At 60.5% G+C, this 55,138-nt stretch carries 58 protein-coding genes, 1 tRNA gene and 1 pseudogene (2 of these 60 running past the window's edge); 30 read left to right on the forward strand and 30 right to left on the reverse strand.

What is annotated here, in order from left to right; all coding sequences use genetic code 11:
* Positions 1–1,112, forward strand: partial view of a mechanosensitive ion channel family protein gene (locus tag BLT85_RS08600; RefSeq protein WP_197673839.1) — the 3' portion only. 664 nt of this gene lie to the left of the window's left edge; the window shows 1,112 of its 1,776 coding nt (coding positions 665–1,776); its start codon lies beyond the left edge, outside the window; the stop codon is at positions 1,110–1,112.
* Between the two features lie 136 nt (positions 1,113–1,248).
* Here the strand turns inward: BLT85_RS08600 and BLT85_RS08605 are convergent, their stop codons facing one another.
* Complete coding sequence (locus tag BLT85_RS08605; RefSeq protein WP_093393269.1) at positions 1,249–1,512, reverse strand: PepSY domain-containing protein; 264 nt, start codon at positions 1,510–1,512, stop codon at positions 1,249–1,251.
* Positions 1,513–1,731: 219 nt separating this feature from the next.
* Between BLT85_RS08605 and BLT85_RS08610 the strand changes: the two genes are divergently transcribed.
* The 5 genes from BLT85_RS08610 to BLT85_RS08635 all read left to right on the forward strand — a co-directional run bounded on the left by BLT85_RS08610 (position 1,732) and on the right by BLT85_RS08635 (position 6,139).
* Positions 1,732–1,989 carry a hypothetical protein gene (locus BLT85_RS08610; protein ID WP_093393272.1) on the forward strand — a complete coding sequence of 86 codons (258 nt, stop codon included), beginning with the start codon at positions 1,732–1,734 and terminating at the stop codon, positions 1,987–1,989.
* A gap of 827 nt (positions 1,990–2,816) precedes the next feature.
* On the forward strand, positions 2,817–3,491 hold the full coding sequence (locus BLT85_RS08620; RefSeq protein WP_093393278.1) for a response regulator transcription factor: 675 nt from the start codon (positions 2,817–2,819) through the stop codon (positions 3,489–3,491).
* The gene (locus BLT85_RS08625; RefSeq protein ID WP_093393281.1) at positions 3,488–4,810 is read left to right on the forward strand and encodes a sensor histidine kinase; all 1,323 of its coding nucleotides are present in this window, start codon (positions 3,488–3,490) and stop codon (positions 4,808–4,810) included. The genes BLT85_RS08620 and BLT85_RS08625 overlap by 4 nt, the downstream gene beginning before the upstream one ends.
* A gap of 247 nt (positions 4,811–5,057) precedes the next feature.
* A complete protein-coding gene (locus BLT85_RS08630; RefSeq protein WP_093393284.1) occupies positions 5,058–5,756 on the forward strand; it encodes a spermidine synthase in 699 nt (232 codons plus the stop codon).
* Between the two features lie 41 nt (positions 5,757–5,797).
* A complete protein-coding gene (locus tag BLT85_RS08635) occupies positions 5,798–6,139 on the forward strand; it encodes a YajD family HNH nuclease (protein ID WP_093393287.1) in 342 nt (113 codons plus the stop codon).
* Between the two features lie 10 nt (positions 6,140–6,149).
* On the opposite strand, the gene BLT85_RS08640 is transcribed toward BLT85_RS08635, so the two are convergent.
* Positions 6,150–6,905 carry a Mut7-C RNAse domain-containing protein gene (locus BLT85_RS08640; protein WP_093393290.1) on the reverse strand — a complete coding sequence of 252 codons (756 nt, stop codon included), beginning with the start codon at positions 6,903–6,905 and terminating at the stop codon, positions 6,150–6,152.
* 513 nt (positions 6,906–7,418) lie between these two features.
* Between BLT85_RS08640 and BLT85_RS08645 the strand changes: the two genes are divergently transcribed.
* On the forward strand, positions 7,419–8,693 hold the full coding sequence (locus tag BLT85_RS08645; protein ID WP_093393293.1) for a glycoside hydrolase family 5 protein: 1,275 nt from the start codon (positions 7,419–7,421) through the stop codon (positions 8,691–8,693).
* A 71-nt stretch (positions 8,694–8,764) separates the two neighbouring features.
* On the opposite strand, the gene BLT85_RS08650 is transcribed toward BLT85_RS08645, so the two are convergent.
* Complete coding sequence (locus BLT85_RS08650; RefSeq protein WP_093393296.1) at positions 8,765–9,868, reverse strand: alkene reductase; 1,104 nt, start codon at positions 9,866–9,868, stop codon at positions 8,765–8,767.
* A 170-nt stretch (positions 9,869–10,038) separates the two neighbouring features.
* Here BLT85_RS08650 and BLT85_RS08655 point away from each other — a divergent pair, with 170 nt between their 5' ends.
* The gene (locus BLT85_RS08655; protein ID WP_093393299.1) at positions 10,039–11,013 is read left to right on the forward strand and encodes a ribonuclease Z; all 975 of its coding nucleotides are present in this window, start codon (positions 10,039–10,041) and stop codon (positions 11,011–11,013) included.
* A 38-nt stretch (positions 11,014–11,051) separates the two neighbouring features.
* Here the strand turns inward: BLT85_RS08655 and BLT85_RS08660 are convergent, their stop codons facing one another.
* Together BLT85_RS08660 and BLT85_RS08665 are read right to left on the reverse strand one after the other, a co-directional pair.
* The gene (locus BLT85_RS08660; RefSeq protein ID WP_093393302.1) at positions 11,052–12,674 is read right to left on the reverse strand and encodes a methyl-accepting chemotaxis protein; all 1,623 of its coding nucleotides are present in this window, start codon (positions 12,672–12,674) and stop codon (positions 11,052–11,054) included.
* A gap of 116 nt (positions 12,675–12,790) precedes the next feature.
* Complete coding sequence (locus tag BLT85_RS08665; RefSeq protein WP_157718152.1) at positions 12,791–13,096, reverse strand: ORF6N domain-containing protein; 306 nt, start codon at positions 13,094–13,096, stop codon at positions 12,791–12,793.
* A 226-nt stretch (positions 13,097–13,322) separates the two neighbouring features.
* Here BLT85_RS08665 and BLT85_RS08670 point away from each other — a divergent pair, with 226 nt between their 5' ends.
* Both BLT85_RS08670 and BLT85_RS08675 read left to right on the forward strand, forming a co-directional pair.
* Complete coding sequence (locus BLT85_RS08670; protein ID WP_093393308.1) at positions 13,323–14,798, forward strand: flavin-containing monooxygenase; 1,476 nt, start codon at positions 13,323–13,325, stop codon at positions 14,796–14,798.
* Positions 14,782–15,720 carry an alpha/beta hydrolase gene (locus BLT85_RS08675; protein ID WP_093393311.1) on the forward strand — a complete coding sequence of 313 codons (939 nt, stop codon included), beginning with the start codon at positions 14,782–14,784 and terminating at the stop codon, positions 15,718–15,720. Before BLT85_RS08670 ends, BLT85_RS08675 begins: the two co-directional genes overlap by 17 nt.
* Before the next feature lie 18 nt (positions 15,721–15,738).
* Here the strand turns inward: BLT85_RS08675 and BLT85_RS08680 are convergent, their stop codons facing one another.
* Together BLT85_RS08680 and BLT85_RS08685 are read right to left on the reverse strand one after the other, a co-directional pair.
* A complete protein-coding gene (locus tag BLT85_RS08680) occupies positions 15,739–16,473 on the reverse strand; it encodes an EAL domain-containing protein (RefSeq protein WP_093393318.1) in 735 nt (244 codons plus the stop codon).
* Complete coding sequence (locus BLT85_RS08685; protein ID WP_093393321.1) at positions 16,470–16,925, reverse strand: BLUF domain-containing protein; 456 nt, start codon at positions 16,923–16,925, stop codon at positions 16,470–16,472. The genes BLT85_RS08680 and BLT85_RS08685 overlap by 4 nt, the downstream gene beginning before the upstream one ends.
* 229 nt (positions 16,926–17,154) lie before the next feature.
* Here BLT85_RS08685 and BLT85_RS08695 point away from each other — a divergent pair, with 229 nt between their 5' ends.
* Positions 17,155–17,379, forward strand: coding sequence for a hypothetical protein (locus tag BLT85_RS08695; RefSeq protein WP_093393328.1), 225 nt, complete (start codon positions 17,155–17,157; stop codon positions 17,377–17,379).
* A gap of 95 nt (positions 17,380–17,474) precedes the next feature.
* On the opposite strand, the gene BLT85_RS08700 is transcribed toward BLT85_RS08695, so the two are convergent.
* A complete protein-coding gene (locus BLT85_RS08700; protein WP_093393331.1) occupies positions 17,475–17,786 on the reverse strand; it encodes a con-10 family general stress protein in 312 nt (103 codons plus the stop codon).
* Between the two features lie 312 nt (positions 17,787–18,098).
* Between BLT85_RS08700 and BLT85_RS16865 the strand changes: the two genes are divergently transcribed.
* The 3 genes from BLT85_RS16865 (at position 18,099) to BLT85_RS08710 (ending at position 19,576) form a co-directional block, all read left to right on the forward strand.
* Positions 18,099–18,212: a lipid A deacylase LpxR family protein gene (locus BLT85_RS16865; protein ID WP_231701450.1), complete on the forward strand. Its 114-nt coding sequence runs from the start codon at positions 18,099–18,101 to the stop codon at positions 18,210–18,212.
* 45 nt (positions 18,213–18,257) lie between these two features.
* Positions 18,258–18,845, forward strand: a complete 588-nt coding sequence (locus tag BLT85_RS08705; RefSeq protein WP_093393337.1) for a DUF488 domain-containing protein — start codon at positions 18,258–18,260, stop codon at positions 18,843–18,845.
* A 104-nt stretch (positions 18,846–18,949) separates the two neighbouring features.
* Positions 18,950–19,576, forward strand: coding sequence for a YgaP-like transmembrane domain (locus BLT85_RS08710; RefSeq protein ID WP_231701451.1), 627 nt, complete (start codon positions 18,950–18,952; stop codon positions 19,574–19,576).
* A 66-nt stretch (positions 19,577–19,642) separates the two neighbouring features.
* Here the strand turns inward: BLT85_RS08710 and BLT85_RS08715 are convergent, their stop codons facing one another.
* The 3 genes from BLT85_RS08715 to BLT85_RS08725 form a co-directional block, all read right to left on the reverse strand.
* Complete coding sequence (locus tag BLT85_RS08715) at positions 19,643–21,052, reverse strand: PepSY-associated TM helix domain-containing protein (RefSeq protein WP_093393340.1); 1,410 nt, start codon at positions 21,050–21,052, stop codon at positions 19,643–19,645.
* Positions 21,053–21,131: 79 nt separating this feature from the next.
* Positions 21,132–21,578: a hypothetical protein gene (locus BLT85_RS08720; protein WP_093393342.1), complete on the reverse strand. Its 447-nt coding sequence runs from the start codon at positions 21,576–21,578 to the stop codon at positions 21,132–21,134.
* A gap of 30 nt (positions 21,579–21,608) precedes the next feature.
* The gene (locus tag BLT85_RS08725) at positions 21,609–22,709 is read right to left on the reverse strand and encodes a 3-deoxy-7-phosphoheptulonate synthase (RefSeq protein ID WP_093393345.1); all 1,101 of its coding nucleotides are present in this window, start codon (positions 22,707–22,709) and stop codon (positions 21,609–21,611) included.
* 594 nt (positions 22,710–23,303) lie between these two features.
* Here BLT85_RS08725 and BLT85_RS08730 point away from each other — a divergent pair.
* Positions 23,304–23,978, forward strand: coding sequence for a hypothetical protein (locus BLT85_RS08730; protein ID WP_093393348.1), 675 nt, complete (start codon positions 23,304–23,306; stop codon positions 23,976–23,978).
* 86 nt (positions 23,979–24,064) lie between these two features.
* Here the strand turns inward: BLT85_RS08730 and BLT85_RS08735 are convergent, their stop codons facing one another.
* The 5 genes and pseudogenes from BLT85_RS08735 to BLT85_RS08760 form a co-directional block, all read right to left on the reverse strand.
* The gene (locus BLT85_RS08735; RefSeq protein WP_093393351.1) at positions 24,065–25,156 is read right to left on the reverse strand and encodes an alpha/beta hydrolase; all 1,092 of its coding nucleotides are present in this window, start codon (positions 25,154–25,156) and stop codon (positions 24,065–24,067) included.
* Positions 25,157–25,365: 209 nt separating this feature from the next.
* Entirely contained in the window at positions 25,366–27,795 is a 2,430-nt protein-coding gene (locus BLT85_RS08740; RefSeq protein WP_093393354.1) for a penicillin acylase family protein, read from the reverse strand.
* A 325-nt stretch (positions 27,796–28,120) separates the two neighbouring features.
* A pseudogene (gene ampC / locus BLT85_RS17005) lies at positions 28,121–29,297 on the reverse strand (class C beta-lactamase).
* A gap of 22 nt (positions 29,298–29,319) precedes the next feature.
* Complete coding sequence (gene ppnN, locus BLT85_RS08755; protein ID WP_093393362.1) at positions 29,320–30,693, reverse strand: nucleotide 5'-monophosphate nucleosidase PpnN; 1,374 nt, start codon at positions 30,691–30,693, stop codon at positions 29,320–29,322.
* 76 nt (positions 30,694–30,769) lie between these two features.
* Entirely contained in the window at positions 30,770–31,420 is a 651-nt protein-coding gene (locus BLT85_RS08760; RefSeq protein WP_407920171.1) for a TIGR04211 family SH3 domain-containing protein, read from the reverse strand.
* 385 nt (positions 31,421–31,805) lie between these two features.
* Here BLT85_RS08760 and BLT85_RS08765 point away from each other — a divergent pair, with 385 nt between their 5' ends.
* The 3 genes from BLT85_RS08765 to BLT85_RS08775 all read left to right on the forward strand — a co-directional run bounded on the left by BLT85_RS08765 (position 31,806) and on the right by BLT85_RS08775 (position 33,515).
* Positions 31,806–32,414 (forward strand): cell wall hydrolase, encoded by a 609-nt coding sequence (locus BLT85_RS08765; protein WP_093393368.1) that lies wholly within the window; start codon positions 31,806–31,808, stop codon positions 32,412–32,414.
* 164 nt (positions 32,415–32,578) lie between these two features.
* Positions 32,579–32,953, forward strand: a complete 375-nt coding sequence (locus tag BLT85_RS08770; RefSeq protein WP_093393371.1) for a hypothetical protein — start codon at positions 32,579–32,581, stop codon at positions 32,951–32,953.
* Between the two features lie 271 nt (positions 32,954–33,224).
* Positions 33,225–33,515, forward strand: a complete 291-nt coding sequence (locus BLT85_RS08775) for a hypothetical protein (protein WP_093393373.1) — start codon at positions 33,225–33,227, stop codon at positions 33,513–33,515.
* Between the two features lie 11 nt (positions 33,516–33,526).
* On the opposite strand, the gene BLT85_RS08780 is transcribed toward BLT85_RS08775, so the two are convergent.
* On the reverse strand, positions 33,527–34,378 hold the full coding sequence (locus BLT85_RS08780; RefSeq protein ID WP_093393376.1) for an ion transporter: 852 nt from the start codon (positions 34,376–34,378) through the stop codon (positions 33,527–33,529).
* Between the two features lie 20 nt (positions 34,379–34,398).
* Positions 34,399–35,883 carry a protein adenylyltransferase SelO gene (locus BLT85_RS08785; protein WP_093393379.1) on the reverse strand — a complete coding sequence of 495 codons (1,485 nt, stop codon included), beginning with the start codon at positions 35,881–35,883 and terminating at the stop codon, positions 34,399–34,401.
* Positions 35,884–36,088: 205 nt separating this feature from the next.
* Between BLT85_RS08785 and BLT85_RS08790 the strand changes: the two genes are divergently transcribed.
* The 3 genes from BLT85_RS08790 to BLT85_RS08800 are packed head-to-tail and all read left to right on the forward strand — an operon-like array spanning position 36,089 to position 37,461.
* A complete protein-coding gene (locus BLT85_RS08790; protein WP_093393382.1) occupies positions 36,089–36,544 on the forward strand; it encodes a DUF305 domain-containing protein in 456 nt (151 codons plus the stop codon).
* The gene (locus tag BLT85_RS08795) at positions 36,541–37,074 is read left to right on the forward strand and encodes a hypothetical protein (protein WP_093393385.1); all 534 of its coding nucleotides are present in this window, start codon (positions 36,541–36,543) and stop codon (positions 37,072–37,074) included. Before BLT85_RS08790 ends, BLT85_RS08795 begins: the two co-directional genes overlap by 4 nt.
* A 54-nt stretch (positions 37,075–37,128) precedes the next feature.
* Complete coding sequence (locus BLT85_RS08800; RefSeq protein ID WP_093393388.1) at positions 37,129–37,461, forward strand: DMT family transporter; 333 nt, start codon at positions 37,129–37,131, stop codon at positions 37,459–37,461.
* A 38-nt stretch (positions 37,462–37,499) separates the two neighbouring features.
* On the opposite strand, the gene BLT85_RS08805 is transcribed toward BLT85_RS08800, so the two are convergent.
* The 4 genes from BLT85_RS08805 to betI form a co-directional block, all read right to left on the reverse strand.
* Positions 37,500–38,717: a choline transporter gene (locus BLT85_RS08805; RefSeq protein WP_093393391.1), complete on the reverse strand. Its 1,218-nt coding sequence runs from the start codon at positions 38,715–38,717 to the stop codon at positions 37,500–37,502.
* A 197-nt stretch (positions 38,718–38,914) separates the two neighbouring features.
* On the reverse strand, positions 38,915–40,597 hold the full coding sequence (gene betA, locus BLT85_RS08810; protein ID WP_093393394.1) for a choline dehydrogenase: 1,683 nt from the start codon (positions 40,595–40,597) through the stop codon (positions 38,915–38,917).
* A gap of 11 nt (positions 40,598–40,608) precedes the next feature.
* Entirely contained in the window at positions 40,609–42,066 is a 1,458-nt protein-coding gene (betB, locus tag BLT85_RS08815) for a betaine-aldehyde dehydrogenase (protein ID WP_407920172.1), read from the reverse strand.
* 19 nt (positions 42,067–42,085) lie between these two features.
* Positions 42,086–42,679, reverse strand: coding sequence for a transcriptional regulator BetI (betI, locus tag BLT85_RS08820; protein WP_093393400.1), 594 nt, complete (start codon positions 42,677–42,679; stop codon positions 42,086–42,088).
* A gap of 641 nt (positions 42,680–43,320) precedes the next feature.
* Between betI and BLT85_RS08825 the strand changes: the two genes are divergently transcribed.
* From BLT85_RS08825 to BLT85_RS08840, 5 genes are all read left to right on the forward strand, one after another.
* Positions 43,321–43,677, forward strand: a complete 357-nt coding sequence (locus BLT85_RS08825) for a DUF3135 domain-containing protein (RefSeq protein WP_093393403.1) — start codon at positions 43,321–43,323, stop codon at positions 43,675–43,677.
* A gap of 95 nt (positions 43,678–43,772) precedes the next feature.
* Entirely contained in the window at positions 43,773–44,414 is a 642-nt protein-coding gene (locus BLT85_RS08830; protein WP_093393405.1) for a class I SAM-dependent methyltransferase, read from the forward strand.
* 14 nt (positions 44,415–44,428) lie between these two features.
* On the forward strand, positions 44,429–45,049 hold the full coding sequence (locus BLT85_RS08835; RefSeq protein WP_093393408.1) for a flavin reductase family protein: 621 nt from the start codon (positions 44,429–44,431) through the stop codon (positions 45,047–45,049).
* A gap of 99 nt (positions 45,050–45,148) precedes the next feature.
* On the forward strand, positions 45,149–45,307 hold the full coding sequence (locus BLT85_RS16665) for a hypothetical protein (protein ID WP_157718154.1): 159 nt from the start codon (positions 45,149–45,151) through the stop codon (positions 45,305–45,307).
* Positions 45,308–45,542: 235 nt separating this feature from the next.
* Entirely contained in the window at positions 45,543–46,196 is a 654-nt protein-coding gene (locus BLT85_RS08840) for an acetoacetate decarboxylase family protein (RefSeq protein WP_093393412.1), read from the forward strand.
* Between the two features lie 6 nt (positions 46,197–46,202).
* Here BLT85_RS08840 and BLT85_RS08845 read toward each other — a convergent pair whose 3' ends face one another.
* From BLT85_RS08845 to BLT85_RS08860, 4 genes are all read right to left on the reverse strand, one after another.
* A complete protein-coding gene (locus BLT85_RS08845) occupies positions 46,203–47,642 on the reverse strand; it encodes a hydroxysqualene dehydroxylase (protein ID WP_157718155.1) in 1,440 nt (479 codons plus the stop codon).
* Positions 47,626–48,501: a CAP domain-containing protein gene (locus BLT85_RS08850; protein WP_093393418.1), complete on the reverse strand. Its 876-nt coding sequence runs from the start codon at positions 48,499–48,501 to the stop codon at positions 47,626–47,628. Before BLT85_RS08850 ends, BLT85_RS08845 begins: the two co-directional genes overlap by 17 nt.
* Positions 48,502–48,574: 73 nt before the next feature.
* Positions 48,575–48,769 carry a CsbD family protein gene (locus BLT85_RS08855; RefSeq protein ID WP_093393421.1) on the reverse strand — a complete coding sequence of 65 codons (195 nt, stop codon included), beginning with the start codon at positions 48,767–48,769 and terminating at the stop codon, positions 48,575–48,577.
* Positions 48,770–48,856: 87 nt separating this feature from the next.
* Positions 48,857–49,099: a DUF2789 domain-containing protein gene (locus BLT85_RS08860; RefSeq protein ID WP_093393424.1), complete on the reverse strand. Its 243-nt coding sequence runs from the start codon at positions 49,097–49,099 to the stop codon at positions 48,857–48,859.
* Between the two features lie 333 nt (positions 49,100–49,432).
* Between BLT85_RS08860 and BLT85_RS08865 the strand changes: the two genes are divergently transcribed.
* A complete protein-coding gene (locus BLT85_RS08865) occupies positions 49,433–50,152 on the forward strand; it encodes a TorF family putative porin (protein ID WP_093393427.1) in 720 nt (239 codons plus the stop codon).
* A 74-nt stretch (positions 50,153–50,226) separates the two neighbouring features.
* Here the strand turns inward: BLT85_RS08865 and BLT85_RS08870 are convergent, their stop codons facing one another.
* The 3 genes from BLT85_RS08870 to apbC form a co-directional block, all read right to left on the reverse strand.
* A complete protein-coding gene (locus BLT85_RS08870) occupies positions 50,227–50,457 on the reverse strand; it encodes a hypothetical protein (RefSeq protein WP_093393435.1) in 231 nt (76 codons plus the stop codon).
* A gap of 78 nt (positions 50,458–50,535) precedes the next feature.
* Positions 50,536–51,102 carry a dCTP deaminase gene (dcd, locus tag BLT85_RS08875; protein WP_093393438.1) on the reverse strand — a complete coding sequence of 189 codons (567 nt, stop codon included), beginning with the start codon at positions 51,100–51,102 and terminating at the stop codon, positions 50,536–50,538.
* A gap of 77 nt (positions 51,103–51,179) precedes the next feature.
* Entirely contained in the window at positions 51,180–52,274 is a 1,095-nt protein-coding gene (gene apbC / locus BLT85_RS08880) for an iron-sulfur cluster carrier protein ApbC (RefSeq protein ID WP_093393442.1), read from the reverse strand.
* A 160-nt stretch (positions 52,275–52,434) separates the two neighbouring features.
* Here apbC and BLT85_RS16670 point away from each other — a divergent pair.
* Positions 52,435–52,529, forward strand: a tRNA-Sec gene (locus BLT85_RS16670).
* Between the two features lie 9 nt (positions 52,530–52,538).
* Here the strand turns inward: BLT85_RS16670 and BLT85_RS08885 are convergent.
* Positions 52,539–53,717, reverse strand: a complete 1,179-nt coding sequence (locus BLT85_RS08885) for a TRAP transporter substrate-binding protein (RefSeq protein WP_093393445.1) — start codon at positions 53,715–53,717, stop codon at positions 52,539–52,541.
* A gap of 215 nt (positions 53,718–53,932) precedes the next feature.
* On the opposite strand from BLT85_RS08885, the gene BLT85_RS08890 reads away from it, so the two are divergent.
* Positions 53,933–54,526, forward strand: coding sequence for a TRAP transporter small permease (locus tag BLT85_RS08890; RefSeq protein ID WP_172829823.1), 594 nt, complete (start codon positions 53,933–53,935; stop codon positions 54,524–54,526).
* Between the two features lie 15 nt (positions 54,527–54,541).
* A protein-coding gene (locus BLT85_RS08895) for a TRAP transporter large permease (RefSeq protein WP_093393449.1) crosses the window boundary here: on the forward strand, positions 54,542–55,138 show its 5' end (the start). 684 nt of this gene lie beyond the right edge of the window; 597 of the gene's 1,281 nt are visible here — the first part of the coding sequence; its start codon is at positions 54,542–54,544; its stop codon lies off the right edge, out of view.

Raw genomic sequence — 55,138 nt, forward strand, 5'->3', positions numbered from 1 at the left:
CAGTGATTGGTGGTGCGCGGCGCCTACTCAGGCGACGGTTTCCCAACTACCCCACCGGCCTGGTTCAGGCTTTCGGCCAGCCGATCCGGGTGTATCTGGCCGTCATGCTCTTCGTTGCTGCCGCCCAGCGCGCGGGAATCTCGATCATCGTTCGACAGTACTTCAGTCAAGTGACCGTCCTGGTGGCCTGGTTTGCCATTCTGCTGTTGGCCTGGCGGCTGATCGACGTCATCGCCAGCGCGTTGCTGACCAGAACGACGCGCCGCGCCAACATGGGCGCGCTGTCCGCCATCCTGTTCTTCCGCCGCAGCATCAAGGTACTGCTGGTGGCGCTGGGTGTGATCAGCGTTCTGGACATGATCGGCTTCGACGTGACCACGGGCCTTGCGGCACTGGGTATTGGCGGTATCGCCATTGCCTTGGGGGCGCAAAAGACGGTGGAGAACCTGGTCGGCGGATTGAGCCTGATTTTCGATCAACCGGTACGGGTGGGCGATTTCTGCAAGATCGGTGACATCGTCGGGACGGTCGAGCAGATCGGCATGCGCTCGACCCGCATTCGCACGCTGGACCGTACCATGGTGGTGATACCCAATGGTGACCTGTCCTCGCGCGTGATCGAGAACTACGCACATCGCGATCGTTTCTGGTTTCACCCTGCGCTGGGCTTGCGGTACGAAACGACGCCGGATCAGATTCGCTACCTTCTGGTGGAGATCCGTTCGATGCTGTATGCCCACCCTCGCGTCGATCCAGATCCGGCCCGGGTGCGCTTCACCGGATTCGGTGCGGTATCGGTGAACCTGGAAGTGTTTGCCTACGTCCTGGCCAAGGACTACGACGATTTCCTGGAAATTCAGGAAGACCTGTATCTGCGGATCGCCGACATCGTTCGTGAAAGTGGAACCGGTTTCGCCTTCCCGTCGCAGACGGTCTATCTGGCCTCGGATTCGGGACGCTCTGATAGCAAATCCCGGGAAGCAGAAGAAAAGGTCAACCAGTGGCGGGAGGCCGGCGACATGCCCTTGCCGAAGTTCGAGCCCGAGCGCGTCGACAAACTCAAGGGCAGTATCGGTTATCCACCGCCTGGCTCCAGCAGCGCAAAGCGCTGACGGGGCCCATCAAACGGCAACGCGGAATCCGGGGGTGAAGGTGACGTGGATGGCAGCGGGATAGGACGGATTCATGGTGCGCCGGGACGATGCTATCCACCGCCCCGGCAGCTCGGACGAGAAGCTGAGTCGACAATCAGTCTTCTTCGTCTTTCAGCACTTCACCAGACTTGCGATCAATGCGGAATTCGTATTCCTCATCGCCTTCTTTCTTACCTTGACCTTCCCACTCGTCGCCATCGGCCTCGATTTCTTCGATCTCGGTGTAGCCCAGGCTACGGGCTTTCTTGATGGCGTCTTCGATCGACATTCCGGCTTCGCCTGCTGTGGCAGCCATGGTCTGGCTGCCGATCAACAGACAGGCTGAACCAACCAGTGCTGTGATGAGTTTCGTTTGCATGAAGTCTCTCCTGTTTCTGATGGGTGCAATCAGTAGAGCGGCGCGCGACTCTCGGGTTCAACTCGACTCACATCAGCGTCGGCGCCCCAGCGGGACGCGCCGCTGCGCGAACTCTCCCAGACGAAACGAGTCTTTGTAATAAGCGCAGCCGAAAGTTGCTGCGTGTTGCGGAGACCTCCTTCGGGTCTCGCTAGATGAATAGCCACTAAGGAGAGACGCATGATCTTCTACCGTAAATGGATTGCCCCCGCCGCCATATTGACGGCTGCGCTGGGCCTTGCCGCATGCGATGTAGAGCAGACCGAAGAAGGCAGCATGCCCGACGTAGACGTTTCAGCCGAAGGCGGCAACATGCCTGAATATGACGTCGACGCTGCGGATGTAGACGTGGGTACCCGCGAAAAAACCGTCACCGTGCCTGACGTCGACGTAACCATGCCCGACGATCAGGAAGAGCCACCCCAGCAGCAACAGTGATCGAAGCGCGAGAACGGATTCCCTGATGTTCTCGCCTGATTCGCAAGGCCTACCCGCGTTCGTGGTGATTCTTATCTCGCTTCCCACCACCGCGCTCGCGGGTTCTGCCGGACCTGAGCGCTGAAACGCGCACCCGCCATCAACACCACAGCCCCAAGATAACCCGCCATCAGTTTCCGCCTGCGCGCCCGGCTGGCCGGCTTGCGTTCGCATGCCACCAACTTTCTATCTACGGTTGCAGCAGCCACCGAACTGCCCTCGGCGCTGGCCCCTGCCGCTGGCCCGTTCCCGGACTGCACCGACGCACCGTTGTACAGGCCGGTGACCGGACCATAAAGATGAGAATGCCAAACGCTATGCTCTGCTGCGTCAGGAGCGCAGCCGGCGGCTTGCAGGGGCAGCGCGAAACGGTAAAACGCCGCAACATCGCATTTGTCGATGCGTGGCCGAAGTGGCTCGGACCATGAAAGAACGACGCCGGAGGCATCACGCATTCCGCTTGGCGCCCCGGGGTGGTAAAACGACTCATGGTCGCAGCGCCAGGCTGGAATCGGTGGGCACTGAACAACAGGAATGTGAGGGAACCAGGGGGTCTGTTGGACTGCGTATGCGCTCGTAAACATCTTCAATCTCCTGCAATCGGGCCGCACCGGCCCTGATGCGCAGCAGAGTGCACGGCGCCGCGTTAATGCGCGGTTAACGACCAGCCCTGACGGCTACCGATGCAGATGTCTTTTCGTTAACCCGACGTTAACCCGCTTGTAGACACATTGCCTTGCTGGCGGCCGTCCGCTCCATTGCCCGTTCGATCAATCAAGAGACTGTTTATGCTGGATATCCTGCTGGTAGAAGACGACCGAGATCTCGCTGCAACCGTAATCGAATATCTCGAGCTTGAAGGCTTTCGCTGCGACCATGCGGATAACGGATTGACCGCGGTGAAGCTGAGCCAGGAGAACGCCTACGATGCGATGCTGCTGGACCTCAACCTGCCGCGCCTGGATGGACTCAGCGTCTGCCATAGACTCCGCGCTGAAGGCAACGATGTGCCGATCCTGATGCTGACGGCCCGGGACCAGTTGAAAGACAAGCTCGAGGGCTTTCAGGCCGGCACCGACGATTTTCTGGTCAAGCCGTTCGAGCTGCAGGAACTGGTCGTACGCCTGCTCGCGCTGACCCGCCGCCGCAGTGGGCAAGTCAAGGTGCTTCAGTGCGCCGACTTGCGTATGGACCTGACCGCGCATGAGATCACCCGCGCCGGCGCTACGGTAAAGGTGTCGCCGATAGGCTGGAAGTTGTTGGAAACGCTGCTGCGCGCCTCCCCTTCAGCCCTGCCCCGGCAGAAGCTGGAGCAGGCTGTATGGGGTGAAGACGTTCCGGACAGCAACGCACTGAAGGTCCATATGCATCATTTGCGCAAGGCGCTGGACGGTGGTTCGGACCAGCCGCTGCTGCATACCGTGGCCGGCTACGGCTTCGTCGTTCGCGAGCCAGCGCCATGATGCGCCTGCTCGGCCTGAAAGGGCTGGTCCTGATCACGTTGCTGACGCTGGGCATTGCGCTGGTCGGCGGCTACACCTTCGTTTCGGCGCGATCGTACGTCAGCGGCATGGATAACATCATGGCCGGGCAGCTGGGCCGAGCGGCGATGCAGAGCGTGGCCTATGAACTGGGCGTGCCGGGCCCGCGCGAAGAATACATGGTCACGCGGACGTGGGCACAACAACCGGAGACGATCCGCGCCGCGTTCGACGAGGCCCCGTCTGACCCGGGCACGCTGTACAAGGCGCACGTCGGCGGGGATGGTCCGTTCGGTCGGCTCTATTTTGCAGTCAGGCAGATGACGCCCGCCGGGGAGCGGTTCGTCACTCAGCAGCTGCTGTCCCCGCCGAGCATGGCGGGCGCGATATCGCCGGCTCAGGGCCGGCTGGTCAACCTTATCCTGATAGGTCTCGGCAGCGCGCTGGTCGTTGGCCTGGTGGTGATTCTCCTCTGGCGTCGCATTTCCACGCCTATCACTGCGCTAGGCGCCTGGGCGGCCAGTCTCAACGAAAACAATCTCAACCAGCCCGTCCCGGACTTCGTCTATCCAGAACTCAATCGCTTCGCCGAACTGATGCGCAACAGCCTGAATACCGCGCAACAGGGGCTTCAGCGGGAACAGGCGTTCCTCAGCCATACCAGCCATGAGCTGCGCACACCCATCAGTGTCGTACGCAACAATCTGGAACTGCTGCGCAAGGTTCAGACCACGTCCTCGCGGGAACCGGACCCGCGTGAAGGCGAGATACTCAACCGCATCGACCGGGCTAGCCTGACCATGAAGAACGTCACCGAGACATTGCTCTGGCTGGGGCGCGATGATCGGGCCACGCATCCTTGCAGTGACTTGCGCCTCGACCAGCTGATCATCGATCTCGTCGACGGCCTTCGCTATCTGCTTGCGGACGAGGTGCAGCTCACCCTGGATCTGTCGCCTGCAGAGCAATACCTGCCCGAATCGCCGACCCGCATCGTGCTCGGCAATCTGATCCGCAATGCCTTTCAGCATACTCGCGACGGCACGGTCGAGATTTTTCAGCGCGACAGCTTCGTGCGCATCGTCAACGCATCACGCGACGCGGCGGAGCCTGCCGGGGACACCGGCTTCGGTCTGGGCCTGAAACTGACCGAGCGCTTCACCGAACGCCTCGGCTGGCGCTATGTAAACGAGGCATTGAGTTCAGGCAGACGCGTCGAGGTCACGCTCGGCTCGGCAGACGTGCCAGCCGAAGACGCTCCGCTGAACGTTAACCACTCGTTAACGGGCGTACGAGCATAGTGGGGGCAAGCGGGCACAGTCCGCATCCTTTGGAGACACCCGATGATCGACACACCGACTACCGAACACGCATCAAGACAACGTATTCGCTGCCGCTGGCTACGCCGGGGAGCGATCTGCAAGCGCTCGGACCCGACCAGCAAGCTCGAAATGAACCAGGAAGCACCTCGGCGGAGCTAACCGACACGCATGGTTTCGGCGCTCGTTTCTCGGCATACTCTGATGCCCTGCTTTGATTCGGCTAGCCATGAAACGCTTCGTCCTGCTCGACACCGCCCCCATCCCCAACGACGGCGGAGCGCTCTGCCTGTTCGAATATGGTGAAGACTTCGTCATCAAGCTCCAGAGTGGCAAGGGTGGACAGCTGATGAACACCCGCATGCACGGCTCCGAAGACGCCCTGGCATCGATTCCTTGCAAGCGCATCGCTTCCCGGCCAAAGACACGTGTATTGATCGGTGGGCTGGGAATGGGCTTCACGCTTGCCTCGGCACTGGAGCATCTGCAGCCGGACGCCAGCGTCAGCGTGGCCGAGCTGGTACCTGGGGTGATCGAATGGAACCGTGGTGCACTGGGGGCCAGGGCCGGGCACCCGCTGCAGGATAGCCGCGCTCACATCATCAATGATGACGTAGCAGCGGTACTCAAGAGTGAAACCTCAGTCTTCGATGCAATCATGCTCGATATCGATAACGGCCCCGAAGGGCTCACCCATCAGAACAACACCTGGCTGTATTCACTGAGCGGTCTTGGCGCCTGTGCCACAGCGTTGCGACCAGGTGGTGTGCTGGCGGTGTGGTCCGCAAGCATGGACCAGAAGTTTCCCGCTCGCATGGCGCAGGCCGGCTTCAGCACAGAGCAGGTCCAGGTGTACGCCCATGGCAACCGCGGCGCGAAGCACACGATCTGGATCGGCACCAGAAAGGCTGCAGCCAAACGCGGTTGAACGCTACACTCAGGGCAGATCATTGCGAATGAGGTGGAACCATGTCTTCGAATCACGACGGCCGGGGCCGGGAAGCTGGCTATCGGGAAAAAGCCCTGAAGATGTATCCCTGGGTCTGCGGTCGTTGTGCACGCGAATTCAGCGGCAAACGAGTGAGCGAACTGACGGTGCATCATCGCGACCACAACCACGATAACAATCCGGAAGACGGCTCCAACTGGGAGTTACTCTGCCTGTACTGTCACGATAACGAACATTCCCGCTACACCGACCAGCAGTACTTCACCGAATCCTCGACGGCCACGCCCAAGGCCAAATCGGCGACGCACAAGGCTTTTGAAGGCCTCGGCGCGCTTTTGCGCAAGCCTGACGATTCACAATGAACGGCATCGGTCAGCCGTCGATACGTGACCGAACCGCCAGCCCCTCCAGCATGCGGCGCATGCGCTCCCAGTGTGTGCCCTCCCAGAACACGCGATGGCATCCATCGCAGGTCAGGAACCGCTCATGCCTTTCCCTGACGCCTTCGGGGAGCTGATGCAGCACTTTTCCCTTCTCTATATCTCTCAGCGGCTCGTTGCAGCTCAGGCACAGACTGAACGGGCGCATGTTCCGTTGCAGGTCCAGGCGATCATATAGCTCCCGTAGCTGCTCCTGTGGTTTGACCGCATGCACGAAACAGCCGAGCTTTATCACTCGATGCTTGAGCAACTCCCGATCACGGGTCAGCAACACCCGGCCTTCCCGGTTCGCCAGCTCGGCGAGCGCCGCATCTTCGTAACAGTTGTCGTACAGCGTATTGAACCCCGCCATACGCAGCAGACGAGCCAGAGCACCGAGATGCGAGTCGGCGACGAAACGCGGCGCGCCTTCCTGTAGCACAGCTACTCGAGAGAGTGCCCCAATCTCGAGCGTCTCGAACTTGGGATAAACCGCAAGCCGATCGCCGTCGCCAACAGATTCCGCCAGCCCTGCCGCCTCCCCGTTTCTCAAGACCAGCGCGACTTCCGTATGCGGTACGCCCAACGCTTCGATCATGTGCTTGACGCTGGCGTGCTCGGCGCCGCGGCTACAGAACGTCTGCCCGCGGCGCTCGGGGGGCAGGAACGCATTCAAGCCGGCATAAAAGCGAAAGGTTGCAGTAGTCATCGCACCACTATGCCAGCGCCAGGGACGCTGACACGAACAATCCCGACGGACGAGCCACTGCCGATGCGCTGCGAGCTGCCTCGCGACGATGCCTGACGCACTGCAGCTCGGTCGTGGCGAGGTCGCCCTGAAATGTTGTGGGTGCGACGGGACGCGTACAAATCAACTTCGTGCAAACTTTAAACTACCGTAAGTTCCAAAAGAGGCTATGTGCCATTTAAATGGCGAATATCAAACAGAAACTCAAAAGTGACAACTTATTGACCGCACTAGTTTGCCTAAGTTAATAATGGCACTTCGATATTGTTTAAATATCAAACAATATATAAAACAATACCGCTCGTCGCCAACTAGCCGAAGCGACAACAAAAACAGGATCTAGTTCCTTTTTTTTAAATTTTTTTTAATTAAGATCCCGCCTGACACACTTCACATCACAAACAACAGGAGCGTTTTGGCAGGAGTTCGTTAGTACCTGCCCCGCTGCGCGCAACTACAAAAAAGGATCAAATCATGACCGCGGAAACTCGGAATTCTACCAAGCGCTGGCTATCTATCGTTGCCTTCGCCCTGGTAATCGGCAACGTGCAAGGCTGCATCAGCGGTGGCGGCGGTGGCGGCGGAAGCAGCAGCACCAGCGAGCCTCAGCCTACCCAGACCGTTGTGCAGGAGCAGCCCCTGCAGCTGATTACCGAGTCTCCGACGCAGCCGACCCTGACCAGTCCCCTGCCTTCCCCAGGTTCCACCAGCGGAACTAGCGGAAGCGGCAGCAATACCAGTTCCGGCTCCACCGAAAACTTGGTTAGTAACGACCCTAACCTTGGAACCGGCATGCTCGAGCTTATCGGCATAAATATAGCCGGTGCCGAATTTACCAGCAGCGAGTTACCTGGCAAGCACAATACGCACTACTTCTTCCCAAGAGAAGGCGATTTTGACAAGTGGAGCATGAAAGGCATCAAAAGTGTTCGATTCCCTATTAAGTGGGAGCGCCTTCAGCCTGCGTTAAACGGTGAGTTTGATCCAATTTATGCCGGCCTTATCGATACCATGTTCACCCAGGCGTCCAGAGCCAACATGGCAATCATTCTCGACATCCATAACTATGGCCGGTATCGCAAAAACATTATCGGCAGTGCCGAAGTCCCTTACTCCGCTTACCAGAATCTGATGGAGCGAATCGCCAAAAGGTGGCAGGGCCGCAGCTCGCTGTACGCTTACGACATCATGAACGAGCCATACGGCGACGCTGACAAGACCTGGTTGGTCGCTGCGCAGAAGGGCATCGACGGGGTGCGCAAGTACGACCGCCAGCGGCCTATTTACATCGAAGGCATGTCTTGGGCTAGCGCAGCGCGCTGGGCAACTCATAGCAACGAACTGCTGAAGCTGAACGACCCGATGGATAACCTGGTCTTCTCCGCCCACCTCTATCTGGACTCCGATGCGAGTGGTCAGAAGTACAGTACGGATCTGACAGTCGATCCAATGGTCGGTGTGAAGCGCGCAACCCCTTTCGTCAACTGGTTGAAGAAGAACGGCAAGCGCGGGCAGATCGGCGAGTCAGGTATTCCGGACGACCCGCGCTACCTCGAGGCCATGGATAACCTGCTGGGATATCTGCAGCAAAACTGCATACCAGTGACTTACTGGGCCGGTGGTCGGGCCTGGGGCAACTACACGCTGTCGGTCGAGCCTTACAAGGACGGCACTGACAAGGGGCAGTGGAAACTGCTGGAGAAGTATCTGGGCAAGGGCAACTGCTCCGACTACGGCCCGAGTGCATAACCCAAAGCGCGGAACCTGAACTTGGCGGGCAACCTGAACGGTTGCCCGCTTTTTTAATGGCCTTCCTTTCTCTAGCGCATCATCGGATAGTCCGTGTAGCCCTTCGCACCACCGCCGTACAACGTACTCGCATCCAGGTTATTCCAACCGGCTCCCGTCTCGATTCGCGCTACCAGATCCGGGTTCGCGATATAGCCGCGACCGAAGGCCACCAGATCCGCCTGCCCGCTGGCGACCGTCTCGGCTGCCGATTCGGCTGTGTGCCCGCCACAGTGAATCATCGTGCCGCTGTAGGTGCGGCGCAGCGTGGCATACAGCTCATCGAAGCCCTCATACGTGCCGCCAGCCCAGTCGGGCTTGTTCACGTGAAGATACGCCAGGCCTTTGCCGTTGAGCTGTTCAAGCAGATACGTGAAGGTTTCCTCAGGGTTGGCATCGTTGACGTCGTTGAACGTACCCATGGGCGATAGTCTCAGGCCCACCCGTCCGCTGTCCCCGACTTCTTCTATCACCGCGTCCAACACGTCCAGCACCAGGCGCGCACGGTTTTCCAGGCTACCGCCGTACTGATCAGTGCGTTGGTTGCTGTTCGAGCACAGGAACTGATCAAGCAGATATCCATTGGCCGCATGAACCTCGAGGCCGTCGAAGCCCGCGGCCATGGCATTGGCCGCGCCTGAACGATACGCCTCGATGACTCCAGCGATCTCCGTGGTCTCCAGCGCACGTGGCATGGCGGTTCGCGCCTTGTGCGCGGAGCCGTCCGGCTCTACGACGAAGCAGTCTGCCTGCGCCTGGATGGCGGAAGGTGCGACCGGGTCCGCACCGCCTGGCTGCAACAACGGATGCGAGATGCGCCCGACGTGCCACAGCTGCATGAAGATCCGGCCACCGGCACGGTGTACGCGGTCGGTGACCTGCGTCCAGCCCTCGACTTGCTCCCGGCTGTGGATGCCCGGCGTCCAGGCATAGCCTTGCCCTTCGGGACATACCTGCGTCGCTTCGCTGATGATCAGCCCGGCGTTGGCACGCTGAGCATAGTATTCAGCGTTCAGCGGGCCTGGCACGTTGCCCGGCTGCAACGCACGCTGGCGGGTCAAGGGCGCCATGACGATGCGGTTTGGCAAGTCCAGAGGACCAAGCTTGGCCGGTTTGAGCACAGGATTCTGCGGCATGAAACAACTCCTCGATGGTTTCGAACGATCTTGGCAACGCCTCGGACTGGTCGCACCGCGAAACAGGGTTAGACTGAAACAGGTGGGTGAATTACCCAGCTGCCACCGTCCAGTTCGGATTACATCCGAAGCGTTGGGCGAGACTTAGTTCAGATATAGCGAGGAGTCTGGTGGATCTGTTGTTTCTGGGTACGTCGTCTGGTACGCCCACTCGCTCACGTAACGTGAGCGGGCTGGCGCTGACCGAGGAAACCGGCAAGCGCTGGTATCTTGTCGATTGTGGCGAGGCGACTCAGCACCAGCTGCTGCGCACGCCACTCTCGCTGCATGATCTCAGCGCGATATTCATAACCCACGTGCACGGCGATCACTGCTACGGCTTGCCGGGCCTGCTTGCCAGCGCCGGCATGTCCGGCCGACGCGAGCCGCTGGAAATCATGGCGCCACAAGGCATCAAGCAATGGGTCGATGCCACGCTGACCATGTCCCGCACGCATTTGCCGTTCGATCTGGTCTTCCATGCAACGGAACAGCTCGGAGAATGGCGCAACAGCAACCTGCGCGCGCAGGCCATTGAGCTCTCCCATCGCGTGCCTTCCTATGGTTATTGTTTTACCGAAGCCAGGCCCGACCCACGTCTCGATGTGGAGAAGCTCGACCGAGAGGGCGTGCCACGCGGCCACTTGTGGGGGCGACTCGCGCGAGGGCATGACGTGGAGTTTGAAGGTCGAGCCCTGCGCAGCGACGACTTCTTGATTTTCAACCGTAAGCCGCGGCGCATAGTCGTCGGCGGGGACAATGACACACCGGAGCTACTCAACGAGGTCGCCCGTTCGGCACAGGTCTTGGTTCACGAAGCGACCTATACGCAGGAAATAGCCGAGCGCGGCAAAGCGGATTTCGGTCACAGCACCGCCTGCGCCGTGGCGAGTTTCGCCGAATCGATCAGCGTACCGAACCTGGTCCTGACCCACTTCAGCGCGCGATATCAGGCCAACCCGGAGCGCAGCCCTTCCATCGCAGATATTCACACCGAAGCATCGGGCGTCTATAGCGGACGGCTGTTCCTGGCCGAGGACTTCGCCCGCTATCGGCTCGGACGCGACGGATGCCTGGAGCGATATCGCGAGCCCGCACGCGGCTGACTAGACCGAACAGCTCGCGGCGGCACACTTTCTTCCAGCTACTGAACGATACGCGCAGTCAATTTGCGCATGTCGGCCGAAATGGCATGCAGTCGCTCGCTGGCGGTCGCGGTGCGTTCGACATTCTGCTGGTTGGCGCTACCGATTTCCCGTATCTGGGAAAGGTTGCAGGTGATGTCGTCAACGACGGCATTTTGCTCTTCCGCAGCCGTCGCGATCTGATGATTCATATCCCGGATCGCCTCGACCGCCGCGGTGATCTGCCGAAGCGCATCACCTGCCTGGATCACTTCCTCAAGCCCTTTTTCGCTTTGCTGTTGACCGGCTTCGATGGCACCCACCGCATCCAGCGCACCGCGCTGCACCGCGGCAATAATCTGATTGATCTCGGCTGTCGATGCGGCAGTGCGCTGCGCCAGTGTCCGCACTTCGTCGGCGACGACGGCGAACCCACGGCCGGCCTCTCCTGCCCGCGCAGCTTCGATAGCAGCGTTGAGCGCCAATAGGTTGGTTTGCTCGGCGACACCGCGGATGACGTCAAGCACCTGCCCGATGCGGCCGCTGTCGCTCTCCAGTTGCTGGATTACCGCAGCCGTTGCAGCGATCTCCTTGCGGACGCTCTTGATCGAAGCCACCGTCCCTTGCATAACCAGATCACCGCGCTGCGCTGCCTGTTCGGCAGCATCGGCTGATGCTGCCGCAGCCGACGCGTGTCGTGCAACGTCCTGTGCGGTTGCCGACATTTCTTCCATCGCCGTGGCAACCTGATCGGTACGACTGAACTGGTCACGGGTTCCGGCGGCTATGGTGGTGGCGACCGAGTTCAGCGCGCCGCTGGCTTCGTCGAGCTCGGCTCCGCTGGTCTGCAACTGCCGAAACGTTTCGCGAAGAAAGTCGGTCAGCGTGTTGGCGGCGTTGGTCAACTGGCCAAGCTCATCGACACGGTCCGTTGCAATGCGCTGACCCAGTCGGCCCCGACTTAACGAATCGATGCGCTCAGTGAGTGTCCGGATCGGGGTCACCAGTATGTGGTCGATCCGCCAGGCGCTGATCACGATCAAGCCGAGCCCGGAAACGATCAGCACGATGATGCCCAGCCACACCGCCCTGTCAGAACTCTCGTCGATCTGAATTGCCTGATCTTCGGCACTTTGGCGCAGCGAGCGCACCAGCGCTTCCATTTGCTCCGAGGTCGCCCTGTCCACGCCTTTCACGGCCTTGTCACCGGCCTGGTGATCGCGGCCTGCGGCCATGAAGGCATCCAGCCCTGAACGATACGCAACGCCCAGACGTAAGTGCTCCGCACGCAGTTGCTGAACTGCGCTGCCAACCTCAGGGGGGATGCCTTCGAGCGCGCCGAGTTCGCTCAGCGTCGCCTGGACGCTCTGCTCCTGCGCCTGGAAAGCGCCCCAGTACTTGTCCAGCGCTGCCTGGTCCTCGCCTCTCAGCAACACGTTCTTCCATTCCTGGACCTGGGTCTTGAATTGGCTGCTGGCACGATCGATGAGCTCGCTTGCACGCAAGGGGCCATGCACCAGATGCATGTATGCGTCGACCTTGGAAGACAGTACGCTGAAACTGACCAGGGCGATTACCAGGAGCAGAGCCAGGCTGCCGGCCAGAAGAGCCAGCGTTCGTGCACGTATCGATTTTTTCAGCATGAAGGATCTCGGCAAGTGTCAGCGGACCGGATAGCGGTCCTGGATTGCTTCAAGTATCGACCGAGACGAAACGAGCTTTAGTGATGGATAGGAATATTTATCAGTATTTCAACAACTTATGTCAAAGAGCCATCATTCGAAGGAGCGGGACGGGAAGCGGCGCTTCGCCGGATACGCTCGTAGCCTGAGTGGGTGAACAGAACCAGATTGACAGTGGTCGCGTAGACGAGTCCGGCTGATTTGAGCTCGTTGATCAACGACTCGTGCTCCTGAGCTGGCAGATGGAAGTAATCGACTCCTTCGATCAGAGCGTCACGGCAAGCCTTGAATGCGCGGAAGCTGGTGCCCTTTTCAACCCTATTGAGCTCATCGAGCTGACGCAGGCTCAGCGTGTCGGTCTCGGCGTAGCGAATCGGAGTCATGGTTTGCATCGCTGTGAGGGCTGGCGGGAGAGATTCATTCTAGCCGTCCTTCGCTGGGGCTCCAATCGGAGGGAAGCCAGCCCGGAGTTGTCGTGGGCGCTGAGCCGGCCGCCTGGTTACCCTGCTTCTCCCCCATCGGAGGGGGCGAAACCCTTGCTGCTGTCACCTAGTATCGGTATCAGGAGTGGCCGTGGTCACCTTGTACTCACTTCAGCGAGTTCGATCCATGAGCATTGACGAACAGGCAACAGCGCCCCTGAGCGTGGTGATAATTGGTGCAGGTTTCGGCGGGATCGGTCTGGCCATCCGGCTCGACCAGGCAGGCATCAGCGATTGGCTGATACTGGAAAAAGGCGGTGATGTCGGCGGAACCTGGCGCGACAACAGCTACCCGGGCGCAGCGTGTGATGTGCCGTCGCATCTGTATTCATATTCATTCGAGCCCAAGCCGGACTGGTCAACGCGTTACGCCAGGCAGGAAGAGATTCACCAATACATCCGGCATTGTGTGCGCAAATACCACCTTGCCCCCCGCTTACGCCTCGACTGCGAGGTAACTGCAGCACGATTCGACGAGGCAAGCGGCCTGTGGCACGTGACCACTGCCCAGGGCGAGGAACTCACAGCACGAGCGCTGGTGAGCGCCTGCGGCCAGCTGAACAGACCTCTGTATCCATCCATCCCCGGGTTGGAGAGCTTCGCTGGGGACGCCTTCCATTCGGCCAAATGGAAGCACGACGTGGAGCTCGAGGGGAAACGGGTGGCGGTGATCGGCACCGGCGCTTCGGCCATTCAGTTCGTTCCGCAGATCGCGCCGAAGGTCAGTCACCTGACCGTCTACCAGCGCAGCGCGCCATACGTGATTCCCAAGGCGGACCGCGAATACAGCCAGCGCGACCACCAGCGATTGCACGCCTGGCCAGCACTGCAGAAGCTTGCGCGGGGGCTGCAGTATCTGGCCCATGAATCACGGGCGCTGGCGTTCATCAGTTATCCGCAGATGATGAAGTCCACCGAAAATGCCTTCTACAAACACCTGCAACAGGGCGTAACCGATCCAGCCAAACGGGCAAAGCTGATCCCGGACTATCCGATTGGCTGCAAGCGCATCCTTATCAGTAACGACTTCTACCCGGCACTCGACCGGGCCAATGTCGAGATCGTCACCAACCGGATCGAGCGGGTAGAACCTGCCGGCGTGCGCACCAGTGACGGCGAGTTGCACGAGACCGACGTACTGATATATGGAACCGGCTTTGCCGCGACCGAATTCCTCGCGCCAATGGCCATTACCGGACGCGACGGGCAGGAACTGAATCATGCCTGGCGCGCCGGCGCTGAAGCCTACAAGGGGATCAGCGTCAGCGGCTTTCCCAATCTGTTCGTCCTCTACGGTCCTAATACCAACTTGGGGCACAGCTCGATCATTTATATGCTCGAGAGCCAGTTCAACTACGTCATCGGCTGTTTGCAAACGCTGCACCGCCGTGGTTTGCGTTACATGGACGTACGCCCGGAAGTACAGGGCGCGTTCAATGTGGACATCCAGCAAGCCGCGAGCGAGACCGTATGGAGCCGTGGCTGCACCAGTTGGTACCAGACTGCCGAGGGCAAGCAAACCAACAATTGGCCGGGCTACACGTTCAGCTATCGCCGGCTGACCCGCAAACCGGAGATGTCCGACTATGAATGTGCACGTTGATTACACCGCGCCGGTGAGTGACCAGCCGTTCGTGCGGAACCTGCTGCGTGGTTCGATGAAATCGATGTTCCGCGGCTTGATTCGCCCGCCGGTTCCGATAGCCACCCAGCGCGCCATCCTGCGACTGATGACCAGTGGCATGCCGCTCGCCAAGGGCGTCAGCCGGACGCAGGAGGTGATTGCCGGAAGCGCCTGCGAGTGGCATCGGCCCGAACGCGCTGACGAGCGAGTCATGCTGTACCTGCATGGCGGTGCGTACCTGATCGGCTCGCCGGCCACGCATCGCGGAATCTGCGCGGGCATAGCCAGCCGCAGCTCCGTAAGCGTTTGCGTGCTGGATTACCGTCTGGCACCGGAATATCCCTACCCGGCGGCTCGCGACGATGCCGTCGCCGCGTACCAGGCGCTCCTGGCACGGGGTTATCGCCCGTCCGACATCACCCTCGCCGGCGATTCGGCAGGCGGAAACCTCGCGCTGGTTACCGCGCTCAGGCTCAGAGAGCTCGAGCTGCCGTTGCCCGGTGCCCTGGTCTGCCTGTCTCCAGTGGTCGATTTCACTGCCGAGCACTTACACGAGCCAGCGGTCGGCGATCCACTGTTGAACAGGAGCTGGATCGAGCAGGCGACCGACGCCTACTGCCCCTCCGGCATGTCCAGAAAGGATCCGGGACTATCACCAATCTACGGTGACCTGGCCGGCTTACCCCCGCTGTTGATACAGGTGGCGGAAGACGAAATCCTGCTCAACGACAGCTTTCGTCTTGCGGAAAAGGCACGCAGCGCAGGCGTTTCGGTTCAGCTGGAGTACTACCCCGCCCTCTGGCATGTCTTTCAGGCGAATACTGGCGTACTCAAATCAGCCGATCATGCTCTCGATCGTATCGCCGCATTCCTGCCACAGACCGGCGCGAGGGTTAGCTAGTACCCCATCCCGGTGCAGCTAGACCTGTCGCGCCGGGATGCTGAAGTCGGGCGCAGCCTCGAACGCGGGTTTGGCGAACAGGTAGCCCTGGAAAAGCGTAACACCGTGGTCGCTGAACCAGGAGAACTCCTCGACCGTTTCCACGCCTTCGGCAATCAGCTCTATCCCGAGATCACAGCACACCTGCACGATACCGCGCAGAATCGCCTGCCGCGGCCCGTGCGAGTCGACTCCGCGCACCAGCCCCATGTCCAGCTTGACGATGTCCGGCTGAAATTCCGCCAGCAGGTTCAGGCCAGCGTAGCCCGCACCGAAGTCATCGATCGCCAGACGCATGCCCACCCGACGATACTCGTTCACCACGTCGGCGAATCTCGCCGGGTCGCCAAAGGCCTCCCCTTCGGTGGCCTCGATGATGATTCGATCCACGGGAAAGTCGTGCTGCTCGGCCGCAGCCAAGGTCGAATCGAGACCCGCGAACGGATCTGCGGCGGCGCGCGGCAGAAAATTCAGATTCAGATCGGACTGCAGCCCTATCCTGGCGGCCACTTCAATAGCTCTGGCACGACATAGCGCGTCGAAGAACGGCATCTGGTTACTGTCGTAACGACTGATCACGCTGTACGCAGACTGATTTTCTGGGCCGCGCACCAGCGCCTCGTGCGAATAGACCTTGCCCGCGCCCGCATCGATGATCGGCTGAAAGGCAAAGGTGAATGCGCGAGTCTCTGTCAGCCCTTCCAGCGCATTCATGAGGTGGCGCTGCCTAACCGGGCACGCCACCGACCGGCAACGAAGGCCGATAGCAGGCGTTTCGCTCGGCCCTGCTGCAACGCGACGAACGACTGGCCGCGCTGAAAGAAGTCGTTCAGACCATCCACTTCTTCGAACTCGAAAGGATCGATCTCGGCGAAACCCATGCTCCAGTCCGAAAAGGCGCGCCTGGCGATCGGTTCGTGGATGATCTTCACCACTTTCTCGTGACGGCCATCGGTCGAGATGATGTCAAACAGCTTCAGCAGCAACGGTTCTTCGCCTTCCAGAACCTGAAAAAAGTTGCCGTCGCTGTAGAGCAGCATGCCGGTCACGGCGATCTGTTGATTGTTGCTTCTGGCCTGCTGCAGCAGTGACTCGAGCTGCGTCGTGTCAAATTGCGGCGTCGCCAGACTGGTGTATACAAGGTGGGTCAACTTTCCGGAGTTCATGCCTTTCCTTTACTAACCAATCAGAACAGGTCTGCTGTCTGGACGGATTGGATCGAACGTTGGGCCAACCGATGCAGGTCCCATGCGACATTGGCCAGTCTCTGCTCTGTATGGAGCCTGTTTAGTATCGGCAAAGCGGCTGGGAGCTGAAGAAATAATCTCACGCCATCCGTCGATTTCCACATGAAACCGCTATACTCGCCGCCCTCACATAACATCGACGATCACAATGCATACCGACTCGATTCCGGCACTTGCTGACCAGGACCACGCTGCTCCGGCCGCGGCACAAGAACCCGCAGTTCGGATGGATATGAAGACGCTGTTTACCAGCGAGGCGCTGGAGCGGAAGAAGGCTGCATCACAGTGGCACAACCGCAATAGTACCGCCCATCATGAGAAGCGGATCGGCATGGCTCCGAAAGGCACCCGTCGGTCGATGGGTAAACGCTGAAGGGGTAGCTTGCAGGTAGCCCTGCAGGAAGGATGTTACCCGGGCAAGCAAGCCGGGCCAAAAAAAACGGGGGCTCGCGCCCCCGTCTCGACGGTTTAGCTATTTCCACCGCCGCTGTGGCTGTTCTGGCCACCTTTCTTACCGGCTTCTGAGGCCTTTTCGCGGTCATTGGCGAAGTTGCCACCGCTATTCTGGCCACCCTTGCTACCTGCTTCGGAAGCACGCTGGGGATCGTTGGCAAAGTTGCCCCCGCTGTTCTGGCCGCCTTTTTGGCCAGCTTCAGATGCGCGCTGCGGATCGTTGGCGAAGTTGCCTCCGCTGTTCTGACCGCCCTTCTGACCGGCTTCGGAAGCTTTCTCGCGATCGTTTGCGAAGTTGCCTGGATTGCCTTTGGAATCGTTGGTCATGATTTCCTCCACGTCTAACAGGGCTACTTGAGTATCAAGCGCCTCTGCTAAATTGAGGGGGCGTTCGGAGGAAAGTTTCGTGCATTTCGTCGAGGTCGATGAACGGTAGAAAGCCGTCACATCACCATGATATCGACGCAAGATCGCGGCGATATTCCGCATTTTCCGCTTCATCACCCTGCAACAGCTGGGCCATGCAGGGGGCACCGCGCGCTTGCCCACCAAGCTTCGACGTGAGCCGCAGCCGTGCGGTAGATAACGCTTCGCGGTAATCCACCCTACCCTTGGACATGCTTGGTACGGGACCCTGCATTGAACCGCGGTCCCTGGGGCGCGTCTCTGTCATATCAGGTCGGCACCGATCAGTTCGAGGGCCAGACCACCGAAACCCGCTTCGGCTCGCTGGCGGTGGCCTATCTCTTCTAGCCGTATCCGCCCGCAGCCGTGCCCGACATGAGGAGCCGATTCGTCATGAGCGAACCCGAAACGATCTGGACGATAGGACATTCGACCCACCCGATCGAAGCCTTCATAGCGCTCCTGCAACATCATCGAATCCAAGCCATTGCCGATGTTCGACGCTTCCCCGGCTCCCGCCGCCTGCCGCATTTCGGGGAGGATGCGCTGCGTGCAAGTCTGTCCGAGCACGGCATCGAGTATCGCTTCATCCCGCAGCTCGGCGGTCGGCGCAAGGCGATACCGGACACGCCCAACACCGGCTGGCGCAACGCATCGTTCCGCGGTTATGCCGATCATGTCGAAAGCGACGAATTCGATGAAGGACTGGCGATTCTGATCGAGCTGGCCAGCCAATACCGAACGGCGATGATGTGTGCCGAGGTTCTCTGGTGGCGCTGCCATCGCTCGCTGGTATCCGACGTGCTAAAGCTGCGTGGAATAGAAGTACTACACATTCAGGATGCCAAACAGGTCAGCGAACATCCTTACACTGCCCCCGCTCGCCTGTGGCAAGGGAAGCTCAGCTACCGGCAGAACGAGGGGGAACCGCTGAACGAGAAACAACGCAGCTTCGGCGTTCAGACCAGCCTCGATTTCTAAGCGTAACGCAACGCAGCGGTAGCTCGTCGCCTGCCGCAGACTCTCTGGAACAACGCCTGCGCAGGGCAGTCATCTGATTACCTTCCATAACCAGGATGATCGACATGCAACTACAACAGATGCTTAATCAGATATCCAACAAGAACGCACCGGAGAACGTGAAAGGCTGGGAACGCGCCGCCTCTGCGGTCACGGGCCTGATGCTGGTGAAGAAGGGCCTGCGCGGTCGCGGCCTGACCAGCCTCATGCTGCTGGCCACCGGCGGCATGGCGATCATGCGTGCAGTCAACGGTCGCTGCGAACTCAAGCGCAAGCTGGAAGAATCCCAGCACAGCGGATCGCAGGGCTCCGACAAAGAGCGTTACAGCCATATGCCGATGGATTCGGAAGTGCATAGCACGGACTTCAAATCGTCCAGCACCTCCATGCCCGACTCCACCAAAATGGGCAACGAAGCCTCGGCAGCTCGCGGTGCAACGACCTCGAGCAGCTCTGGCGGCTCGACCACTCCGGGTGCCACCAGCACTTCAAGCACCCCGGGAAGCGCCGGCAGCTCCACCACGCCCGGTAGCTCGAGCACATCGAGCAGCGCAGCCGGCGTAGGCAGCTCCAGCACGCTTGGCAATACCACCCCACCTACCGGTACCGGCAGTTCTGGGAGCGCAGGCACATCGGGCACATCAGGAAGCTCCAGCACCTCTGGCAAGTCTGGCAGCTCCGGCAAGCAGTAAGCGAAACAGGACGGGGCGCCCTGGCGTCCCGTCCTCTCGTCCGTGCCCGAGTCGCCTCGCCTAGCTTCACGGCCCTTTGCTTATGCCCTGCCCCGCACGGATGAAAGTCGACCCCCAGTCGAACAGGACCATAATCAGCAGGCTCGCGCCAAGCACTGGCATCGCCACGCCGAGCAGCAAGGTAAAGCCGATGACGGTGACTTTCGTCCACCAGGGCAACCCTTTCCATACCACTCTCAGCCCGAGGTAAGCGGTCCCGGTCCGTCCCGGCCTGCGTCGCCACCACAGCGCATAACCCAACCCCACTAACGCCATGACGCCTGCAGCAGTGAGCGCCAGGATGAGCTGATTGAACCAGCCAAACAGGCTTCCCATATGTGCATCGATGCCCCAACGGGTAAGCTTGGCAGCGAGCGGAAATCGATCGAACTCCAGGGTGTCGACTATCCGCAAGGTCTGCGCATCGACCGCCACGGCGTCCACCTGTGTCGGCCAGCTTCGATCGATCTCGGTCACCGTCCAGGCCCGGTCTTCCCCTTGGGCAGGGCGGATTTCGATGCGCCCTGCCTCGATGCCGGCCCGGCGGGCCGTGAGCAGTACCCGGTCGATACGCTGTGTATCGACGGGTATCGCCGACTCCGGGCCGACCGGCGCCGCATGATGTTCGGCATGTGCGCCATCAGCCGCTAAACCCGCTCCGAGTTGCGTATTCAAACCCGGCGTGCCCATACCGAAATGCGCCCTGACCACGCCGATGTGGTCGCCTGCCCACTTCGACCAGGTCAGCCCTGTGGCGGAAAAAAACAGCATGCCGAGCAACAGGCACAAGCCGAGCGAGCTGTGCCAGCGTTGCAGTCGCGGCCTTTGCCGTTGGCTCGAGACGCCCCGCCGCTGGCGCGCCCTGGCCCGCCAGGCACACACTCCGCCAAGGGCGACCAGCCACAGCCAGGACGCGGCGAGTTCGCTGTACAGGCGCCCCCACTCTCCGAGAAATAGTCGTCGATGCAAGTCGCCAAGCCAGTTTCGCAGGGGCAGCACGCCGGTGGTGCCATACACGACCAGCTCGCCCAGAGGCTTGGCGGTAACGGGGTCGACAAACACTGCCCAATGCTCCGACGCGTCCAAGGCCTGTGTTGCGAACATCACTCGGGTGGTCAGGCCTGGGCCAGGCGCCGGGCGCACCGCAGCCAGCGACCCCGGTCTGCTCAGGTGTCGACGAGCTGCTTCGACCTGCTGCGAAAGCGGCTGGGTTGCCCCTCGGCTGTCGGTGAAGAGCAGATGTTGATAAAGCCGGTTTTCGATTTGCGGCGTCAGCGCGTAGAGCAACCCGCTTAGCGCTGCGATGAACACGAACGGACCCACGAAGAGTCCTGCAAGAAAATGCAGCCGAGTAACCAGGGCGAGCAAGAGCTTGCCTGATTCGGCCTGCAGTGCGGCTCCGGCTTGGTCAACCGGATCCCGAAGAACGCTGGACATGAACGATGCGCCTTATATTGGTCGATGCTGAGCCGATCGGCCCCAGACGAGGACGGGACGTACGAGGAGATCGGTGAAGTCAGGCGATGCGAACCAGCACAGGCGAGGCACGAGGGTTGATGGCTGGCCAGAGCTGGCGCAGCGAGAAATGGGGCGAGCCGGCTATCGCAGGACGTTCTATCGTGGGCGGCAGAAGCGGAGGTGGCGCCGAAGTGGCCTCGACCGCCAGGATGAACTGGGCCGAGGCGCAGCAACAGGACATGCCGGGCGCGGCCGAGGATGGCGGCAGATCGTCGATGGTCGACGCAGCATGTGCCACCAGCTGATCGAGGTGATGCGAGTGATGCGAGCCGTCGTGGTCTTGGGCGACTACCGCAGCAGAGGCCGCCAGGCAATGTCCGGCGATGCCATAGGCAAGCCGGGTTTCGGCACTGGCGCTGGCCAGCGCCGCCATGCCCAGCACATGCATGAGCATGGCCAGGCAAGCGAGCATGGCATGGAGCCGGCGGTGCGAGGGCTTGAACATCAGTCATCCTGATCCGGTGGTCAGGCGAGTCTACCCCAGCGCAGCACCTTTGCCAGCCAGTCGATCAGCCGCCCGGAGCAATGTTTGTTCCGTGCCGGCCCACCCGAGACAACCGTCGGTGACCGAAACCCCGTAGGCGAGATTGCCTGACAGCGGCTGGCTTCCATCGAACAGGTGGCTCTCGATCATCACCCCGCGCAGGCTGCTGTCACCAGCCAGACGCTGGTCAATGACCGATTCCAGTACTGCAGGCTGACGCAGCGGGTCTTTCCCGCTGTTGGCGTGACTGCAGTCGACGATCAGTTTCGCCGCTATGCCTCGCTTCTCCAATGCGGCACGCGCCGCTGCGACCTCTTCAGCCGCGTAGTTCGGGCCGGCGTGGCCACCGCGCAGCACCAGATGTACGTCCGGATTGCCCAGAGTCTGGACCAAAGCCGGCCGTCCAAGCTCGTCGACGCCGAAATGCTGATGTGGGTGAGCCGCCGAACCCATGGCGTCGCAGGCGATCGTCAGACTGCCATCGGTGCCATTCTTGAAGCCCACCGGCACGTCGAGGCCGCTGACCATCTCCCGGTGCACCTGAGACTCGCTGGTCCGCGCACCGATGGCCGCCCAGCCGATGAGGTCGTCGAGGTACCCCGCTGCCAGCGGTTGCAGCAACTCGGTCGCAACCGGCAGACCGAGTTCGACGAGTGCCAGCATCAACCGTCGGGATAGCGCCAGCCCTTCGGCCATGTCGCCACTGCCGTCAAGGTGCGGGTCGTAGAGCATCCCTTTCCAGCCGATCGTGGTGCGCGGTTTCTCGACGTAGGCGCGCATCACCAGCAGCATGCGGTCGCTGACCTGAGCCGACAGCTGTGCCAGACGCTCTGCGTACTCGATCGCGGAATCGGTATCGTGTAGCGAACAGGGCCCGGTGACGACGAGCAGGCGGTCGTCTTCACCGTTGAGCACAGCGCGAATGGACTGGCGTTGCTGGTCAATGCGCTCGGCGAGGGCCCGGCTGACAGGAAACCGTTCGCGCAGTTGCGCGGGGGTGGGGAGCGGATGCGCTGAGCGGCGAGTATTCGCCGGAGCCGCAGGCGTTACGGGCAGATCCTTGATGGTTGCGGCTGGTACGGGAGCGTTCATGTTCTGTTTTCCTCGGCCGTGGCGGACTCCGCCACGGCACTATCGTAGTGTTCGACCTTGAAGTGGATGTGCTGCGCCAGAAGCGTCGCCAAATCGCCAGTTGCGGTAGGAAAACAGTCGATAGGTGCGGTACATGGTCAGTCCTCTTGTGTCAGTGCAAAACCCAATAAAAAAACCCCGGTCGGGTAGCCGACCGGGGTTTTGCGAAGCGTTTGGTGGCGACCCTTGATGCGGGCGCCTGTGGGGTATCAGGCGCGTGTGCGGCTAAACCAATACCCGAAGTAAGCATACTCACCGACGACACACGGCAGTGCGCGCGCCAAAACAGCCGGAGCCGTGGCGGAACGAGCGAGCAGGTGAGCCGAGGTGGAAAGCATGTCTGTCTCCAATGACGTTTCAGGACTTTAGCCGATTCCTGAGGTGACCGGCAAGCGGCGATACCTCCTTCATCGCCAGGCGTGGACTCGTTCGCCGGGAGGCTCCCCTTCCGTGCGCATTCCTTTCGTCGGGTTCCGCCGCGCACGGATGCTCCGTAGCCTGAAGTAAGTCATGCTTTACACCCGTGAGTACCCGTTAGCGAAACAGGACATCCCAATGAGAAGAATTTTATCGCTTGCCGCGCTTGGTGCAGTCGTAGCCTCCTCCCCGACCGCCGCCTGGGCAGAAGACATTGCGCTCTCGCTCAATGCTGGTACTACCGGGCTTGGTGCAGGCCTGGTTTACAACCTGTCTGAGCAGCTCAATGTTCGTGGCTCTTACAACTGGTTTGAGTACAACCACGAGGAGCAGATCGATGAGCTGGAGTACGATCTGGATCTGGAGCTCTCGACAACCGAACTGCTGCTGGACTGGCACCCTTTCAATAGCGGGTTTCGCGTTACTGGCGGCGTGGTACACAACGGCACCGATCTGACCGGCGATGCGCGCCCGACTTCCACCGGGACCGTGGAGATAGGCGACCGCATTTTCAATGCGCAGGAGATCGGCTCGGTTGACGCCGATGTCGACTTCAATCGAATCGCTCCCTACCTGGGGATCGGCTACGGCAAACCATTCTGGCAGCGCTTCTCTCTCAGCGCCGACCTCGGGGTGACCTATCAGGGCAGCCCGGATGCGACGATCCGCGTGCGCCCCGGCTCTGGCGTCGACCCGGTTACGCAGGCACGGCTCGAGCAGGCAGCCGCTCAGGAAGAGCGTGACCTCGAGGAGGAATTGGATGGGTTCAAATATTATCCGGTCGCCCGGGTAGGTCTGACTTACGTGTTCTGAATACCGGCCAGCCTGCGCTCAGGAGACTGGCACGGAATTGACAGGCTTCGAGTCGAGCTTAGCCCGGCTCGAAGCACTGGATCGAGTCAGTTCTTCCCAGCTGACTCAAGATCGCTTTCCAGCTCGTCGGCAGCGAACTCGAGTGCTTTCTCGGCATCCTCCACCACGGCAGCCATGCCAAAGAACTCGTGCGTCACACCATCGTAATTCTTGTAGGACACGTTGGACCCGGCCTCACGCAGCTTGTCTGCCAGAGCCTTGCCCTCCGAGCGCAGCGGATCGATTTCCGCCGTGATCACGGTTGCGTCCGGCAGCCCCTTCAGATCTGCCTGGCCTACCACATCCAGCCGCGGATCCTGTTTGTCGGCAGGCTCACTGATGGTGTGCTTGACGAACCATTGCATCGCATCACGGCTCAGCGGTACGGCGTCGGCATTTTCCTTGTACGACTCGGTGTTGGTATCGGTTCCGGCGACGGGATAGATCAACAGCATGTGCTCCGGCATCTGCACGTTATTGTCGCGAGCCATGATCGCCGTATTGATTGCCAGATTGCCGCCTGCCGACTCGCCTGCCACGGCGACCCGTTTGGCGTCGCCTGCGAAGCTGTCGGCGTTATTGAGCGCCCATTGATAAGCAGCGAAGGCATCCTCGTGGGCCGCCGGGAATTTGTGCTCGGGAGCGTGGCGGTACTCGACGCTGGCGACGACTGCCTCGGCTTCCGCGGCCAGGCCCATGGCAGAAGCGGCGTAGGTGTCGATGTCGGCGATGACCCAGCCACCACCATGGTAATAGACGATCACTGGCCAACCGCCCTGCGGCGCCTCGCCTTCCGGCATGAAGATACGCACCGGTTGCGTGCCGCCGCTGGTCTCGTAGCTCATGTCACGGGTGATCACGCCCATCTCGTCCATCACCTGTTTCGGATCCTTGCCCTGATCCTCGAGCACCGCCTTGACCGCATCGGCAGGCGTCGGCTGTTTGCGCGTAGCGTCTACGGACTGAGTACCGAGCGGCTTGGCACCGAGTTCTTCAAGCTTTTGCAGCACGCGCTTCATGTCGTCGTCGGCACGCTGCATCGCGCTATTCTGCTCTGCGGCAACTGCAGAGGATAGGCCCGCCACAACGGCGAGAGTGCCAAGCGTAGCGGCTAGAATGCTTTTCTTGCTGGGTCTCATCGTATAACTCCCGTACAGGTAAATGTCGGGCCGATATCGGCCCTTCACCGGTTTAGTGCAAGGAAAGCAGGCGTTGTTCCGAACGATTGAATTTTGTACAGAAATTGGACGTAGATCTGGAAGACCGTGGCAACTTCATCTGAAACGGGTTCGGCCGGCTTCGAAAAGCCGGCCTCCCCCTTACCGTCTGGCTATGGTAAACGCTTGCTTTACTCACTCAATACCAGCTTCCGACCGACAGCCTGCTCGGCGATTTCGGCAGGGCTGAAAGGCAGCGGGATCCAGTCCTTGGCCGAATAACGACGAGTCTGGTCGCGATGGTTGGGGCTGGTTTCATCGGACGATTGCGAATAGGCCAGCAGCGCTTCCACCACCGGGCCGTCTTCGTCGAAGGTGACCGTTTGCATGTAGGTCGGACCCTTGTTGATCGGTGTGTAAAGGCCGTTCTCGTCCGGCCCCGGACCCTCGGCGACGTTGAATACACCTTCGCGGCCGATACCGCCATGCATGGGGATCCGCTCACCATTGTTGCCTGGGTCGACTACGAACTGGATTTCACCCAGCGCGGCGTCCAATGCGATGTTCTTGCTTTGGAAGAATGCAATGGCATCACCCAGGGCGGTGCGGGTTTCAGCAGTGATCGTCAGCTCACGCGGTGTATTGATCGGGTCATTTTCGTCGAACGGAACACTGAATACGTTCGCCGTGGTTTCCTGGAAGGGCACGCCTTTCCAGAATTCCCGGAACACATGGGCACCGCGGCTATCCAGATTGTTGCGTCGATCCCAATCATTCAGCACCTGGCAGGCGGTGGTAGCGTCCACTGTCCCACCTTCGCTGGTCGGCATGGCCGGGTTGGCGAAGCAATCGTCCAGCACGTCATCCAGAACCAGCTCGGCGACGTAGCTACGGTTGCCATAGACCACCTGTTGCAGCTGGTCCAGGGTGAAACCCATGCCGCCCAGACCATCAGTGCCATCGAGCCGATCTTCGATCTGTACCAGCCCCATGCGCGAGCGCACCAGCAATGGCACCGCTTCCGGAGTCGAGGCGCCAGGGTATGACAGCAGACGCCGACGCAGCAGCGGCGAATAGCCGGTCAGTGGTTCATCGGGATTGCTCAGCCAGTAGCTGTCGTTGGAGTTGGCGACGTAATCGTTGCGCACCAGTACCGGCAGGTTGCCTGGTCCGAAAATCCCTTTCTGCGGAGAGTCGGCGTCTTCACCCCATTCGCACGCCGCAGTATGACCGGCGAGCCCCGGGATACCCGCAGCAGCCAGCGCTTCCAGGGCAGGCCCCTGAACACAAGCCTGGAATTTCTCCGCCGTGACATGGGGGACGGTGGAGATATCGGCATACATCGCCTTGCCGTAGCGATCAGTTGCGATGGTGTTGACGAACGGCAGGCCGACGATCGACTGCAGCTTGTCGACCAGATCGTCCACGCTGGTCGCCTTGTCCATTGCCAGCCATTGGTTGATGGCACGCGGGTTCTCCGAAGCGGCGTCACGGATAGCGAAAGCGATGTTGTTCCCGCCCCATGGCGGCAGCGCTTCGTTGACCAGATTGACCGCCAGCATCGGACCGAAGTGTGAAAGATACACACTGCCCTGGTGGGTATTGCCGTCCGCCAGCTGGACGCTCACATCGACGCGCTCGATGTCCCGCTGCTCGAGCTGGCCGTCCGCGTTCTGGTACAGGTATTTCATCGGATTGCCATCGACCAGCGCCAGCTGATACAAGGTGAAACGCTTGGCGGTGGAGACTGTGTGACTCCAGGCGACGTCCTTGTTGAAGCCAATGTTGGGGAACGGCTGACCCTGCTGGCCGACGCCCATCACATCCAGCTCGCCCGGCAGTGTCAGATGGAACTCGTAGAAACGCTGCACACCGTCCCAAGGTTCATGGGGGTTGCCGTAAAGCATGCCATTGCCGTTTGCCGTCAGCTCCGAACCCAACGCATACGCGTTGCTGCCGCCATTGGTGACATTGATATTGGTCATATCGAAGCCGGTGTCGCTATTGGCACTGGCGGGGGCGCCCGGCGGCTGAGCAGCCACGATCGGACCGACGAAATTGGACAACCCGCCGCGCAGACCGCCCTTGCCATAAACCGCCAGCAGGTCCTGCTCGGTTATTTCTCTGACCCACGGCTGTCCGGCACATGCCGGGTCAATGCTGCCGACCCCGGTGTCACGCAGATAGCGGTTGTAGCCCGCCGCATAGCCGGACACGGCATCGCGCACCTGCTGGTTCTGGGCATCCCAGAACGTCTGGCGCTGAGTGTCGGAGTTGTACCAGGTATAGAAGATGTCGCTGGCAACGCTGCCGTTCGGCAGGTACCGCGCGCTCTCGCCATTGGCGAAGACAATCTCTTCAGCGAACGAGCAGATGTTGTCTTCGGCAAACGCGTAGCCGACGCCATAGCCAAGCCCTTTGTAATCCTGGGCGGTGATGTGGGGGATGCCAAACTGGGTTCGCTGAATTTCGGCAGAGTAGGTGTTCTGGGTCGGTGGGGTCGGCGCGGGGGCGTCGTCATTATCGCTGTCCCCGCTCAGGCATCCGCTCAGTGCCAGACTGGCGGTGACTGTCAGGATCGCAAAGGCTCGACCCCGAAGGCCGTAAGGCTCGATCTGCATGACTGCTTCCTTCTCGTGTTGTTGTTTTTGTATCGGGGCACCCCGCTTGTCTCGTGCGTCAGACAGTCAGGTGCCAGAAGAAACGCTAGCAGGTCGGTTCGAGGGGAATTGTCGTCCAGACGACTATGTGCGTGACTGGCCTGGGAACGGATAGAGCCAGGGGAGCCGGAGCCCGCTGCACGCGGCGTATCGGTGGAGTCAGCTATGACGCGGGCTTCCGGCGAGTCGCGAGCCATTTCCCAGGCCCCGAAAGACGTCTTCCATGGCACTTAGAGGGTCCCGTACGAGACCGGGTTATGTCCGTTATGCCCTAGCTTTTTTGGCACTAGTGCGGCGCCGTGCCGGGAGACACAGCGAGCGGTGATTCGCCGAGCGCACCAAGGGCCAGGCGGATGCGCGCCTCCGCCGGGTAATTCCTGTTGGCCAGAACTACCACCCCGCTTTGCCTCGAAGGGATCATCGCCACATACGCACCGAAGCCGTTGGTTGAACCGGTCTTGTTGACCCAGACTTCAGGGGCTTCCTTGGGCGATTCAAGGGGGTCGGCTTCATGCGTGCCCAATGCCATGTCTGCGCTGTTTCCAGCCAGAAGATCAGCGAGGGCCACAGGATAGGCGTAGCGCTCCCAGACCATCGCCTGGGTCATCGGACCAACCCGGTATTGGCCGATCCGGGTCTGCGTCAGCGCCTGTGCTAGGGCAGGCTCTACCGCCACCTCGCCGAGGTTGATGCCGACGAAGCGAATCAGATCGGCGCTGGTCGACTTGATACCGTAGGCTTCATCGGCCAACGCACCCGGACTGAGCCGGATCGGCTGGCCTGACTTGTCGTAACCTTGGGCATAGCGCGACGCGTGCCGATCGGGCACGGCGAGATAGGTATCGTGCAGCCCCAGTTTCGGCAGCAGGATCTTCCGCATCGCCTGCCCAATAGGTAAGGCCAAAGCTGCTCGCGGCTGCCATGCCCAGCAGGCCGATACCCGGATTGGAGTAGGTCCTGTGCGAGCCGGGCAGATACTCCGGCTGCCAGGTTTGAAAATAGCGTTCAAGTTGCGGCGCAGTCTGTATCGCTTCTGGCACTTGCAGCGGCAGACCGCTAGCGGTGTGTGTAGCCAGATTAAGCAGAGTCGCCTCGTCCACTGGGGTATCCGCAAGCCAAGGGAGGTGATGGCTCGGATGCTCCGAAAGCGCCAGCTTTCCCTGGACCTGCGCATAGCTGGCCAGAGCGGCCGCAAAGAGTTTGCTCAACGAGCCAATCTCGAACAACGTCGCTTCGGTTACGGGAGCGCCTGTGTCTGTCGAGGCCACACCGTAATTGTGGTAACGCAGCTGGCCATCGACGATAACGGCGATAGCCAGTCCTGGGATGGAGTGCGTTTGCATGACTTGCGCGACGTGAGCGTCCAGGGACCGTTCAGCCGCAGCCGCCGGCGCACCAGCCAGAGCATGCTGAGAGCCGGCGAGACCAATCAGCGCAGACAGCGTTAGAACCTTCAGCACCATCCCTGCGTACCTACGTGAAACGTCAGTCGACCACTCGGTAACAGGGCTCATAAGGCGCCCCGCCCGGAAGCTTCATACGGTGCTGCTCGACAAAGGCACGGAGCAGCGCATCCAGTGGTCGCATGATCGCCGACTCGCCGCGGATTTCATATGGCCCGTACTGCTCGATGCGCCGAATGCCGTGATTCTTCACGTTACCCGCGACGATACCGGAGAACGCCCGGCGCAGGTTGGCTGCCAGTTCGTGCTTGGGCATTTGGCGGTTCAGTTCGAGCCCGGCCATGTTTTCGTGCGTCGGGTCGAACGGGTGCTGGAACGTCTCTTCTATTTTCAGCAACCAGTTGAAGTGGAATGCATCGTTACGCTCACGACGGAACTGGCAGACCGACCGGAGGCCGTCAGTCATCTGGCGGGCCACTTCGGCCGGATCGTCGATGATCAGCTGATAGAGCCCCTGCGCCGCCTCGCCCAGCGTTGCGGCGACAAATGCATGCAACTGTTCAAGATACGGCGCCGCACTGCGCGGTCCGGTCAGAATCAGCGGAAAGGGTACGTCCCGGTTGTCGGGATGCAGCAGTATGCCCAGCAGATAGAGAAACTCTTCGGCCGTACCTACCCCGCCCGGGAACACGATGATGCCGTGTCCTACCCGCACGAAGGCTTCGAGACGCTTTTCGATGTCGGGCAGAATGACCAGCTCATTGACGATCGGGTTGGGCGCTTCCGCAGCGATGATGCCCGGCTCGGTCAGCCCCAGGTAACGACCACCGTTGATTCGTTGTTTGGCATGGGCGATGGTCGCGCCTTTCATCGGCCCTTTCATTACCCCTGGTCCGCAGCCGGTACAGACGTTCAGATTGCGCAGCCCCAGCTCGTGACCGACCCGCTTTGAGTATTTGTACTCCTCGGTGCTGATCGAGTGCCCACCCCAGCACACCACCATGTTCGGTTCCACGGCCGGCCGCAACGTACGGGCATTGCGCAGCAGGTGGAAAACGTAATCGGTGATGCCTGCAGAGGTCTGCAGATCGATCCGAGGGCTGCCCAATTCGCTTTCGGTATAGACGATGTCACGCAACGCGCTGAACAGCATTTCACGTGTGCTGGCGATCATCTCGCCATCGACGAACGCATCTGCGGGTGCGTTGATAAGCTCCAGTCGCACGCCGCGATCCTGCTGATGAATGCGCACTTCGAAGTCCGAGTAGGCTTCCAGAATGGTCTTGGCGTTGTCGATCTGCGCGCCGGTATTGAGAATTGCCAGTGCGCACTGGCGAAACAGCTTGTAGGTATCGCCGCTGCCGGCCTCGCTGAGCTGTTGTACTTCGCGCTGGGACAGCGTCTCGAGGCTGCCCTTGGGATTTACCGATACGTTAACTACTTTGTAGGGGCGCATTCTTGGTTCCGGTCAATGGATCGTTGATTCATGGCATGCCAGCCGCGCCGGACTGGCATACACAGCGCGGCTGAGGTCAGACCCAGCCGTCGTTACGCTTGCGGCTGCGGGTCAGCGAGGGCAGGATCAAACCGGCGAGCAGTCCTGCTCCGGCAATGCCGCCTCCATAGACCATGTAGCGCATCAAGACTTCCTTGTTCTCGTCACCCAGCTGCGCCTGTGCCGTACGCAACTCCGATTGGGTGGCAACGAGTTCATCGTGCAGGGCCTGGCGGGTCTGTTCGAGCTCCTCCGCGAGCACCCTGCGCGCCTCGAGCGTTTCCTCCATCCCCTGCACACGGGTCTGCCAGGTTTCCTCGATGGTGGCCAACTCGTGAGTCAATGCCGCGACCTGCTCCTTGAGCTGTGGGAGGGCTTCAGCCGGGCCGGGAGAGTCCTGAAGATCATCGGAGCGGATCCAGACGGTGTTGCCCGACTCACTACGGACCTGACTGTAGTCGCCCTGGGTCTTGATCAATTCGACCTTGTCGCCTGAGGTCAGCGAACCAACGATTCGATAACCATCGGTCGGGCCGCTTCTGACGTAGGTGGTGAGATCGTCGCTCACCCAGCGCACATCGCTTTGTTCTTCCTGGGCGAAAGCCGGAACGGACACGGCGAACAGCGCGCCCAATACGCTGGCACGAATTGCTTTGGTGAACGCTGTGCGAGGCGAAAACGAGGGCAGGACGACGGTGGAATACGTATGGGATTTGGGCATGGTGATCTTCGCAAAAAACGGGTGAGGCCCGGCCAGACAGAAGGTCGGCGGGCGCAGTTCTAGGATTCTCCGTCAACCGACGAGGCTACGAAGAAAGGAAATGGGTCGCGGCGGGAAGACTGCCGTTGGGACATTCGATTCTCCTGGAGGCTCATGGCCTGTAGTCCTCCCTGTGGTTTGCCAAAAAGAAGGACAGTGCTCAACCATACGAGTTCCGCGCCCGCACGGCAATCGCTCGCGATTAAAGGCGAACCAACGAAGCGATAAATCATCCAATTGTCAGAGCACGATAAACGAATTCCCCGACTGGGGACCTTACATGAGTGCGTGCCAGTCACCAAAGGAGACGACAATGCGTTTGAGATGGATCGCTACCAGCTTGTTGGCGCTGACACTGACCAATCCGACGTTCGCAGCCGAGCAGCAACGGCAAGCCGACAAGGCGATTGAAAAGGCCGAAACGCTCGAACAGAAGGCGGTCGAGCAAGGCAGCCCGCCCAATGCTTCGCGCTCCGAGACGATCACCAAGACCGAGGTGCAGGCAGTCGACCCTGCCGGCGAAGCACCTCTCGACGACGCCATAACCTGCCTGGCGCGTACCATCTACTGGGAAGCCAAGGGCCAGGCAGTAGATCAGATGGAGGCAGTCGCAAACGTGGTGATGAACCGCCTGCAGACCGACGATTTCCCACGCAGCGTGTGCGAGGTGGTAAAGCAGGGTTCGGAAACCGGCAGCTGCCAGTTTTCATGGTGGTGCGACGGCAGGCCCGATTCCGTCCAGGAAGAAGTGCCTTATACCCAGGCCAAGGAGGTCGCTCGCCGAGCACTGAATGGTCAATTGAAGGACCATACCGACGGGGCGCTGTTTTTCCATGACCGCAACGTCTCCCCATCCTGGGCCAAGACCTTCAAACGCACCCATCGCGCCGGGGACTTCCTGTTTTACAAGCCACGTGAGTGAAGTCCGAAAATAGCGCTTGGCAGCATCATGCCGATTAGGCATCATTCCACGCTTGGCCTATCGGTGCCTGTCCTCAGGACAGCCCGGCCAGGCCGCCAGAGTCACGTCCGATGGGCTAGCTGGACGCAAGCCGGCGGTGACTCGATTACCCTACGAGACTATTCATGGACGAACACATCACCGCACCTAAGCCGGTCGCCCCGCTGTTGCCAGACGCGCCGACGAACCGTATCGGTTCGCCGACCAAAGGCGCTCCGCAGACCGGAACTCTTTCTCCCGCCATGACTCTCATGGACACAAGGCACTTGAACATCAAGCCAGCCGGAATCTTTATCGAGGGAAAAGATATGTTGGGAGATGCCACTTACGTCGCGAGCGATTTTCCAGTCGCTTATCAGGCCAGTCAAAACAGCCAGCAGCGCTCTGAACGGGTGATTTCCACCTACCACCAGGAGCGCGTTACCGAACGAGCCGAGCCACGTCCGTTCAACCCGGACGAAATCGACCGCGGATTCGTTCAGCACGGCATGTGCTTCTAAAGCAAGACGATTAGCGGAGTGCCAATCTGGGCATTCCGCTGCAACAGCCATCGCTGCCACCCAGGCGGCACCAAGCTACACCCCGCTATCCTTCTTCGCTTGCTGCTTCTCTTTTTGCTCCCCTGCTCCGCTGATTTCTCGTTCGCCGAGTCCGTCCACACAGCCCGGAAATCTCTCCGGACAGGCGAGGAACTACCATCGCAAGCGTGTTTCAGAAGAAGAAGAAAAGTCGGCTGACTAGCCGCTTGTCCATTCTGACCAGGAGCTACCCATGCGCTATCGCCACCTACTGATCCTCGCTACCCCGTTCGCCTTCGCCCTGCCCGCTTCAGCCGACTGGCCCACCGGCGCCCGTACCGGTTTCGTCGCCGAATGCATGGAAAATTCCCAGGCATCCCATCAAGCGGAACGCGCAAAAGCGTTTTGCGAGTGTGCTGCTGACGAAGCCAGCAACGAATTCAGCGAAGCGGAACTCGAGCAGATGAGCCGCGGCATGAACCGGGAGATGGAGCAGCGTTTGATCGAAACCGCACGGAGCTGCGCTCCCAAGCTGGAAGGCTGAGTTGCCGTTGCTCAGCTGGTCTGTCGCGGATCGCGGCGCTCCTCGTTGAGCCAGGTGCCGCACAACTTGCAGTATCGGGCGTCCGGCTCGTGCCGCGCGTGACCACAGCCGGGACACGACTCATCAGAATAACGCTCGGCACGCAGCGTGTTGATGACTTCGGCAGAGAATACGCCCACCGGCAGGGCTATGATCGAATAGCCGGTAAGCATGATCAGAACCGACAGGAATTGACCCATAGGGGTAATCGGTGTGATGTCGCCGTACCCGACCGTGGTCAGGGTAACGATGCCCCAGTACACGGACTTCGGGATGCTGGTGAAACCGGCCTCCGGGGGCTCGATCATGTACAACAGCGTCGAGAAGATGATCACCACCATGAACACAACGAACAGGAACAGCGTGATCTGACCTCGACTACGGCGCAATGCTTCCAGCAGCAACCGCCCCTGCCCGGCCAGTGACATCATCTCGAGCACGCGTATCAGGCGGAGCGTACGCAACAGCCTGACCACCACCAGCATGTGCGCGCCCGGGAAAAACAGAGCCAGCCAGGTCGGCAGAATCGACAGCACGTCGATCACGCCGTAAAAGCTTTTCAGATACCGACCGGGTGTCTGAAGACAGTAGATCCGGACGCCAAGCTCGATCGTGAACAGCACGGTAACCAGCCACTCGATGCCATAGAAGAGCAAGCCATAACGCTCATGGTACGCCGCGACGCTGTCGAGCATGACCACGGCGACGCTGAGCACGATCAGCGCAGCCAGCGCGATGTCGAACGCCTTTCCTGCCTTAGTATCGGACTCGAAGATTATCTGAAACAGCCGCGTTCGCAGCCCAACTCCTCCTGGCTCAAGCATGTATCGTCCTATTCATTGCATCAGGTGCCACAGAACGTCTGCAACACCATCTCTTCCGGCCGCGGCGGCATGGCGTAACGCGCGTCAGCTTCAGCGTAGGTCTGCGGTAGTGCCAATCGCTCGACGAGCTGGTGAAATGGCGAGAAGTCGTTGCGTTCGACCGCAGCCGCGATCACTTCCTCGATCAGATGGTTGCGCGGGATAAAAGCCGGATTGCGCTCGAACATCTGCTGTTGCCGCTGGGCAGCTGAGGTATCTTCCTGGGCGAGACGCGCTTGCCATCTCTCCAGCCAGGGCTCCAACTCCTCGGGCAAGTTGAAAATGTGCGCCACGCTCTCGAAGCCGGCATTGGGCGCGGCGAGCTCGGCCAAACGCCGGAAGGTCAACGTATAGTCCGCGCCAGCCTGGGTCATGCGTTCGAGCAGATCGTCAACGAGTGCTCGCGCCTCGTCATCAGGTTGAGCGATGCCCAGCTTGGCGCACATCAGCTCCGCGTACGCCTGTTGGTAACGGGGTACGAAGTCATCGATTGCCTTTTGCGCCAGTTCCACCGCGACATTCTCGTCGGCATCAATCAACGGCAACAATGCACGTGCCAGCCAGGCGAGATTCCATTGGCCGATGCCCGGCTGATTGGCATAGGCGTAGCGGCCGCCAGTGTCGATCGAGCTGAACACGGTTTTCGGGTCGAACCTGTCCATGAAAGCACAGGGGCCGTAATCGACGGTCTCGCCGGATACGAGCATGTTGTCGGTGTTCATCACACCATGGATGAAACCGAGCTGCTGCCACTGGGCGATCAACCCGGCCTGGCGACCAATGACGGCCTGCAGCAGGGTGAGATAGGGTCGCTCGGCAGTCGCCGCCTGGGGGTAATGCCGCTGCATGACATGGTCGGCCAACAGCCGAACGGCATCGCCGTCATCGCGCGCAGCGAAGTACTGGAAGGTACCGATGCGGATGTGGCTGCGCGATACACGGGTGAGCACGCCGCCCGGCAAAGCGCGGTCGCGAAGGACCTTCTCCCCCGTTGTCACCGCTGCCAATGCGCGGGAAGTCGGCACGCCGAGCACGGCCATGGCTTCGCTGACCACGTATTCGCGCAGCACCGGCCCCAACGGAGCGCGCCCGTCGCCGCCCCGGGAATAGGGCGTGCGGCCCGAGCCCTTGAGCTGCATATCGTAGCGCTCGCCCTGCTGGTCGACCACCTCGCCGAGTAGCACAGCACGGCCATCGCCGAGTTGCGGGTTCCAGCCACCGAACTGGTGGGCGGCATAGACGGTGGCGATCGGCTCGGAACCGGGCGCAAGCCGATTACCAGCCAGCACCTCCACGCCCTCCTCCGATTCCAGCCATTGCGCATCGATGTTCAACTGCTCGGCCAGGGAGCGGTTCACGCGAATCAACCCAGGCGACTTTACCGGCTCGGGAGCCTGTCGCGTGTAGAACTTGTCTGGCAGAAGCACGTAACTATTGTCGAACCGGGGGCTGCGAAGCTGGCTCATCGGTTTCTCCATCGTCAGATGATTGTAGGGACTTGGATAGCATACTCGCCAAGGGGTTGCATCGAACGGCGAAGTTCATCGGAGTCTTGCCCGGCAGGCGCGTTGTCAGATGCGCCCTCCCCGCCGACAAGGAATTTCGTTGCTGCGTCAGGGTCGCATGCAGGGACACGTTTTCGTTTCGCTAACCAAGTGACAAGGAGTACGCATGCATATGTCGTATTGGCGGTTCGGCGCAATGATCGCCACCTCGACCATCGTCATGTTCGGCCTGATGTATCTGAACACCTATGCGCTCGAACATGTAATGTGGAGCGAGACGCGGGGTTGGATGGCGCTGCTCATGGGCGCTGTGATGGCTGTCATCATGCTCAGCTTCATGCTGAATATGTATGCCAACAAGGCAGTCAATATCGCCATCTACGCTGGGGCGGTCCTCGTCTTTGCCGTGTCGCTGTGGCTGGTACGCAGCCAGACGACCGTGGGAGAAGTCGAGTACATGAAGGCGATGATCCCGCACCACTCGATCGCCATCATGACCAGCGAACGCGCGAATATTGAAGATCCCCGGGTACGCAAGCTGGCTGATGAGATCATCGAGGCGCAGCGGCGAGAGATAGCCGAAATGAAATATCTGATCGAAGCGCTGGAGGAAGCGAAATGAGTAAAGCCAACGGAAGCCTGCGAGGCTTGTCGCCTCACCTGGCCGTGCTCACGCTGTCGATCGCCTGCATGGGCCCGGCTGTCGCAGCCGGCGAAGCGGAACCCGAGCCTAAAGTGGTGCCGCCGACCGAGGCCGTATGGAATCCCGACCTGAGCGAGGCGGACCCCGGCCCCCTCGAACCTTCCGAGGTCTATCGAGTTTTGCAGGCGGACCCGCGCTGCAGTTTTCACTATACCCAGGCCAGCCCACCGGTCATCGTGCTCGGACAAACGGCGGAGACCGGCGAGTTGTTGGCGCTGATGAAACTGCATGGTCGCCTGGTCCGATTGACTCCCGCATCGGCGACCCGCTTCGACCAGATTATCGCAGGCGGGACGTTCGAGGCTGAAGGAATCGTGGCCAGGATCATGCCAGAAACCGAAGAACAAGATACCACCGAGGATGACCGGCGCCGCTGGCCCGCCAACATGCGCTTCGAGCTCGACGAGGGGTTGAGCGTGGGCTACCGGGGCTGGTACGTCTGCGATTAGCCGTTGCGCCCTCGGGGCGGTGATAATACGGCCTTCGCATCGGAGCGTGCCTGAATGAAAACCTGGTTATTCCTCCTCGCGGCCATCATCGCGGAGGTCATCGCTACCTCGGCGCTGAAAGCCAGCGACGGTTTTACCCGCACGGGCCCCCTGGTGATCGTCGCGATCGGCTACGCCATCGCCTTCTATTTCCTGGCGCTGACGCTGCGCACCATACCGGTTGGGGTTGCGTATGCCATCTGGTCAGGGCTTGGCGTGGTGTTGATCACGCTCGCCGCCTGGCTGGTTTACGGGCAAAAGCTGGACGCACCGGCGATCGTCGGGATGGCGATGATTGTCGGCGGTGTCGTAGTGATGAATGTGTTTTCAAAGACCGCCGTGCATTGAAACAAGGACGGGGCTCGTTGCGAGCCCCCGCTTTCAAACTAGTGCGCCATCTCGATCTTGTGAAAGTCGAGCTCGTTTTCCTTGGGCGAGGCCTTGATCGCCATGACCTCTTTACGCTTCTTCAGCAGAATGTAGCCGAAGCACGCGAAGTAAATCGCGATGACCAGGGCGCCCACCCATTCGATCTCGAGAAAGTCGAGCTGGAACAGAATGGTCAACGCGCACATGAGCACGAAGTTGCCCAGGTAGTAGCGTGCCCGCCCCACACGGCGCGCGGTCAGATTCAGATTTTCCGAATACAGGCGAATCAGTGAATCCAGCGAATTGATCACCATCAGCACACCGACGCTGATCATGGCCAAACTCACCCAACTGGCGATCATCAGTCCTTCCTGGTGGTAGTGGTACAGAATCACGAACCACACGCCGATCGCTACGGAGGGGAAGAACAGCATCGCCAGCAGCAACTGCCAGGTACGCAGCCCCCCGACGAAGCGCGCGGTGAACTGACCGATCATGATGCTCCAGGCAAACCACCAGAACATATAGAACTCGTGGTACTCGTTGATCGGCAACATGAAGTGGTGCAGGTTAGTGAAGTATTCACCAATCAAGCCGGTGCCACTGGTGAAGTCGCTGATGTCGCCGCGATCGGTCAGGAACGCTCGCGCCCACATAATCGCAATCAACAGCAGAAAGAAGCCCGACGAGCTCAGGCTGAGGATGCGTACGTACCTGATGTCGCTACTTGAGTAGACCGCCGCTGCGATAGCCGCCATGACGATCAGGTAGAACACCGGCAGCACCGTTTCGCCATCGCCGAGCTGCGGCAGGTACCAGGGCAGATTCACCAGGAGGAGGTAGGCCGTGAATGCGCAGGTGCCGATGATCACTGCGTTATTGACGAACTTCACCAGCTTGATTTCAAAGAACTTCACCTGCGGCTCGATGACGCAGAAGTAGAAGCAGGTCAGGAAGTAGAACCCCCATATGAGAAAGCCCCAGAAACCGAACTCGATGGCCAAGGGGTTGGCGAAACCGTACTCGGGGCTCTCGGCCGTATTGGCGTAGCCGGCAAATTCGGTCAGCGGGAACATGATCAGCCCCACATCCAGACCTGATGTGAAAAGAATCGCGACGAACGTCAGCGTATGCACCGGCGTCACGCCGATACAGCGCAGGTTCCACCACTTGGCCAGAATCAACGCGATCACGCCGAAGACGAATAGCATCCCTATCGAAAGCCAGAGTGTCATACGAACCTCCGGCTGCAGCGATTGACGAGTGTAGTGATGAGCATGGTTGTTTCCTTTCGTTCGTAAAGGACACAAACCTCCGCGTTGCGCGGACAGGGCTTGCCTATATGTCGCTGATCGACGGTGCTGCGCACCCTGGCGGCAATAGGGAAATCCTGACGGTTTGCATAAAGCGCGGGCTTGCGCCCGCGCGGGGTTCAGGCAAGAGCCCGCGCCGCTTCCCGCGGGCGCTGGCGTGCTTGCCACTGTTCATCCATCGACACCGGCGCGTTCGATGGAGCCAGGGGCTCGAAGCCCCGAATGATGTCTGCAGCGCGCTCGGCCACCATGATGGTCGGCGCGTTCAGGTTGCCGTTGGGTATGGTCGGGAAGATCGACGAATCCACTACACGCAAACTCTGGATACCATGGACCCGCGTCTGCGGATCGACCACGGCCATCTCATCGGTGCCCATCTTGCAGGAGCAAGACGGGTGGTAGGCGCTCTCCACCGCGCCGCGTACGAAGGCATCGATCTCTTCGTCTGTATCCACTTCCACGCCTGGCTGGATCTCCGCGCCACGATACTCATCCATAGCCTGCTGATGAATGATCTCGCGGGAAAGCCGTACGCAGTCGCGGAAAGCTTCCCGGTCCGCCTCTTCCTTCAAATAGTTGAAGAGGATCTCCGGGTGCTGACGCGGGTCGCCCGACCGTACGTGCACGTGGCCACGACTCTTCGGCTTGTTATGGCCGACGTGCAGCTGAAAGCCGTCGCCAGCGAAGGCTTCCTTGCCGTCATAACGCATGGCCGCGGGCAGGAAGTGGTACTGGATATCCGGCCATTCCACACCTGCCTTCGAGCGGATAAAGCCGCACGACTCGAAATGGTTGGTCGCGCCCAGGCCCTTCTTCAGGAAGAACCACTGCGCGCCGATCTGGAGCCGGCTCGCCCAGCCCAGCTTGCGGTTCAGCGAGACCGGTTTCAGGCAGCGAAACTGGAAGTAGAACTCCAGGTGGTCTTGCAGGTTTTCGCCTACCCCCGGCAGCTCGTGCAGCACCTCGATGCCGGCCTTTTCCAGTACATCGCGACGACCGATGCCGGACAGCTGCAGCAGATGCGGCGAGCCGATCGAACCGGCTGACAGCACCACTTCGCGGTCGGCGCGCACGGTCAAGACTTCGCCCTTGCGTTCGTACTGCACGCCCACGGCGCGCTTGCCTTCCAGCACCACGCGATGGACCAGCGCATGGGTCACCACGGTCAGGTTGGAGCGACTGCGCACCGGGCGCAGGTATGCATTCGAGGTGGACCACCGGACGCCGTTCTTGATGGTCATCTGCATCGGACCGAAGCCTTCCTGCTGCGCGCCGTTGTAGTCTGCCGTGGCCGGGTAACCGGCCTGCACGCCGGCGTCGATGAATGCGCGATACAGCGGGTTCTTCATCTGATTGCCGGTGTTGACGCCAAGCGGTCCACGATCGCCACGGTAGCTGTCGGAGCCGAAGGTCCAGGTCTCCGCCTTCTTGAAATACGGCAGACAGTGCCGGTAGTCCCAGCCTTCGGCGCCCTCTTCCTGCCACTCGTCAAAGTCTTTTGCATGGCCACGTACGTAGACCATACCGTTGATCGAGGACGAACCACCCAGCACCTTGCCCCGCGGGCAATGCATCCGGCGGTTGTTCAGGTACGGCTCCGGCTCGCTCTCGAACTGCCAGTTGTATTTACTGGTGTTCATGGGAATCGACAGCGCGGTCGGCATCTGGATGAAGATGCTGCGATCGCTGCCGCCGTTTTCCAGCAGCAGTACGCTGCACTTGCCGTCTTCGCTCAGGCGATTGGCGAGTACGCAGCCGGCCGAACCGGCACCAACGACGATGTAATCGTATGTCTGGGTCATGAAATGTCCCCTCAGAATGGGCTCTCCAGATCGGCCATACCGACGTAGACCGACTTGAGCTGGGTGTACTGGTCCAGGGTGACGCGTCCATTCTCGCGGCCGATGCCCGACAGCTTGTAGCCGCCGACCGGCATTTCCGCAGGCGATGCTCCGTAGGCGTTGATCCAGCAGATACCGGCCTGCATCCGGTGGATCACGCGGTGGGCGCGGCGGATGTCATTGGTGAACACCCCGGCTGCCAGCCCGGTTTCGGTATCGTTGGCGCGACGAACCACTTCGTCCTCGTCACGGAAGGTCAGAACCGACATCACTGGCCCGAAGATTTCCTCGCGAACGATGCTCATCTCGTCGGTGCAATCGGTAAAGATCGTCGGCTCGACGAAAAAGCCGCCTTCGGCGCCGGCCGGCTGAGCAGCCTTGCCACCACAGGCCAGGGTCGCGCCTTCGGCGATGCCCTTCTCGATATAGCCGAGCACCAGGTCGCGATGCCTGGCGGAAATCAGCGCGCCGAAGTTGGTGTCCTCATCCAGAGGATCACCCATGCGGATGTTGTTCCGCGTACGCTCGAGCAGGCGTTGCATGAAGGTGTCGTACACCGCTTCATGAATGAACACGCGCGTGCCGTTGGTGCAGATTTCGCCCTGGGTATAGAAGTTGCCGAGCATGGCTGCCGACACGGCGTTGTCGATATCCGCATCATCGAACACGATCAACGGCGACTTGCCGCCGAGCTCCATGGTCACTTCCTTCAGCGTGCTGGCGGCTGCGGCCATGACTTTCCTGCCGGTGCCCACTTCGCCGGTGAACGAGACCTTGGCGATGTCCGGGTGATGCGTCAGCCAGGCGCCGATGCGCCCGTCGCCCTGCACCACGTTGAACACGCCGCCTGGAACGCCTGCCTCGGCGTAGATTTCCGCGAGCTTCAGCGCGCCCAGCGGCGTCTCCTCGGATGGCTTGAAAATCATGCTATTGCCGGTGGCCAGCGCAGGCGCGGACTTCCAGCAGGCGATCTGCAGCGGATAGTTCCACGCGCCAATGCCGGCGCAGATACCCAGCGGCTCGCGGCGGGTGTAATAGAAATCACCCCCCAGGTCCTGCTGGTTGCCTTCGATCGACGCAGCCAGGCCAGCGAAGAACTCGATGCTGTCCGCGCCGGTAACCACGTCAACGGCGACCGCTTCCTGCCAGGCCTTGCCAGTGTCGCGTATTTCTACCGTGGCCAGCTCATCATTGCGTGCCCGCAACAGCGCGACGGCGCGTAGCAGGATGCGCCCGCGCTGCACACCGCTCATGGCGGACCATGTGGCAAAGCCCTCTCGAGCGCTGTCGATCGCAGCCTGCTGCACGGATTCATCGGCAACTTCCATCTCGTAGATCGCCTGGCCGGTCGCCGGATTGACTACTTCGAACGTCTCGCCGCTCTGGTTGGCCAGGTATTGGCCGTTCACGAAATTCTGGTAACGGGGCAGTGACATAAATGCTCTCCGGTTATCGGGGGCTCTGCTGCAGCGCGCCGATTACGTAGCGCTTGCACAGTGCTTCACCCATGGCAAAACTGTTTTCGGGTTCCGGGCTAAGCGCGCTGCGCAGCCAGAACCCGTCGATCATCGCCGCCGCTTTTAGCGCCGCGTCGGTCGCTTCCTGAGCCGGCAGTTTTTGTGCGAATGAATAACGCAGGTTGCTGTACAACCGGGCGTTGTTGATCTGTTGCAACCGCTTGAAGCCAGGCTCATGTAACGCCCTGGCCCAGAAGCTCAACCAGGTCCGGCTGGCCAGTTCGGAACGCTGAAACTCCGTGAAGTTGGCTTCGACGATGCACAGCAGGCGTTGCTCGGGTGAACCGTCCGTGGCCCGGATGCGTTCCCGAAAATCCTTGCCCAGCTGATCGAGGAGATACCGCAGCGCCGCTTCGATCAGGCCCTGCTTGCCACCGAAATAATGGCTGATGATCCCCGACGACATCCCCGCCCGGCGGCTGATGGTGATGATCGTCGTGTTCTGCAGCCCCAGCTCGGCAATCGATTCGAGAGCAGCCTGAATAAGCTGCTGCCGACGGGTGTCTTTCACTCCAACTATAGGCATGATTCGCGGTCGCAATTTTTTTGATTGAACGTTCAATTAACGAAAAGACTACAGCAAGGAAGGCACATGATCAACTTTTGATCGCCCCCCCGTTAGCGCCCGGTCCACACCTCGACCCGTAGGAGCGGACCTGGCCGCGAAGAAGCATGCACGGTCTTCTGCGTGTAGCGACTCCGCGTGCTCGCCCGGGTGCGCTCCAACATCCGCACCCGACCCGTAGGAGCACCATCAGGGCGTACAAAACAGCGTCCGCCACGGCCATACCCGAAATCGCTCACGGAGATCAGAAAACCGAACGCGCCGCGATCAGCAACGCGCGCGCCGGCACCTTGCGCCCGACAACTGGTTGGCGAATTCCCGTCCGAAGCGCTCCGCCGCCCACCCTGAATCGGTCTCGGCAGCTGGCATACCAGAGCCTGGTACAAACACCGCTTCGCTTGTTCGGAATTACTGCGCCATTAGCGTGTCATTACTGTACGGCCGGACGGCACTGCAAATGCCGACCCGGGCGTGCTAAGGGTCCGTTAGGAAGTGGCGGCTGACATACCTGCGGGGAAGTCTTGGGCAAGGGAGCGCGCACGTAGGGGTCTTGATCAATCGCAGCCGGGCAAACCGACAGGTTTTTCTCGAGGTACGTATTCATGGCCAGACCACTCAATGCATTACCGAGTTTCGATGAGCTGAAGACAATGGCTGCCGAGCGACCGGAAGAGCTGGAGAGCCTCAGGGAACGGATGACCGACGAGATATTGCGTGACGCACCGGAAGACCGGCGCCGTAGGCTGGAAGGGATTGTCTTTAAAATCAATGCCGAACGTCGTCGTTCCAAGAATCCGATGCAAGCTTGCATTCGCATTTCGCAGATGATGATGGATTCGGTGGTCGAGTTGCGCGATGCGGTCAACATGCTCGGCGCACAACCGGTTCGACAGCCCATTCGCGATGAACCCGCTCAGGCTGCCGACGTGCTTCCGTTCAGACGGCAGAACGGCTCGTGATGCATGAATAGCCCGGCATCCGTCGGGCATTCGCTTGTTCCGATCCGCGCGGTCGGTTTCAATGTGCATTCCATTCCCTGAGTCGACCTGCTGCCATGCCCCTCCCCTCCGGACCCTTGCCTGACGAGCTTTTACGACAAGCCAGCGCCACGACCCTGTCCCACTATGCCGAGCGTGCAGAAGCCTTCCGGGACGGTACCTGGAATCATGACGTCAGCCAGAATATCGACGCGCTTCTCCGGCACATTGAGGGTCCCGCTCCGTACCAGGTACTGGACTTCGGCTGCGGACCGGGACGCGACCTGCGAACCTTCAGCAAGCTGGGCCACACGCCGACCGGCCTGGACGGATGCGCGCAATTCGTGGAGATGGCACGGCAGGCGAGTGGCTGTGAGGTGTGGCAACAGAACTTCCTCGATCTGAAGCTCCCTGCAGAGCATTTCGATGGAGTCTTTGCCAACGCGGTACTCTTTCATATTCCCAGCCAGCAGATACTCGGCGTTCTGCGACAGTTGAGCAGCGCCCTCAAGCCCGGCGGCGTACTGTTCTCATCCAACCCGCGCGGCAACGACGAGGAAGGCTGGAACGGCGATCGTTACGGGGTGTATTACAGTTGGGAAACCTGGCGAGGCTTGCTGACGCAAGCGGGCTTCGTCGAGCTTGAGCATTATTACCGTCCAGAAGGACTGCCCCGCGACCAGCAACCCTGGCTGGCCAGCGTCTGGCGACGTTCGTAAGCGTGGAGAGCACCATGTCCGAAGAAATGTACTACTACGAACCAGCCGGTGGTCATGGCTTACCGCACGACCCTTTCAATGCGATCGTCGGCCCGCGGCCAATCGGCTGGATCTCCTCACAAAACGCATCAGGGCAACTCAACCTTGCTCCGTACAGCTTCTTCAATGCATTCAATTACGTGCCGCCGATCATAGGATTCTCGACGCTGGGCCGCAAGGACAGCCTGGTCAACATCGAGGAGACCGGCGAGTTCGCCTGGAATCTGGTGACACGGGAGCTCGCCGAGGCGATGAACGAGACCTGCGCGAGCGTTGGTCCAGAGGTAAACGAGTTCGAACTCGGAGGCCTGACACCGGCGCCCTCCAGCGTGATCAAACCCCCACGGGTAAAAGAGGCGCGGGTGTCTTTCGAATGCAAGGCAACGCAGATCGTTCAGCTGCAGCGTGCCGACCGGCAGCCTGTGCCGACCTGGATGGTGTTTGGCGAGGTCGTCGCGGTGCATATTGATCGAACGCTATTGAAAGACGGTATTTACGATACGGCAGCAGCCAATCCGGTTCTGCGCGGCGGCGGCACCGCCGACTACTTCCTGTTGGGGGCCGATTCGCTGTTTCGCATGAAGCGCCCGCGCTGAATAGGCTGGCGCCGCAAACTGTCGAAAACGCCGCTGCGCCTGGTGAACTTCCGTCTGGGGCCTTTCTCCAACGGATGAGATCACCAAGGGGAGACCAGCATGAACAATCGCGACAACCCGACTGAGCAGGGTCAGAAGAAGCCGCAACCTGAAGAGCCGGATATCACCATAGCCGACGCAGGCGAAGGCGGACCCGGTGAAGACCCTGATTACGACGAAGCCGGTGAGGGTGACGACGGCGTCGACGACCGTCACTGATCACATCGGAGGGCGGTGTGCCTTTTAACGCCCTGCCCTCCGTGCCGCCTTTAGCCAACAGCCTAACCTGCTCGAACTACGGCTCCGCGCCGTCGCCAGGCGCGTCCCGCCGAACAACCACTTTTCAGCATCTGCCACGCTTGATCGACGTCTTCTGACGGACGGACTGCGGGAAGACTGTCGGTGCGCCAATCGCCAGCCATACTCAGAAGATTCGTTGCAAAAGGAGAATGTCATGTCCTATCAAGACCCTGCCGCGGTTGCCGCTGCGGACATTCCGCCCGCGCCCTGGCACCTGAGCGGATCGGCCTGCGCCTCGTTGTGGCGAATGCCCACTTCGCAGATACCCGCCGCCCCGCAAGGGATGCAGTATGCAAGCGTGGCTGGAAACTCGCTGGTCTTGACCGTCTGGGCGGCCTATACCGGCGGCACTGCCATTTACGACGAACTGGCCGTAGTCGTACCGGTACGCGGCCAGGGCATGCTGGCGATGACCGGGACCGTAGCCGCTATCTGGGTGGACGACCCAATCGCTTGTGCTGGCGGCCGCCAGCTGTGGAACATCCCCAAGCAAATGGCGGAATTCGAAACGGTGGGCACAGCGCATCGGGGGACATTCGCCGGTGAGATGCTGCTCGACGGCCAACAGGTCGCAAGCATGACGTTCGAGCCGAAGTTGGAGCTGCCGGGGCGACCCGGGATAGGTGGATTCGTTGTACAGCCAGGCGATCACGGACCTGTGCGAACCCGCAGCCGGGCGCGCGGCAAGACCATGACCGGTTCGGCCAAGTGGGACTTCGCTCCCGCTGGTCCCCTTGGCTTTCTGGTTGGGCGTCGCCCGCTGGTCAGCGCGCGCGTATGGGAGCTGCAAGCCTCCTTCGGCACGTGACCAAGGTCAGTTGCCTCGGCGACTGACCAGGCGAGACAAGCCACCAGGCGTGGGCACCGGCAAGGCCAGACTGACAGGCCGGCCGCGGCTGTGCAGTACCGCCTCGGCGGCCAGTGCAGCTGAACGCACCGCGCTTTCCATGCAGAACGGCAAACCTGTATCGATCCAGTCGCCGGCGAGGTACACGCCCGGCATCGCTGTGGTAGCCGGTCGCAGCGTCTCGATGCCTGGCTTGGCGCACGGCACCGACATCGGAATCCGATGCACCACCGAAGCCAGCAAATGCGCCTCCTTCACGTGCGGTACGAAATCGGAGATTTCCTCGAGCGTCGCCTGGATGATCGCCTCGTCCGACATATCGTTTGCCCTGTGACTCCAGATGATGTTGGTAGCGATCATCGACCCCACCCCGGTGTCGGCATTGCGTATGTTGCTCAGATCGTAAAAGTCCGTGTTGAACTCTTTTGGCGACCATGGGCGCGCCCAGAAGCGCGCATCAGTGAGCTTACGGTCGAACCAGAGATAGCAGCTGATGTAGGGGCTTGGTTCGAACTGCCTGGCAACGCCGCTCAAGCGGTCGGATTCGGTCAGTAAGGGCTCCATCCCCGTGGGCGGTACCGCGAGCACCACCTGATCAGCCAGTATCGATTCGCCGTCGGCTAGCTTCACTCCACGTATTCGCTCGCCTTCGCGCAGCAACCAGGCAACCGGCGAGTCCAACCTGACGCGTCCGCCGGCTCGCTCTATACGCTCGATTGTCTGCGGCACATACAGATCGCTGAGTCCGATCATGGGGAAGCCAAAGGTGACATCGTTGTGCCCCAGCGCCTGGGCGAAGACGCGCATCATCGACGCGGCCGAGCATCGCTCGACCGGGACGTTGATGAACGCCATCGCCACCGAGGCCCAGAACCAGTCGATAAACGCCTGACTGACCCCGTTGGCGCGCAGATGCTCAAGGCCAGTGCGATCATCGAGCCGCAGGATGTCAGCCGGATTGCTGCGCATCGTTCGCAGAGTCAAGGGTATGTTGGTCAGAAGGCGGTGCAGGGGCACTGTCGGGAGCACCCTGCCCAGATTATTGATGTACTGCAGCGGCGGCGGCAGTCGTGCCTGCTTGAAACGGATCGGACGATGCTTGTCGAGCACCGTCAATAGATGATCGGTCTGCCAGCATATCTGGTCAGCCGTACCCAGGCGCTCCAGTAGCGCGAGCATGTTCGGGTATTTGTTCAGAAGCACGTGCGGACCGATGTCGACACTGTGTCCTGTGGTCGGGTCCGCCCAGCTCCGTGCGCGGCCGCCAGCGACGGAGCTCGACTCGAGCACGTGGACCCGCAGCCCGGCATCCGCCAGGAACGCGGCACAGCTCAATCCGGCGAGCCCCGCGCCCACGACCAGAGCATCCGGCCGGGCTGGGTCGCCCGGCTTAGCGGGGTCGGCCAAGGACCTGCGTCCACATGATGGTATTATCCGCTCGCTTCAGTGCGTACGCTGCGCCCATCTCGGTGTAGTCCGCCTTCATGATATTGGCGCAATGCCCCGGGCTCAGCAGCCAGCCTTCCACCACCTGGTCCGGCGTGCTCTGACCGAAGCCGATGTTTTCGCCAATCTGGCGGAAGCGATAGCCTTGCTCGGCGGCGCGATCGCTGACTTGCTCACCCTCGGGAGAGCTATGCGAGAAATAACCGCGCTCGGCCATGTCCCTGCTGTGAGCCAGCGCGGCCTCGCCGAGCTTGTCCGACCACTCCAGGGGCGGGGCGGCCTCGAAGGATCTATCACCGCATTGACGCGCCGAGCTGCGCGCTTCGTTGACCGCCTCGAGCACTGCCTTGCCCTCGGCACGCCAGTCACCCATGTCATCGGCGACTAGCGGTTGAGCCAGCACGACTTGCCAGGTTCTACCGTCGCGCTTTACGCCGATATCGGAATAGCTTCCATCAAGCAGGAGTTCGCAATAGCCACTGCGCAGCGCGTCCATGGCCGACTTCGGGTCCGTCGGGCCTGACACCTGGAGCGCCTGGATCTGCGCTGCCTGGTACCCGGCATCGCCGAGCGCTTTCTGCCAGCTGGTCCCGGCTTCCAGATTGACCTGGGCGAGCTTCTCATTCGGAGACAGCGGCGCGGCATCAGCACGATTCGCTCCGTTGCAGGACGGACCGCTTTCGCGATACTGATTCACCAGCTGCGCCAGTTGCTCGCTATCGCTGGTCGGTTGTGCAAATACCGGCCAGGCTGCCAGGGAGAGCACCATCGCTACAGATTGGCGTCTGCGTCGATGCGTACCCGAACGTGTTTGGCTCATGCAGCTTTCCTCGGGTCCAGACAGCAACAAGCCGGTGCGGACACCGGCTCGGCATTTGAAACGTGACTGGCCGTCAGGCCTTGTCGACACCCTTCTTCACCTTGTCTTTCACTTCGCCTTTGGCGCCCTGCAGCTTGCCCTCACCTTCCTGGGCCTTGCCCTCGCCTTTCATGCTGTCGTCATCGGTAGCTTCGCCAACGCCCTGCTTGCCCTTGCCGACGGTTTCGTTGAGTTTGCCTTTGAGCTTGTCTTCGGTGCTGTTGCCCATAATCTTCTTCCTATCATGATGTGTACATAGAAGTGGACGGACAGGCTATCGGGGAGTTCCCCGCCTGCAACCTGGAGCAACAGTTGCTCAGCTGATGTTCTCGTGTAGCCGGACGTTGAGCTCGTCGACGATGGGCTCCCAATCTGCATCAGCCATCAGGGACTCACGCAGAAAGGCCTTCTGGCTCTCGCTCCAGAACGGTGCTTCGGTCACCTTTAGATCGTCCGCGAGCGGGCGGTGACTGGCGATGAAATTGTCGATGCTCGCCGGGTCCGAGTCGAGTCCGAGCTGCTCGAACAGCGTGGCCATGTCTTTGTTCTGCGTGTCCATAGATCCTCCTTCGAGTATTTGACTGCTTCTCTTCATAGAGACCTTAGGCACACGCCGGTTCCGTGACCACCCGGATTCAAGGTGGTGCACCACCATGGAATCCGCACACGCCGTTTGATGGCACTGTCGCACCATCGCGACACCCGCCTGCACCGTTCAAGCGCAGCGGCGCGGCGCAATACGCGAGAGGACCAGCCCTCCCCACCCCGGTTTAAGCACCATGTCGTTGATTATTATGGGTTTATAAAAACTGGCAAGCTAAATGCTAAGAGCTTCGTGCCAACATTTTTGTTTCGCAGACCTGAATCACACCTAGACATGGGGTACTACAGAATGATGAAAAAAATTGCCGCCGTCGTAGCTGCAGCCACTGCCATCGGCTTCGCCACCGTTGCGCATGCCGAAGCGTTCGACACTGCAGTGGGCGAGCTTGATGTAAGCATGACCGCTACTCTGGCCACCGACTACATCTGGCGCGGCCAGTCGCAGACTGCTGGTGCCGGCGCGGTGCAGGGCAGCCTGGACATCGCCCATGAAAGTGGCCTGTACATCGGTGCCTGGGCGTCCAACGTCGATGCCGAAACGTTCGGCGGCGCTGATGTGGAATATGACTACTATGCAGGCTTCGGCGGCGATATCACCCCCGAGATCGGTTACGACCTGCAGTGGGCGACCTATACCTATCCGAAAGGCGTCAACAGCGTCGACGAAGTCATCGGCAGCCTGAGCCTCTACGGCTTCAACGTCGGCGCGAAGTATGCTTACGACCCGAGCTCGTCCTTGTACGGCTTCGTCGATTACGGCTTCGAACTGCCATATGGCCTGGGACTCGGTCTGCATTACGGATTTACCGACACCAAGGACCCGCTGGACGGCGTGCGCAGCGACGAGACCTACTCGGACTGGGCCGTGTCGATCGGCAAACCGATCCTGGGCGTCGACGTGTCGCTGATGTACAGCGATACAGACCTGGACGAGGTGTGCGGTGACTGGTACGGCAAGGACGACTACTGCGACGCGAACTTCACCCTGGCAGTATCGAAGTCTTTCTAAGCTGCGGCGCCCAGCGCCTGCTTGAGTCGAATCGACTGCAACTGACGCCGACGCCGAAGGACGTCGGCGTCAGTTTATGTGGTGGCGAGCAAACGGGCCTGCGCCCGGCGACGGATCGACAGATCGACCCGCATGCAGACTGCAGCCAGGCCGAGGAACGCGACACCCAGGTTGCCCCGGGTGACCTCGACGCCCATCAGGCTGCTGAGCCCATTAGCGATTTCATCCGGGTACGCCGCAAGCAGACCGCCCAGCGGAACCATGACAAACAGGAAACACAACCCCAACGTGCGCAACAAATTCACGAGCGCCTCCTCGACTGACTGATCAAGCCAGCATGAGGTCGGCACCCACCGGGGTGTATTAGACGATAGTGGTAGTTATCAGGCTCGCGGCAACGTCACGCCGCGCTGGCCCTGATATTTGCCGCCGCGATCGCGATAGGAGGTCTCGCATTCTTCGTCAGACTCGAAGAACAGCATCTGCGCCACACCTTCGTTGGCGTAGATCTTCGCCGGCAGCGTGGTGGTGTTGGAGAACTCCAGTGTCACGTGGCCTTCCCATTCCGGCTCCAGAGGCGTGACGTTGACGATGATGCCGCAGCGCGCATAGGTGCTCTTGCCCAGGCAAATGGTCAATACGTTGCGCGGGATTCGGAAATACTCGACGGTGCGTGCCAATGCAAAAGAGTTCGGCGGAATGATGCACACATCGCTTTTGATATCGACGAAGCTTTTTTCGTCGAAGTACTTCGGATCGACTGTCGCCGAATGAATATTGGTGAACACCTTGAATTCATCGGCACAGCGCACGTCGTAGCCGTAGCTCGACACACCATACGAAATCACCCGACTGCCTTCCGCGCCGCGCACCTGGCGCTCGACGAACGGTTCGATCATTCCCTGTTCTTCGGACATGCGACGGATCCAGCGGTCGGACTTGATGCTCATGGTGATTCCTGAACTGATCAAAAAGAGCGAGCATGTTAGCCGTTTATGGCTACCGACAAAAGCCTGCCGAGTGCCGGTCAGTCGTCGCTGATGCTGATATTGGGCATCCCGCTGCCCTGCCCTGCACGCGCAGCAATCCGTGCTCCGACGTGCCGGGCCATGTCCTGGTAGATCATGCTGATCTGGCATTCCGGTTCGGCGACCACCGTCGGTCGTCCGGCATCCGCCTGCTCGCGAATCATCATCGACAGCGGCATCGATGCCAGCAGATCGACACCGTATTGTTCGGCAAGCCGCTCACCCCCGCCCTCACCGAACAGATGTTCAGAATGACCGCAGTTCGAACAGACATGCACCGCCATGTTCTCGACCACGCCGAGCACGGGGATATTTACCTTGCGGAACATCTCGATGCCGCGGCGTGCGTCGAGCAGCGCGAGGTCCTGTGGAGTGGTGACGATGACGGCACCGGTGACCGGCACTTTCTGCGCGAGGGTGAGCTGGATGTCACCGGTGCCGGGCGGCATATCTACCACCAGGTAGTCCAGGTCGTCCCATGCGGTCTGCGTCAGGAGTTGTAGCAAGGCGCCAGACACCATGGGCCCACGCCAAACCATCGGGGTATTCTCGTCAGCCAGAAATGCCATGGACATCACCTGAACGCCGTGAGCCTGAGGTGCCACGAAAGCCTTGCCGTTGCTCACTTGCGGCCGGGTACCCTCGGGCAGCCCGAGCATCAGACCCATGCTCGGGCCGTAGATATCTGCATCCAGAACCCCCACTCGCGCTCCCTCGCGGGCAAGCGCCAGCGCCAGATTGACCGCCGTGGTGGATTTGCCGACGCCGCCCTTGCCCGACGCCACCGCAATGATGTTCTTCACGTTATGCAGCGCAGGAATCGAGCCCTGAGCAGGTGCTGACTCGACCTGCCAGCGTACGCTGACCGAAGCCGACGCCACCCCTTCCACGTTCTCCACCGCCACCTTGAGCATCTGCGCGATGCCGCCAGTGACGCCACCTGCCGCATAGCCGAGGACAATGTTAGCGCGGACATGACCACCATCGATGTCCAGCGAACGAAGGCACCCGCTGGTGAGCAGGTCGGTACCGGTGTACGGGTCGCGATATTGCGCCAAAGCGGATTCGATGGCAGTGCGGCTTGGCTGGGTCATGTGTCGTCCGGGTATATATAGATGAAGGACTTATGCTATCGAGAGAATCGATGCGGGAAAAGCTGCTTGCAGGAAAGACAACGGCCGCGGTGATTGGGTTTCATCCGCGGCCGTTATGGACTGGCTTAAGCGCCAATCGGGTGTGTTAGCCTTGACTGACGGAAGGGCATCGTCCCCGGTGGGGCGCCCGGACTTCAAACCCGGTGAGATGCGCCAGGCGCGTCTGGTAGGTTCGACTCCTATTCCCTTCCGCCAATCGCAGCATCAAGCGGCGTCGCGTACCTCCTGCTCGACCTCGACAGCACCACTCTGCTCACCGGTGGGGGCCTCCTGAACCGGCATCGGCACTTCGCTGGCCTCTGACTCGCCGGCTGCGCTGTTCGAGCCCTGATCGCCCACCTTGTCGAGCAGATACTGCATCAGCGTCTGACCGCGGTCACCGACCATTTCAACGAAAGTGTCGCGAACTGGCAGACTGCGCTCACGGAATGCCGCGCGTTCTTCTTCGGTCAGTTCGATGATCTGGATATCGCTGTTTTCGGTGATCGTGTTCAGTCGCTCGCTGTTCAACCGCGTCTGCACCTCGTGGATGTGCGGGACCATCTCGGTCACGACATCATCGATGAGTTGCTTGCGCTCGTCAGACAGACCTTCGTACCAGTCCTGGTTCGCCATGAAGGTGGCGATGAACTGGGCCTGATTGGCAAAGATCATGTAGTCCTGGACCTGATAGAAGTCCATTTCTTCATGGGCAAACACGGGTTGGATGTTGGCGTCGATCTGGCCCAATTGCAGGCCGCTGAACACTTCGCCGTATTCCATGGTGGTCGGGTCGGCACCATAGGCGCTGTACGTCTCGCGCAGCAGGCGGTTGTCCATGGTACGGATTGCCACGCCATCGAAGTCCTGTGGCGTGCGGATTTCCTTGTTGGCGGTCCAGACCTGCCAGCCTTCCGGAACGATCGCCAGCGGATGCAGGTCGCGCTCGTTGAAGGCTCCGACCAACGCATCATGCTTGCGGAATTCCGGATCGTTGAGCAGCTCCGCGTTGCGCTTCTCATCTTCGGTCAGAACGAAGTTCAGGCTGAACAGCTGCGATTCGGGAACCGTCCCGCCGAGAAAGCCCGAACCGAACGCCAGCTCGATTGCGCCGGACTGGACCTGATCATAGATGTCGGTCAGACCGCCGAGCTGGCCATAGGGGAACAACCTCACTTCAACCGCACCATCGGTGCGCTGGCTGATGAGCTCCGAGAACCGCGTGCCGTATTCGTGCTGTACGCTACCTTCGATTTCCTCCAGGCCGAAGCGCCAGATTTCCACCTGTCCGGTCGAGGTCTGCTCTTCGACTCCGGCCGATACTTCGGTGTCTTCCTTGTTCTCCGATCCGCAGGCCGCCAGGGCCAGTGCTGCCACACCAATACAGCTATTACGCCAGTTCATGGAACGCTCCCTATGTATTGTTCTGGATAACTCTTATAACCATAACATAGGACCCTGATATGTCCACGCCGTGCAAAAACTAATGCCATGGGTTATGGTCAAAAAGAAACGAGACGACGAGTTGGCGCCCTTGTGTGACCGGCGCGTTGGACAACGTATCCATTCTGCTGTCGACTCCATGTCGAGTACAGACACGAAAACAAGGGGACAGACGGATGCCCGAGCCTGCCGACACATCGGCCAGCAACTCGTCCAAAGCGTCGCTCACTAAAGTGCTGGGAGTACTCGACCGCACTGCAGAACACATCGAAGAATTCATCCTCGGCGGGAGCGTGCTGTTCCTTTCGGGGCTTCTTATCGTTCACGTGCTGGGCCGGCAGATTTTCGGCACCGGCGTGACCGGTCAGGTCGAACTGACGCGCATGAGCATGGTGATCATGACTTTTGCCGGTCTCGGGTACGGTGTGCGCAAGGCTCGACACATCTCCATGTCGGCCTTCTACGATCAGCTTCGCGGCAAACCACGCAAGCTCCTGCTGATGTTCATCCATATCGTCACCGGTGCGCTGATGTTCTACCTGGCATGGCATGCCTGGGATTACGTCAGCGCCATCCAGGATCGGGGACGCCGCTCCTCCGCACTACAGATTCCGCTGTGGATCCCCTACATGGCCGCACCGGTAGGCTTCGCGCTGGCCGGCATTCAGTACTGGCTGACCGTGGCGAGAAACCTGATTTCGAAGGACACCTACCGGTCGTTTTCGGAAAAAGAGCGCTACGACGAAGTGCCCAACAATCCCAGTATCTGAGACCCTAGCCCGCTTATGCTGACCATTACCTTCGTTACCATGTTCGTGCTGCTGGCGCTGGGTTTCCCCATGATGGTGCCACTGCTCGCCGCCGCGCTGATGCTGATGTTCTTCACCCTGGATACCAACAACGTCGGCCTGCTCATGGGACAGATGATCAGCGGCGTTCGCTCCTGGGCATTGGCAGCCGTTCCGCTATTCATCTTCGCCGCAGACCTGATGACGCGAGGTCATACCGCCAACCGGCTGCTGGACCTGGTACAGAGTTTCGTTGGTCATCTGCGTGGCGGCTTGCCCATTACTACCGCAGCGAGCTGCACCTTGTTCGGTGCGGTCTCCGGCTCCACGCAGGCAACCGTCGTTGCCATGGGCGGACCGATGCGCCCGAAGCTGCTGGAGAAGGGCTACTCGGACTCGTTCAGCCTGGCCTTGATCATCAATGCCAGCGACATCGCTCTGCTAATCCCGCCAAGCATCGGCATGATCATTTATGGCGTAGTGTCGGGCGCTTCGATCGGTGACCTGTTCATTGCCGGCATCCTGCCGGGCTTCCTGCTGTTGGTGTTGTTCTCCATTTATTGCTGGATAGGTTCGATCCGCATGGGCATCGAG

Source organism: Halopseudomonas xinjiangensis (genome assembly GCF_900104945.1).
Taxonomy (GTDB): domain Bacteria; phylum Pseudomonadota; class Gammaproteobacteria; order Pseudomonadales; family Pseudomonadaceae; genus Halopseudomonas; species Halopseudomonas xinjiangensis.

Coding starts and splice junctions, on each gene's coding strand:
- BLT85_RS08605 (WP_093393269.1), bottom strand. CDS start 1,512: ATGCAAACGAAACTCATCACAGCACTGGTTGGTTCAGCCTGTCTGTTG.
- BLT85_RS08610 (WP_093393272.1), top strand. CDS start 1,732: ATGATCTTCTACCGTAAATGGATTGCCCCCGCCGCCATATTGACGGCT.
- BLT85_RS08620 (WP_093393278.1), top strand. CDS start 2,817: ATGCTGGATATCCTGCTGGTAGAAGACGACCGAGATCTCGCTGCAACC.
- BLT85_RS08625 (WP_093393281.1), top strand. CDS start 3,488: ATGATGCGCCTGCTCGGCCTGAAAGGGCTGGTCCTGATCACGTTGCTG.
- BLT85_RS08630 (WP_093393284.1), top strand. CDS start 5,058: ATGAAACGCTTCGTCCTGCTCGACACCGCCCCCATCCCCAACGACGGC.
- BLT85_RS08635 (WP_093393287.1), top strand. CDS start 5,798: ATGTCTTCGAATCACGACGGCCGGGGCCGGGAAGCTGGCTATCGGGAA.
- BLT85_RS08640 (WP_093393290.1), bottom strand. CDS start 6,905: ATGACTACTGCAACCTTTCGCTTTTATGCCGGCTTGAATGCGTTCCTG.
- BLT85_RS08645 (WP_093393293.1), top strand. CDS start 7,419: ATGACCGCGGAAACTCGGAATTCTACCAAGCGCTGGCTATCTATCGTT.
- BLT85_RS08650 (WP_093393296.1), bottom strand. CDS start 9,868: ATGCCGCAGAATCCTGTGCTCAAACCGGCCAAGCTTGGTCCTCTGGAC.
- BLT85_RS08660 (WP_093393302.1), bottom strand. CDS start 12,674: ATGCTGAAAAAATCGATACGTGCACGAACGCTGGCTCTTCTGGCCGGC.
- BLT85_RS08665 (WP_157718152.1), bottom strand. CDS start 13,096: ATGACTCCGATTCGCTACGCCGAGACCGACACGCTGAGCCTGCGTCAG.
- BLT85_RS08670 (WP_093393308.1), top strand. CDS start 13,323: ATGAGCATTGACGAACAGGCAACAGCGCCCCTGAGCGTGGTGATAATT.
- BLT85_RS08675 (WP_093393311.1), top strand. CDS start 14,782: ATGAATGTGCACGTTGATTACACCGCGCCGGTGAGTGACCAGCCGTTC.
- BLT85_RS08680 (WP_093393318.1), bottom strand. CDS start 16,473: ATGAATGCGCTGGAAGGGCTGACAGAGACTCGCGCATTCACCTTTGCC.
- BLT85_RS08685 (WP_093393321.1), bottom strand. CDS start 16,925: ATGAACTCCGGAAAGTTGACCCACCTTGTATACACCAGTCTGGCGACG.
- BLT85_RS08695 (WP_093393328.1), top strand. CDS start 17,155: ATGCATACCGACTCGATTCCGGCACTTGCTGACCAGGACCACGCTGCT.
- BLT85_RS08700 (WP_093393331.1), bottom strand. CDS start 17,786: ATGACCAACGATTCCAAAGGCAATCCAGGCAACTTCGCAAACGATCGC.
- BLT85_RS08705 (WP_093393337.1), top strand. CDS start 18,258: ATGAGCGAACCCGAAACGATCTGGACGATAGGACATTCGACCCACCCG.
- BLT85_RS08710 (WP_231701451.1), top strand. CDS start 18,950: ATGCAACTACAACAGATGCTTAATCAGATATCCAACAAGAACGCACCG.
- BLT85_RS08715 (WP_093393340.1), bottom strand. CDS start 21,052: ATGTCCAGCGTTCTTCGGGATCCGGTTGACCAAGCCGGAGCCGCACTG.
- BLT85_RS08720 (WP_093393342.1), bottom strand. CDS start 21,578: ATGTTCAAGCCCTCGCACCGCCGGCTCCATGCCATGCTCGCTTGCCTG.
- BLT85_RS08725 (WP_093393345.1), bottom strand. CDS start 22,709: ATGAACGCTCCCGTACCAGCCGCAACCATCAAGGATCTGCCCGTAACG.
- BLT85_RS08730 (WP_093393348.1), top strand. CDS start 23,304: ATGAGAAGAATTTTATCGCTTGCCGCGCTTGGTGCAGTCGTAGCCTCC.
- BLT85_RS08735 (WP_093393351.1), bottom strand. CDS start 25,156: ATGAGACCCAGCAAGAAAAGCATTCTAGCCGCTACGCTTGGCACTCTC.
- BLT85_RS08740 (WP_093393354.1), bottom strand. CDS start 27,795: ATGCAGATCGAGCCTTACGGCCTTCGGGGTCGAGCCTTTGCGATCCTG.
- ppnN (WP_093393362.1), bottom strand. CDS start 30,693: ATGCGCCCCTACAAAGTAGTTAACGTATCGGTAAATCCCAAGGGCAGC.
- BLT85_RS08765 (WP_093393368.1), top strand. CDS start 31,806: ATGCGTTTGAGATGGATCGCTACCAGCTTGTTGGCGCTGACACTGACC.
- BLT85_RS08770 (WP_093393371.1), top strand. CDS start 32,579: ATGGACGAACACATCACCGCACCTAAGCCGGTCGCCCCGCTGTTGCCA.
- BLT85_RS08775 (WP_093393373.1), top strand. CDS start 33,225: ATGCGCTATCGCCACCTACTGATCCTCGCTACCCCGTTCGCCTTCGCC.
- BLT85_RS08780 (WP_093393376.1), bottom strand. CDS start 34,378: ATGCTTGAGCCAGGAGGAGTTGGGCTGCGAACGCGGCTGTTTCAGATA.
- BLT85_RS08785 (WP_093393379.1), bottom strand. CDS start 35,883: ATGAGCCAGCTTCGCAGCCCCCGGTTCGACAATAGTTACGTGCTTCTG.
- BLT85_RS08790 (WP_093393382.1), top strand. CDS start 36,089: ATGCATATGTCGTATTGGCGGTTCGGCGCAATGATCGCCACCTCGACC.
- BLT85_RS08795 (WP_093393385.1), top strand. CDS start 36,541: ATGAGTAAAGCCAACGGAAGCCTGCGAGGCTTGTCGCCTCACCTGGCC.
- BLT85_RS08800 (WP_093393388.1), top strand. CDS start 37,129: ATGAAAACCTGGTTATTCCTCCTCGCGGCCATCATCGCGGAGGTCATC.
- BLT85_RS08805 (WP_093393391.1), bottom strand. CDS start 38,717: ATGACACTCTGGCTTTCGATAGGGATGCTATTCGTCTTCGGCGTGATC.
- betA (WP_093393394.1), bottom strand. CDS start 40,597: ATGACCCAGACATACGATTACATCGTCGTTGGTGCCGGTTCGGCCGGC.
- betI (WP_093393400.1), bottom strand. CDS start 42,679: ATGCCTATAGTTGGAGTGAAAGACACCCGTCGGCAGCAGCTTATTCAG.
- BLT85_RS08825 (WP_093393403.1), top strand. CDS start 43,321: ATGGCCAGACCACTCAATGCATTACCGAGTTTCGATGAGCTGAAGACA.
- BLT85_RS08830 (WP_093393405.1), top strand. CDS start 43,773: ATGCCCCTCCCCTCCGGACCCTTGCCTGACGAGCTTTTACGACAAGCC.
- BLT85_RS08835 (WP_093393408.1), top strand. CDS start 44,429: ATGTCCGAAGAAATGTACTACTACGAACCAGCCGGTGGTCATGGCTTA.
- BLT85_RS16665 (WP_157718154.1), top strand. CDS start 45,149: ATGAACAATCGCGACAACCCGACTGAGCAGGGTCAGAAGAAGCCGCAA.
- BLT85_RS08840 (WP_093393412.1), top strand. CDS start 45,543: ATGTCCTATCAAGACCCTGCCGCGGTTGCCGCTGCGGACATTCCGCCC.
- BLT85_RS08850 (WP_093393418.1), bottom strand. CDS start 48,501: ATGAGCCAAACACGTTCGGGTACGCATCGACGCAGACGCCAATCTGTA.
- BLT85_RS08855 (WP_093393421.1), bottom strand. CDS start 48,769: ATGGGCAACAGCACCGAAGACAAGCTCAAAGGCAAACTCAACGAAACC.
- BLT85_RS08860 (WP_093393424.1), bottom strand. CDS start 49,099: ATGGACACGCAGAACAAAGACATGGCCACGCTGTTCGAGCAGCTCGGA.
- BLT85_RS08865 (WP_093393427.1), top strand. CDS start 49,433: ATGATGAAAAAAATTGCCGCCGTCGTAGCTGCAGCCACTGCCATCGGC.
- dcd (WP_093393438.1), bottom strand. CDS start 51,102: ATGAGCATCAAGTCCGACCGCTGGATCCGTCGCATGTCCGAAGAACAG.
- apbC (WP_093393442.1), bottom strand. CDS start 52,274: ATGACCCAGCCAAGCCGCACTGCCATCGAATCCGCTTTGGCGCAATAT.
- BLT85_RS08885 (WP_093393445.1), bottom strand. CDS start 53,717: ATGAACTGGCGTAATAGCTGTATTGGTGTGGCAGCACTGGCCCTGGCG.
- BLT85_RS08890 (WP_172829823.1), top strand. CDS start 53,933: ATGCCCGAGCCTGCCGACACATCGGCCAGCAACTCGTCCAAAGCGTCG.